The 46,709-nt window shown below is 47.6% G+C and carries 37 protein-coding genes and 1 pseudogene; 14 read left to right on the plus strand and 24 right to left on the minus strand.

Translation table 11 applies throughout. The annotated features are described in order from the left end of the window. The first annotated feature begins 378 nt into the window (after positions 1–378). The 3 genes from H6F93_RS22150 to H6F93_RS22160 all read left to right on the plus strand — a co-directional run bounded on the left by H6F93_RS22150 (position 379) and on the right by H6F93_RS22160 (position 4,526). A complete protein-coding gene (locus tag H6F93_RS22150) occupies positions 379–2,166 on the plus strand; it encodes an ABC transporter ATP-binding protein (RefSeq protein ID WP_190685432.1) in 1,788 nt (595 codons plus the stop codon). 62 nt (positions 2,167–2,228) lie between these two features. After that, complete coding sequence (locus H6F93_RS22155; protein WP_190685436.1) at positions 2,229–4,109, plus strand: ATP-binding cassette domain-containing protein; 1,881 nt, start codon at positions 2,229–2,231, stop codon at positions 4,107–4,109. 126 nt (positions 4,110–4,235) lie between these two features. Further along, entirely contained in the window at positions 4,236–4,526 is a 291-nt protein-coding gene (locus H6F93_RS22160) for a hypothetical protein (protein ID WP_190685440.1), read from the plus strand. A 145-nt stretch (positions 4,527–4,671) separates the two neighbouring features. On the opposite strand, the gene H6F93_RS22165 is transcribed toward H6F93_RS22160, so the two are convergent. After that, entirely contained in the window at positions 4,672–5,355 is a 684-nt protein-coding gene (locus tag H6F93_RS22165; RefSeq protein WP_190685443.1) for a class I SAM-dependent methyltransferase, read from the minus strand. A 15-nt stretch (positions 5,356–5,370) separates the two neighbouring features. Then, the gene (locus H6F93_RS22170; RefSeq protein WP_190685445.1) at positions 5,371–7,005 is read right to left on the minus strand and encodes a 2-isopropylmalate synthase; all 1,635 of its coding nucleotides are present in this window, start codon (positions 7,003–7,005) and stop codon (positions 5,371–5,373) included. A 134-nt stretch (positions 7,006–7,139) separates the two neighbouring features. On the opposite strand from H6F93_RS22170, the gene H6F93_RS22175 reads away from it, so the two are divergent. The 3 genes from H6F93_RS22175 (at position 7,140) to arsJ (ending at position 10,634) form a co-directional block, all read left to right on the plus strand. Further along, complete coding sequence (locus tag H6F93_RS22175; protein WP_190685449.1) at positions 7,140–7,820, plus strand: GntR family transcriptional regulator; 681 nt, start codon at positions 7,140–7,142, stop codon at positions 7,818–7,820. A gap of 333 nt (positions 7,821–8,153) precedes the next feature. After that, positions 8,154–9,347, plus strand: a complete 1,194-nt coding sequence (locus H6F93_RS22180) for an ArsJ-associated glyceraldehyde-3-phosphate dehydrogenase (protein ID WP_242043565.1) — start codon at positions 8,154–8,156, stop codon at positions 9,345–9,347. Positions 9,348–9,371: 24 nt separating this feature from the next. Further along, positions 9,372–10,634, plus strand: a complete 1,263-nt coding sequence (gene arsJ, locus H6F93_RS22185; RefSeq protein WP_190685453.1) for an organoarsenical effux MFS transporter ArsJ — start codon at positions 9,372–9,374, stop codon at positions 10,632–10,634. A 140-nt stretch (positions 10,635–10,774) separates the two neighbouring features. Here arsJ and H6F93_RS22190 read toward each other — a convergent pair whose 3' ends face one another. Then, positions 10,775–13,918 (minus strand): ExeM/NucH family extracellular endonuclease, encoded by a 3,144-nt coding sequence (locus tag H6F93_RS22190; RefSeq protein ID WP_190685457.1) that lies wholly within the window; start codon positions 13,916–13,918, stop codon positions 10,775–10,777. Between the two features lie 524 nt (positions 13,919–14,442). Here H6F93_RS22190 and H6F93_RS22195 point away from each other — a divergent pair. The 4 genes from H6F93_RS22195 (at position 14,443) to H6F93_RS22210 (ending at position 18,910) form a co-directional block, all read left to right on the plus strand. Next, a complete protein-coding gene (locus H6F93_RS22195) occupies positions 14,443–14,682 on the plus strand; it encodes a hypothetical protein (protein WP_199313894.1) in 240 nt (79 codons plus the stop codon). Between the two features lie 92 nt (positions 14,683–14,774). Further along, positions 14,775–16,202: an ATP-binding protein gene (locus tag H6F93_RS22200; RefSeq protein WP_190685461.1), complete on the plus strand. Its 1,428-nt coding sequence runs from the start codon at positions 14,775–14,777 to the stop codon at positions 16,200–16,202. 24 nt (positions 16,203–16,226) lie between these two features. Beyond that, positions 16,227–17,753 carry an ATP-binding protein gene (locus H6F93_RS22205; RefSeq protein WP_199313902.1) on the plus strand — a complete coding sequence of 509 codons (1,527 nt, stop codon included), beginning with the start codon at positions 16,227–16,229 and terminating at the stop codon, positions 17,751–17,753. Further along, on the plus strand, positions 17,747–18,910 hold the full coding sequence (locus tag H6F93_RS22210; protein WP_190685464.1) for an acyltransferase family protein: 1,164 nt from the start codon (positions 17,747–17,749) through the stop codon (positions 18,908–18,910). Before H6F93_RS22205 ends, H6F93_RS22210 begins: the two co-directional genes overlap by 7 nt. 17 nt (positions 18,911–18,927) lie before the next feature. On the opposite strand, the gene H6F93_RS22215 is transcribed toward H6F93_RS22210, so the two are convergent. From H6F93_RS22215 to H6F93_RS22295, 17 genes are all read right to left on the minus strand, one after another. Beyond that, the gene (locus tag H6F93_RS22215) at positions 18,928–19,770 is read right to left on the minus strand and encodes an alpha/beta fold hydrolase (protein WP_190685467.1); all 843 of its coding nucleotides are present in this window, start codon (positions 19,768–19,770) and stop codon (positions 18,928–18,930) included. A gap of 264 nt (positions 19,771–20,034) precedes the next feature. Next, positions 20,035–20,610 (minus strand): PEP-CTERM sorting domain-containing protein, encoded by a 576-nt coding sequence (locus H6F93_RS22220; protein ID WP_190685472.1) that lies wholly within the window; start codon positions 20,608–20,610, stop codon positions 20,035–20,037. An 86-nt stretch (positions 20,611–20,696) separates the two neighbouring features. After that, positions 20,697–22,586 (minus strand): alkaline phosphatase PhoX, encoded by a 1,890-nt coding sequence (locus tag H6F93_RS22225; RefSeq protein WP_190685476.1) that lies wholly within the window; start codon positions 22,584–22,586, stop codon positions 20,697–20,699. A 374-nt stretch (positions 22,587–22,960) separates the two neighbouring features. Continuing rightward, entirely contained in the window at positions 22,961–23,482 is a 522-nt protein-coding gene (locus H6F93_RS22230) for a hypothetical protein (protein ID WP_190685478.1), read from the minus strand. A gap of 628 nt (positions 23,483–24,110) precedes the next feature. Further along, complete coding sequence (locus H6F93_RS22235) at positions 24,111–26,378, minus strand: Tex family protein (RefSeq protein WP_190685481.1); 2,268 nt, start codon at positions 26,376–26,378, stop codon at positions 24,111–24,113. Between the two features lie 123 nt (positions 26,379–26,501). After that, positions 26,502–27,590 (minus strand): choice-of-anchor A family protein, encoded by a 1,089-nt coding sequence (locus H6F93_RS22240; RefSeq protein WP_190685484.1) that lies wholly within the window; start codon positions 27,588–27,590, stop codon positions 26,502–26,504. A 329-nt stretch (positions 27,591–27,919) separates the two neighbouring features. Beyond that, positions 27,920–28,159, minus strand: a complete 240-nt coding sequence (locus tag H6F93_RS22245; protein WP_190642077.1) for a DUF3134 family protein — start codon at positions 28,157–28,159, stop codon at positions 27,920–27,922. Between the two features lie 109 nt (positions 28,160–28,268). Beyond that, positions 28,269–29,366, minus strand: a complete 1,098-nt coding sequence (locus H6F93_RS22250) for a fatty acid desaturase family protein (protein ID WP_190685487.1) — start codon at positions 29,364–29,366, stop codon at positions 28,269–28,271. Positions 29,367–29,515: 149 nt separating this feature from the next. Further along, positions 29,516–29,929 (minus strand): CO2 hydration-associated protein CupS, encoded by a 414-nt coding sequence (gene cupS, locus H6F93_RS22255; RefSeq protein ID WP_524537995.1) that lies wholly within the window; start codon positions 29,927–29,929, stop codon positions 29,516–29,518. 166 nt (positions 29,930–30,095) lie between these two features. Further along, positions 30,096–31,154, minus strand: a complete 1,059-nt coding sequence (locus H6F93_RS22260) for a SpoIID/LytB domain-containing protein (protein WP_190685490.1) — start codon at positions 31,152–31,154, stop codon at positions 30,096–30,098. A 42-nt stretch (positions 31,155–31,196) separates the two neighbouring features. Beyond that, on the minus strand, positions 31,197–31,601 hold the full coding sequence (locus tag H6F93_RS22265) for a hypothetical protein (RefSeq protein WP_190642081.1): 405 nt from the start codon (positions 31,599–31,601) through the stop codon (positions 31,197–31,199). Positions 31,602–31,669: 68 nt separating this feature from the next. Next, positions 31,670–32,770 carry a DUF2382 domain-containing protein gene (locus H6F93_RS22270; RefSeq protein ID WP_190685495.1) on the minus strand — a complete coding sequence of 367 codons (1,101 nt, stop codon included), beginning with the start codon at positions 32,768–32,770 and terminating at the stop codon, positions 31,670–31,672. A gap of 229 nt (positions 32,771–32,999) precedes the next feature. Beyond that, positions 33,000–33,851 carry a helix-turn-helix domain-containing protein gene (locus H6F93_RS22275; RefSeq protein WP_190685498.1) on the minus strand — a complete coding sequence of 284 codons (852 nt, stop codon included), beginning with the start codon at positions 33,849–33,851 and terminating at the stop codon, positions 33,000–33,002. Between the two features lie 140 nt (positions 33,852–33,991). Then, positions 33,992–34,537 (minus strand): G/U mismatch-specific DNA glycosylase, encoded by a 546-nt coding sequence (mug, locus tag H6F93_RS22280; RefSeq protein ID WP_190685501.1) that lies wholly within the window; start codon positions 34,535–34,537, stop codon positions 33,992–33,994. Between the two features lie 12 nt (positions 34,538–34,549). Continuing rightward, positions 34,550–34,804, minus strand: coding sequence for an SWEET family sugar transporter (locus tag H6F93_RS22285; RefSeq protein WP_190642085.1), 255 nt, complete (start codon positions 34,802–34,804; stop codon positions 34,550–34,552). Between the two features lie 240 nt (positions 34,805–35,044). After that, complete coding sequence (locus H6F93_RS22290) at positions 35,045–35,593, minus strand: DUF2867 domain-containing protein (protein ID WP_190685504.1); 549 nt, start codon at positions 35,591–35,593, stop codon at positions 35,045–35,047. Between the two features lie 324 nt (positions 35,594–35,917). After that, positions 35,918–36,595, minus strand: coding sequence for a glutathione S-transferase family protein (locus tag H6F93_RS22295; RefSeq protein ID WP_190685506.1), 678 nt, complete (start codon positions 36,593–36,595; stop codon positions 35,918–35,920). A 377-nt stretch (positions 36,596–36,972) separates the two neighbouring features. On the opposite strand from H6F93_RS22295, the pseudogene H6F93_RS22300 reads away from it, so the two are divergent. Beyond that, positions 36,973–37,332: pseudogene (locus H6F93_RS22300) on the plus strand (transposase); the annotation flags it as partial. Between the two features lie 486 nt (positions 37,333–37,818). Then, positions 37,819–38,016 carry a hypothetical protein gene (locus H6F93_RS22305; RefSeq protein ID WP_190685509.1) on the plus strand — a complete coding sequence of 66 codons (198 nt, stop codon included), beginning with the start codon at positions 37,819–37,821 and terminating at the stop codon, positions 38,014–38,016. Positions 38,017–38,199: 183 nt separating this feature from the next. Here H6F93_RS22305 and H6F93_RS22310 read toward each other — a convergent pair whose 3' ends face one another. From H6F93_RS22310 to H6F93_RS22320, 3 genes are all read right to left on the minus strand, one after another. Further along, on the minus strand, positions 38,200–38,487 hold the full coding sequence (locus tag H6F93_RS22310) for a PIN domain-containing protein (RefSeq protein WP_242043566.1): 288 nt from the start codon (positions 38,485–38,487) through the stop codon (positions 38,200–38,202). A gap of 117 nt (positions 38,488–38,604) precedes the next feature. Further along, positions 38,605–38,847 (minus strand): hypothetical protein, encoded by a 243-nt coding sequence (locus tag H6F93_RS22315; protein WP_190685512.1) that lies wholly within the window; start codon positions 38,845–38,847, stop codon positions 38,605–38,607. A gap of 33 nt (positions 38,848–38,880) precedes the next feature. Next, positions 38,881–42,786, minus strand: coding sequence for an NACHT domain-containing protein (locus tag H6F93_RS22320; protein ID WP_199313906.1), 3,906 nt, complete (start codon positions 42,784–42,786; stop codon positions 38,881–38,883). A 976-nt stretch (positions 42,787–43,762) separates the two neighbouring features. Here H6F93_RS22320 and cynS point away from each other — a divergent pair. Beyond that, entirely contained in the window at positions 43,763–44,212 is a 450-nt protein-coding gene (gene cynS, locus H6F93_RS22325; RefSeq protein WP_190685518.1) for a cyanase, read from the plus strand. Between the two features lie 224 nt (positions 44,213–44,436). Then, positions 44,437–44,910: a TspO/MBR family protein gene (locus tag H6F93_RS22330; protein WP_190642092.1), complete on the plus strand. Its 474-nt coding sequence runs from the start codon at positions 44,437–44,439 to the stop codon at positions 44,908–44,910. A gap of 143 nt (positions 44,911–45,053) precedes the next feature. On the opposite strand, the gene H6F93_RS22335 is transcribed toward H6F93_RS22330, so the two are convergent. Further along, entirely contained in the window at positions 45,054–46,079 is a 1,026-nt protein-coding gene (locus H6F93_RS22335; protein WP_190685521.1) for an Npun_R2821/Npun_R2822 family protein, read from the minus strand. Between the last annotated feature and the right edge of the window lie 630 nt (positions 46,080–46,709).

Here is a 46,709-nt window from a genome sequence, read left to right on the forward strand (position 1 = left end):
ACTGCTGTTTTGATAGCGAGTTTTTAATTCCTCACGACTGAGGTGTTTTGCCAGTGTAATTGTACGTCCCATCCTTCTATCTTATAGTGTTACTCCACAGCCGGATTCCGTATTATAATCTCTGGAATGGCTTAAATGGTCCTATCGGCATGGAACTGATGATTGAACAATTGCGGCAATTTCTGCTGTGATTTTTGACCTTGAAGTAGATTGCGTTGCGTTGCGTAAACTATTCCGTTTAGGCATCAAAATACTCCCGCCAGGAGTCAAACCTGCCTTACTCAGAAACAATCTTTGCGGTAAGCTGCTCAAGCAAGACCTTCTGTTGAAGGGCGATCGCACCTGCTAGTGAGGGTTCCACCTGTGCTCAGCTAAACAATGCAAATTCCTCTCAAGCAATACACTTCTCTCCTAGCACACTACCTCAAGCCACAGCAGGGTCGCGTGGTTGGATTGGCGATCGCCCTCCTCGGTAGCATTGGCTTACAAATTCTCAATCCGCAAATTCTGGGCTACTTCATTGATACTGCCGTATCCGGTGGCTCCCAGCAAAAACTTTTGATAGCTGCCTTTCTCTTCATGGGTTTAGCTTTACTGACACAGATTTTAACAGTCACGGCAACCTACTTAGGCGAAATGGTTGCCTGGACTGCTACCAATGCCTTACGGCTTGATTTAGCCAAACATTGCTTAAACCTGGATCTGTCCTTTCATAAATCCCACACCCCTGGAGAATTACTAGAGCGAGTAGATGGAGATGTGAATCTGTTGTCTCGCTTCTTTTCTCAACTCGTCATTCATGTGTTAGGTAATGGTGTTTTATTGCTGGGAATTCTAATCATTCTGTTTGCTGAAAACCTATTAGCAGGTGTAAGTCTAACTCTATTTTCACTCATCGCATTGTCACTACTGCTAGGGATACAATCCGTTGCCGTTACTCCCTGGGCAGCCTATCGGCAGGTGAGTGCTGATTTTTTTGGCTTCTTAGGTGAACATCTAGTGGGACGAGAAGACATTCGTGCCAATGGAGCGGTTAGCTATGTCATGCGCCGTTTTTATGAACTCCTACAACGATGGTTGCCCATTTATCAAAAAGCCAGATTTGCGAGTACGATTCTTTGGTCTACGAGCGTAGGGTTATTTACCCTGGGCAATGCGATCGCCCTTGCCGTTTCTGCTTACCTGTGGAACCAAAACGCGATCACGATTGGAACTGCCTATCTCATCTTTCACTACACCAATCTGCTCAACCAACCGATCGAACGCATCCGCGAAGAACTGGAAGAATTGCAGCAAGTTGAAGCCAGTATTCACCGGATTCGAGAGTTGTTGAATGTGCGATCGCAGATACAAGATTTGGGTAATGCTCATTTGCCAGCAGGAGCTTTGTCCGTTTCATTTCAACAGGTTTGGTTTAGTTATGAAAGCATTAAACAGGGGAATCGTGAGCAAAAAATTACTCCTTCACCCTCTATCCATACGCTTCAGAACCTCTCCCTGCATCTACCTGCTGGACAGACCCTCGGATTGCTTGGACGCACTGGAAGCGGCAAAAGCACGATCGCCCGTTTGCTCCTGCGGCTCTACGATGTTCAGACCGGGGAGATCCGCTTAGGAAATATTCCGATCGCCCAAACCCCCCTTTCTGAGCTTAGGCAACAAGTGGGGTTAGTAACCCAAGATGTACAGTTATTTCAAGCTAGTGTTCGAGATAATTTGACTTTTTTTGATGCTCGAATTCGGGATACAGAAATTCTGGAAACGTTGAATAACTTGGAGCTAACGGAATGGCTCCAGTCATTACCCAATGGGTTAGATACTCAACTTGGGGCAGACAGTGCCGGACTTTCAGCAGGGCAGGCGCAGCTATTAGCTTTTGCCCGTGTGTTTCTCAAAAACCCAGGACTGGTGATTCTCGATGAAGCCTCGTCTCGGCTTGATCCAATAACAGAGCAATGCATTGAACGGGCGATCGCCCGACTTCTCCACAATCGCACAGGAATCATCATTGCCCATCGGTTAGCCACTATCCAGAGAGTTGATCAAATTCTGATATTAGAGCAGGGGAAAGTGGTGGAATATGGTGATCGCTTTACCCTCCAAAATGATCAGCGATCGCGCTTTTCACAATTACTCAAGGTGAACGCTACGACACTAATGGCATAGTTCAGAATGTCATATTCAGACTTTTGCGTTGTAACTCTATTCAATATTCAATCTAATTAAGAATGACCACTCAAAGAATAGCAATCTGGAAACTTCTCTGGCGAATGATTCGCTACGCCTTTGGGCTGTACTTGCTAGATACCATTTTGTGGCTGTTTATTGCAGGACTACCTGTTGTACCCGGTTTAATCATCCGTGAGTTTTTTAATACCCTAACCAGCACAGAGACAAGTGGCAGCGCTCAATTGATCTCTCTGCAATCCCCGATGGTGTGGGTGGCGTTGATCTTTGCAGTGGGTGCTGCTCGCATTGTCGCTATCTTTGCTGGACGCGTTACCAAAACCCAGCACCGCTTTACGATGAGTTCTTTACTGCGACGCAATTTGTTAGACAAGTTGTTGCAGCGTCCAGGTGCAGAATCTCTCACAGTGGGTCGTAAAACAGTTTCACCCGGTGAGGTCATTAGTTTCTTTCGAGATGATGCGGCTCAGGTAGAAGATACTGTGGTGGGCACCAATGAAATCTTTTCAGCTGGGGTGTTCGCACTCGTTGCTCTCATCATTCTTTTCAACGTCAATGCACGGTTAACCTTACTAGTCTTTTTACCCTTGGTGGCGATCGCCCTCACCCTTCAACACGCTGAGGCTCGCATCAAGCGGTATCGTTCTGCGAGCCGTCAGGCAACCCAGCAGGTGACTGGATTAATTGGAGAACTATTCTCCGCTGTGCAAGCCATTCAGGTCGCAGGAGCCGAAACTCCTGTTCTCAACCATCTGCGCTGGCTCGGTGACCAACGCCAACAACGTGTGGTGCAAGATCAGGTTTTTACAGCAATCATCCAGTCTAGTTTAGAAAATTTGGTCAGCCTGGGTACCGGTCTAATCCTATTAGTGGCAGCCCAATCTGGAGTGGGGGGTGGCGATTTGCTTTCAGAGACACTTCGCGAACGCACGCTCAGTGTGGGTGACTTTGCTTTATTTGTGTATTACCTGGCGTTTGTTACAGATTTTTTGTGGTTTTTCGGCGGCTTCTTAGCTCTAACAAAGCAAACAGAGGTGTCATTAGAGCGGATGGGAACGTTGATTAGCAGTGTGGAAGAGCAGGAGAGTAACAGAGTGGAAGGGCTGGTTGAACCTGCACCGCTGTATTTGCCCGATCTCAAAGGGCGAATGACTGAATTGCCTGCGATCGCCCAACCCAAGAGAGATACTGCGCTTGAAGAGTTAAGAGTAGAAAATCTGACCTACCGATATCCAGGCGGTGACACTGCTTTGCAGCGTTGGTCTGATCGCGGCATTACCAATATCAGCATGACGTTGAAACGAGGTAGCCTGACCGTTATCACAGGTCGAGTCGGATCAGGGAAAACGACGTTACTGCGAGTCTTACTGGGTCTACTCCCCAGACAATCTGGGGAAATTTACTGGAACGGATCACGCATCGAACAGCCTGATCAGTTTTTTGTGCCGCCACGCAGTGCCTATACACCACAGGTACCCCAGTTGTTCAGCAATACACTGCAAGAGAATTTGTTGATGGGATTTCAGACTGATGAGGCAGAATTGAGGAAGGCGATCGCCATTGCTGCGCTGGATCACGATCTCGCTGCAATGCCAGAAGAACTCAATACCCTGATCGGCTCCAAAGGAATGCGTCTTTCCGGTGGGCAACAGCAACGCGCTGCCGCTGCCCGAATGTTGCTCCGGCGACCCGAACTACTCGTCTTTGACGACCTCTCCAGTGCGCTTGACCTTGAAACCGAACAAACCCTCTGGTCACACCTCCTTGCCGCTACACCTCGCTCCCCCATTTCTTACAACCCTACCTACCTCGTCGTTTCTCACCGTCCCTTTGTTCTACGTCAAGCCGATTACATCATTGTTCTTGAAAATGGTGTGGTTGACACAGCAGGGAAACCAGAGGATCTCAATATTGTGATGTAAAGCGAAAAATAAATTAACCGAATTGGGTGTAATACCGTTTCTAATGAAGCTGCATATTTTGAAACGTGCTAAACGACCCAATCTTTGGGTTATTTGTTAGGGTTAGAGAGAGTTCGAGGTCAGGCTATGCAACCTATCATTCGTAATACTTTCATTCGTCTCATCGCCTTTGCTGAGCGAGTCTTGCGCGGACTAATTACAGCATTGCAGAAAACGTTCGTTTTCTTTGGTAAGCTCTTTGGCTTGAGCACACCCAGCTATTACTTTGAGGACAAAGCTCAAGAGGATAAGACTGCTGAGTCTGCCACAACCTCAGTTGCTAGCAATGCAGTTAATCTTCGTCCCAATCGCCGCCGCTCTGAAAGCGAAATGGACTACTTCCGTAATATGGCCCGACAGATTGATAAACCTAATTAACATCAAATTCTCCTAAATAACCGCAGTTCCCGTAGGAATGGATAGGTTTTGCCATTCAGCCTCGGCTCCATCTGAGTTTTGGCTGCTAAATCTACCCATACAATGTTGCAGTTGGTTGAGAGGATTTGAGTAATGCCTGCCAAGTTTATACAGTTTCTCGATATCCGCCGAATACCACAAAGCTAAAGTTTTTGTACCAGCAGTCTACATCTTGAAACCCTGCGGCTTCTAGGCAGCTTAACTGGAGATCAAGAGGGGCAAGGCGATCGAACTCCATTCGCTTTTGGGCAGCGGCAAGTTCATCCGCCGAAACGCCGAGAGTTTGCACTGAGTCGAGCCAGTTTTGCCGATAGAGCTTGTCCAAATAAGCTGTTTTGCCCTGTACCTGATCAGCGTTGATAAATATTCCACCGGGTTTGAGTGCTTGATAGATGCGACGGTAGAGCGTTGCTTTGTTTGTATTAGACAAGTGGTGAATGGATAGAGCAGAAATGATCAGGTCGTAGGAGTTACCAAAGTCCGTTTCTGCATAGTCTCCAATCAAAACTTGAGGAGATTTGCCTAGTCCTGCAAACCGGGCCTGGGCTTTTTCTAACATCTCCAGCGCAAAATCCATCAAGGTAAATTCTGCGTTGGGAAATAGCGCCTGCACCATGCCGGAATACAATCCAGTTCCTGTTCCTAAGTCTAGAGCTTTGAGGGGTTTGGTACGTTCAAATGGAATCACCTGAACGGACGTGCCATAAAAGTCATCAAAACAGGGAATCAGAATGCGCCGCAGCCCATCATACTCGGCAGCAGCCCGATTAAACGCAGTTTGGATATTCATGGATTCTCAAGTTCTCTAAAAATTGGGAATTTCGGCGAACATACTTACTCTCTGATGCGGTTCTGCGGAAGGTTGCTTTTGCCAATAGCTATAGAGCCGATTCAGGGCATTCACATAGGCGTAGGCAGAAGCCACGACGATATCCGTGTCGGATGCTTGCCCGACAAATAGCCGCTCCTGATAGCGCAGATGGATTGTGACCCGTCCCAATGCGTCAATGCCTTCGGTGACGGACTGGACAGAGAATTCAATTAGTTCATTGGGCACCTGCACCAGCCGATTCACCGCTTTATAAACCGCATCAACTGGGCCAGTTCCTACAGCCGCGTCGGTTAGAATTCTGCCATCGGGCATGAGAACCGTCACTGTGGCAGTCGGGCTGGAGCAATCTCCACAGGACACCTGCACCTGTTCAAGCTGAAAGGCATGTTCGACCTGAGCCTGTAGCTCGTCGCGGGCGATCGCCTCCAGATCCCGATCAGAAACCTCTTTCTTCTTATCCGCTACTTCTTTGAAGCGATGGAAAGCTCGGTTCAAATCTTCCTCGTTCAGCTCAAACCCCAACTCCTGCAAACGAGTCCTAAAGGCATTGCGGCCAGAATGCTTGCCCAGCACAATCTGATTGGCAGTCAAGCCAACTGAGGCAGCATCCATAATTTCGTAAGTTTCCCGGTGCTTGAGAATACCGTCCTGGTGGATTCCAGACTCATGGGCAAAGGCATTTGCACCCACGATCGCCTTGTTGGGCTGCACTGACATTCCGGTCGCAGTGGAAACCAATCGGGAGGCTTTGTAGATTTCTTGAGTATTGATCCGGGTTAGCGGCGCTTCCGAATTGGCTGGACGACCTAGAAATACATTGAAGTGTGACTTGCGAACTTGCAGCGCCATCACCACTTCTTCTAATGCGGCGTTACCTGCCCGTTCGCCAATGCCGTTAATCGTGCATTCCACCTGACGCACGCCCTGCTCGATTGCCGTCAATGCGTTTGCGGTTGCCAAGCCCAAATCATTTTGCGTGTGAACCGAGAGAATGACCTGATCGATTCCAGGCACATTTTCTCGAATGCCGCGAATCAACGCTTCCATATCCTTGGGGGTGCAGTAGCCGACGGTATCGGGGATGTTGAGCGTAGTAGCTCCAGCGGCGATCGCCCGTTCCAATACCTGATACAAAAACTCTGGCTCAGAGCGACTGGCATCCATCGGCGAAAATTCTACGTCCGTCACAAAGCTTTTGGCATAGGCAACCATTTCTTCGGCGATCGCCAACACTTCCTGGCGCGACTTCTTCAACTGATATTTCAAGTGAATATCAGAGGTTGAAATAAACGTATGAATCCGAGGATGCGCCGCAGGCTGTAAGGCTTCTGCCGCCGTCTGAATATCTTGCCGAACCGCTCTAGCCAAACTGCAAATAATTGGCCCACCTTCAACACCGACAATCTTTGCAATGTTATTCACTGCCTCAAAATCACCGGGACTGGAAACCGCAAACCCAGCCTCAATCACATCCACACCCAGCCGCGCCAGTTGTTGAGCAATCACCAGCTTCTCTTCCGGGTTTAGCGTTGCACCGGGAGACTGTTCGCCATCCCGCAGGGTCGTATCAAAGATAATGACTCGGTCTGGTTGGGGTTGAATGCTCATGGTTGGCTCCTGATCGAGGGGGTTGAGGATGAGGGACGAGGATGAATACTGTATTCATCTTCATCCCTCATCCTTTACAATGAATATTGTATACAAAAAATCGTATACAAAAATAAAATATCCGTGATCATTTTATGGAATCAGTAGATTTAGGTGACCTAGCAGCGGGTGTGTTGCGCCATCAGCGGAGTACGCCTGACCTGATTGCCGATGCGCTGCGAGAGGCGATCGTGCAGGGCGTATTCCAGGAAGGACAGTCGTTGCGGCAAGATGAAATTGCGGCTCAGTTTGGTGTGAGCCGAATCCCGCTGCGGGAGGCGTTGCGACAGCTTGAGGCAGAGGGACTGGTACTGCTTTCTCCTAATCGTGGGGCAACGGTGGCGATCATGTCTCCGGCAGAGGCGCAGGAAATTGGTGAGATTCGTGTCGCGCTAGAGAGTTTGGCGCTTCAGCTTGCGATTCCAAAGCTGACAGAAGCAGATTTGCAGAAGGCGGCTGATATTTTGGAGAAAACCGATCGCGAAACCGATGTGGGGCGCTGGGCAAAGCTGAACTGGGAATTTCACGCGGTGCTTTATGGGGCTGGCGATCGCCCTCGCCTACTATCCCTAATCAAAACGCTGCATGTGAATATCGATCGCTACATTCGGCTGCAAATGGCGAAGATGAACTATTTAGAGAAATCGCAGCAAGAGCATCAGCAAATCCTGGATGCTTGCCGCAAGGGTGACTCAAAAACAGCAGTGAGGCTGCTCAAGCGTCACATTGAAACCGCAGGAGAGCAACTGGTTACATATTTACGGAACGGACGGTAAGCGGCTAGTAGCAGGGCGTTGCTGAATGCGGGTATGATTCACGGATTTCAATCCCCTCTGTAGGGGCATGGCAATGCCATGCCCTTACGGAATTCATACATTAAATCAGCAACGCCAGTAACAGTGCGATCGCCTAGTGGAATTCAATATCACGAAGCAATCAATGCATTTTTGCGGCTGCGAGTGATCTAGGCGACTTGACAAATCAATTTTATTTGAAATGATTAACATAGTCTGTTAGTTTAATACAAAACGATTAAGCCAAATTGAATTCAATCATGAAAGGGATATCAATGAGTGCCACCCTGTTAGGACATAACAGTCCGAATTGATATGAGCCTCTTTGAGACGGGGGTGACTGTGGAATTTTGTGCAGGCGAAACGGGTATCAACCACGTCTCCTGCTCCATTACGACTGACCAGATCAAGTTTGGCAGGGAGAGAACTGTGTTTGAGGGGCGATCGCCGCAAGATCTCACCCTAGAACCATTGTTGGATAGAGAGGACAGCATTTTAATGAGTGTGAAAGTTGGCATTAACGGATTTGGCAGAATCGGGCGACTTGCATTGCGGGCTGCATGGGATTGTCCAGAACTAAAATTTACTCACATTAATGAAGTAAAGGGCGGACCAGAAACCGCAGCACACCTACTCAAATTTGACTCCGTTCATGGACGCTGGGCACCCGAAGTTGCCGCAAAAGACGAGCGAGTTTGGATTGCAGACCAATTCCTCAGCTTCAGTGAACACAGCACTCCTGATGAAGTGCCCTGGGAAGATCTGGGTGTTGACCTGGTGTTAGAATGCTCCGGCAAATTCAGAACTGTGCAATCCCTTGATCCCTACTTCAAGCGAGGAGTGCGAAAAGTGATCGTGGCGGCACCCGTGAAAGAAGGGGCGCTAAACGTCGTCATAGGGGTGAACGATCATCTGTATAAACCTGACCAACACGATCTGCTCACGGCCGCTTCCTGCACTACAAACTGTCTAGCTCCGGTCGTAAAAGTGATTCACGAAGGGTTGGGCATTTGTCACGGTGTCATCACCACAATTCATGACAACACCAATACCCAAACGATTGTGGATGCGCCTCATAAAGATCTGCGACGGGCGAGAGCAACCAGTTTATCTCTGATTCCTACGACTACCGGGTCGGCAACGGCGATCGGGCTAATTTATCCAGAGTTGAACGGCAAGCTCAACGGTTTAGCCGTGCGAGTTCCTTTGCTCAACGCGTCCCTGACAGATTGCGTCTTTGAAGTGAGTCGTTCAACTACTGTTGCAGAAGTCAACCATTTACTCAAAACTGCCGCCGAGGGACCGCTTCAGGGCATTTTGGGTTACGAAGAGCGTCCTCTCGTCTCGATTGACTACAAAGATGATCCCCGATCTTCGATCATTGATGCCCTCTCAACAATGGTTGTGGATGACACTCAGGTGAAGATTCTTGCCTGGTATGACAACGAATGGGGTTACGCCAATCGCATGGTAGAACTGGCACGAAAAGTTGCGCTCAGTCTTTCTTGAATTACCCCTATCACTTTCACTCAAATGACTGCATCCACTGCCGACCGAGCCAATTTACGAAATTATATTCTGGTAACGATCGCCTACTGGGGGTTCACCATCACCGATGGTGCCCTGCGAATGCTGGTGTTGCTCTATTTCAACCGGATTGGCTATAGTCCGCTAGAAATTGCAATGCTGTTTTTGTTCTATGAAGTTTTTGGCGTTGTCACCAACTTCCTGGGCGGATGGATTGGTTCCCAGATGGGGCTAAAGGTGACGCTCTACACAGGCATCGGGCTACAGGTCTTCTCACTGGTGTTGCTGGCGTTTCTCAATCCAGAGTGGACGCAGTGGGTTGCGGTTGTTTTTGTCATGGTTGCTCAGGCATTCTCTGGCATTGCCAAGGACCTGACCAAAATGAGTTCTAAAAGCGCCATTCGACTGGTGGTGCCTCAGGAAGCGCAGTCCTCATTGTTTAAGTGGGTAGCAGTCCTGACTGGCTCCAAGAATGCGCTCAAAGGAGTAGGTTTCTTTGCGGGTAGCGCTCTGCTTGCTGCATTTGGCTTTAAAGACTCACTATTGATCATGGCGGCAGGGCTGTTTGCCATCATCCTGACGGGTTTCTTCCTACCCAAAGGGATGGGGAGAATCAAGACAAAAGTAGGATTCAAACAACTCTTTTCTAAGAGCCGTGAAATTAATATCCTGTCTGCTGCCCGGTTTTTCCTGTTTGGCTCTAGAGATGTCTGGTTTGTCGTCGGTCTGCCCGTCTTTTTGTATGACGTGTTGGGCTGGACATTCACGCGGGTCGGAGGGTTCATAGCCTGCTGGGTAATCGGCTATGGCACCATTCAGTTTCTTGCGCCAACGTTATTAAACCGCTTTGGCTCCGGTCAACCGCCCAGAGCAGCAACGATTCAGTTCTGGACGTTTACCCTAACCGCGGTGCCAGCGGCGATCGCCCTCGCACTCCTCCTCAATGTTCCCCCTAACATCACAATCATTGCCGGACTCACCATTTTTGGTGTTGTTTTTGCCTTTAATTCAGCCGTTCATTCCTATCTGGTGCTGGCATTCACGGACGATGACAAAGTAGCGCTCAACGTTGGGTTTTACTATATGGCAAATTCTGGTGGACGACTTGCAGGCACAGTTTTATCGGGACTCATCTTCCAGTTTTTTGGGCTAGTTGGTTGCCTCTGGACATCCACGATTTTGGTGTTAGCGGCAGGGATTATTTCTTTGAAATTGCCTGACCCACAACCCCAGAAGGCGATCGCCTGGAAAGCTGGTAGCGGAGACTAAGATTACCAATGACCAATAACTAGTAACTAATGCGGGTAAGTTGACCCAGAATCAACAGTGGGTAATACTTCTCTAAAAGAGGGCTACAGATAGAGGGGTATCCCATCTGTAGCCCTAATTCTTGGAATTAGTGTAACAACCTAAAACACGAAGTTACTCGCTACATTCAGACTCTCTAGTGAGAGATTGTTTGCTTGAACATTGATAAATGGGACGAATGGACGATTTCTAGTTGAACCGTCTTCATCGATCTGAATGGAGAATCTGCCAGAGTTACCCTGCTGAAGGACTTCAACATAGCCATCGGCGATCGCATCCTCACCGTTATATCCACCCGCAATCAGGCTATCTAACAGTTCCGTCAACACCAGTTTGTCTTGACCTACTTCAAAGTCGGTGATGGTATCACCGCGATCGCCAATGTTGGTGTAAACGATGCGATCGCGTCCACCGCCTGTTGTGATCACGTCATTTCCATTAAAACCAGTAATTCGGTCGTTGCGATCGGTTCCAGTGAGATCGTCACGTTGGGAAGTGCCGTTAATCACATTAAACTCTGGCGCGAGATCGAGTCCAATGACGACTGGATCGTGGTCAGAGGTACGGAAAGCATTGGGTTCGTACAGATCATTGCCAGAGGGTTCCGCCTCAAAGCTGGCTTCTCCTGCACCATCATCAATGGTGTCGTTGTAGTCAAATACAGGAATTTCATCCGCGTTGATGTGCCATTCTGCTGTACCAGTAACCTGTGACTCCATCGACTCACTGGCTAAGGCATGATCGAGGTAGCCAAGCTGCCCGTCAAAGACATAGCTGTAGGCATCATCACCGCCAAATTTTTCTACCAGATCGGTGTAGCCTGCATTCTTGATCGTTGTGATTGGCGTTTCCCCTTTGTAGGCATTTAAGTCACCAATAATCAGATAGTCCGTATCACCCTGTCCGGTTGGGTCAGTGGGAAGCCAGGTATTCACCAAATAGTCGGCAGCTTTGGTGCGCGTGTCGTTAAACTGTCCTTGACCATCATTCTGGTCAACATCTGCTCCTGTGGCATCGCCTCCACCCTTGGACTTGAGGTGATTTACAACCACATTAAACACAGAGCCGAAGTCTGCATTATTAGAGTCGATTACCTCAAATGCTTGAGCGATCGCCGGACGATTGCGCTGAATGCCAGCGTTGTTGGGATCGGTGAATTCGGAGTCAAGCAAAATTGCTTCTTCTCCCCTAGGCTGCACTACAGCAGGCTTATAAATGACAGCAACCGTGATTTGATCCGTGCCTACCACACCCATGTCGATGTAGTCGTAGGTTCCTTCACCCACAACGGCATTCAGGCGATTCACCAGTTCTTGGACGGCAGTACTGTTGTTTTCAATTTCAACCAAACCAAATACGTCTGCGTCAATTTCCGCTAGAGCAGCCGTGAGTTTTGCATTTTGACGCTCAAACTCAGCTGCACTATCGGCTCCACGAGGGGAACCATTGCCGCCCGTAGTGTCGATGCTGGTGAAATAGTTTAACACGTTGAAGTTAGCGACTTTAATATTGCCGCCAACGTCGGGTGATGTTTCAGGACGAGGATTATTCACAGTGAACTCGACCGGATCAGCCTCGGTAGGACGAATTCTCCAGGCATCCGTACCAGCCTGCCCAGCAAATGACCAGTGCAATACTCCAGTCAAGTTGTTGATCGTGTCTCCACCCCGGAAGAAGTCAGTGCCTTGAGTCCCGATACTTAATCCATCAGGCTGCGGGTAGTAGATTGCACCGTTTGGCAACGGTGAGTTTTGAATGTTATCGTCGTCATCCAGAATAATCCGGCTGCGCTCTAAGTTATCCAAAAACTCCGTGTATTCTGCTGCAGTTGGGGTGTCATCAATGTGACTGTATTGGAAGGGGCGATCGCCTTCGGTCAAAACGATCTGACCATAGCGGGCTAGCTCAAAGTACTCCGAGACATATAGCGTGTCTGCAAACTCGACGCGCATTCCTTCAGACTGTTCGTAGTAGTCATCAATGTTGCCCGTCGCAGGCAGGTCAAGGCTTGCCGTTGTGACCTGTCCGATGTTGTTATCGCCATCGACCAGTTTGATGCTGTCAGCCGTAGTAGCACTGACCTGAGTCATGCCAAAAAACTCACTGACATTGCCCGTCACCCGGACAACTTGCCCTTCCTGCACGTCTAGAGGCGCATTGTTGCCCGTAAAAACAAAGATGCCTTCAGAGGTGGTTGCATCTCCATCCTGATCAGCCGTTTCCTCTTGAATGAAGAAGCCTCGAAGCTGGTTGGTCAACTGAAAGTCAGCAACAACGACGCCCTCAAGGGTGACGTTTTGCCCCGTAAGCGGACTAACATCGTTGTGAGCACCACCTGCCTGCTGAGTAGATGCGTTGCCCTGAATCTGATGGATTTTGGTGACTGCGATATCATTATCTGTGATATTGACTGTCAAGTTTGGTATGGCAAGCCCGTTATAGTTTGCGTCTGCACTTGCAGTTATGTGAGAAATGGTGCCCGTATGGGGAGAAGTCTCAGCGTCGGTATCATTAATCGCCTTGACTGTAACTGTTTGGGGTGTGGTGTTACCCAGCCTCACCTCCAACGATCGCGTGAAAGTTGTGCCATCCACACTGATCTCAGTTTGAGTATCTGCATTGATTGTGATGATGACTGGGTTGCTGGGCGTAGTTTTAAGAGCGATCGGATAGGTATCAGTCTGACCCGCCTCACTCACGGCAGTGCTGCTATCTGTTCGGGTAATGGTGATTCCTGTATCATCATTGCCCTGAAAGATTTGACTTACATTCACCTCACCAAAGCTGTCATCAGCCGCAGGTGCCCAGGTAAAATCTGTACTGGTGCGACCTGTTCCCTGAAGCTGGAGGGAAGAGCCAACCGGAGTCGAATCTAGTTCCCGTACGCCAATATCGACGCTCTCTAGTCCGACAGCGGGGCCATCAAGGGCTGTAAAAACGCCTTCGTAGCTGAGAAATTGTACGACAGCACCCGTGTCATCGACTAAGGCGATACCATCCGGAGCACCGTTTTGGATACCGTTAGAAGGATAAGTAACGGTGATAGTGCCAAACCCATTTTCCTGATCGGAGATAGTGAGTCCGGCGAGCGATCGCCTACTATACTCTAAGCCATTCGCTCCGTTATAAAGAACAATCTGCCATCCGGTCAAATCAGTTCCGGCTAACCCCGCCAGTTCAATCGCTTCGCCAGTATCAGTTCCAGCGTTGTCGTAGTGAAATTCGTTGATAAATGCGTTCGCCATGATCCGCCTTTGTGAATGTGAAGAATAAGTGTGAAGAACAACCGTGAACCGTCTAGCGCTTTGGCACGCAGCAAAACTTGTAGCCCCTTCTTTAATCAGCAGGGACAATTCACTCAGGGCACCGATGATGGTATGAAGGCTAAACTGTGTTCAAATTTACCAACTTAACAATTCTCACAGTCACTTTAAGGCGGGTTTAACCCTGACTTAAGGCTCAATGCGACTACGGAAACTTCACAATCGCTTCACACTTGTAAAGGAATTTTCAGGGACATCAGCTAAATGCTTAGGCTCGTTGAGCCTAAGCATCAATACCAATTTCAACCGTTCCTATTCCAACCATTGGTGTTTCCAAAACTTTAATGTTCTCAAAACTCATATCCTTATTTATTCGAAGCTAAGCATTTTGAAGCATACGCGGGGCACGCTCCAGGATGCTCAGCCTTAGAAAAAGTTGGTATCAGTTAAACTTAAAGCATTTCGATAGGCATCCAATACCGTTGAATGACTTGGAGGAGAGACAGGTGAATTCTAAAAATACTGAGCCACACCCCCGTACTCTGAAACAGATGACCCTGTTATTCTTAGGCGGCTCGGGTGCGGGTCTTATTCTCTTTGCTCTGTTTGGTGGAGTATGGCACGTATCCCATTTTGGCTGGGTGATGGGAACCACAACGCTATCGTGTGGACTGTTGGCCGTGCTATTCCGCCAAAACTTTGAAAAGATGTTAACTGCGTTAATGGATAATGCCCCTTGGCTTTAGCACTCGCTGAGAATTGAATCTTTAAGTGCAGAGTGCTACAGCATCATTACAATAAAAGATGGCTAAATGGGATCACTGCTGGGGCATGGCTCATGATTGATCTGAAGATGCTGCGTCGGATACCGCTGTTTGCTGACCTGAGCGACGAGCAGCTTGACTTTGCCAAACTGGGATGCGAGCGATCGCTTGAACCGGGAGAAATTTTGGCAGTCGAAGGCGAACCGTCAGGCTCTTTTTGGGTGCTGCTGGATGGCGAAATTCAGTGCACCAAGCAGATGGGCGATCGCCAAATTCCTTGGACTAATTTTGAGCCTTACTCCTACTTTGGTCACGAACTCATCCTGTTAGAACAGCCCTATCTAGCTACAGCACGCGCCTTGCCTAAAAGCAATCTGCTGGAGTTTGACACGGCCGCATTCTGGAAAATGATGGAGTTGTGTCCCCTGATCAACCGTGAGTTGCTGATTTCAACCGCTCAGCGAACACAGGATCTAGGAACCGTCTCCTTACAGGCGGAAAAGCTGGTATCCCTTGGCACACTCACCTCAGGACTGGCTCAGGAGCTACGGCAGGTGTCCGCTACAGGGCGAGAAGCGGTCGAGCGTTTGCAGGAGTTATTTCAATGGCTCCAACCGCTGACCGTCAAGCTCAACGCCCATCAGATGACCTCTGATCAGCAAGAGTTTTTGATTACGCTTCAGCAAACCCTCCTGGAACGGATGACGATCTTTCCGGCAGAGATTAATCCGCAGGGATGGCAAGTGCAGGAGGAAGACATTGTTCAATGGCTGATCAAACGCAGCATTCCACACCCACAACACTTTGCTAAAGTTTTGACTCGTGCGGGTTTGGATGTTACTGTCCTCAATGATATCGAGAGTGTTGTTCCTGATGGAGCCGTGTGTGCGGTTTTAGCCTGGTTAAAAGGCACGCTTAAGAGCTTAGCCTTAGCGAATGATGTCGAGTTTAGTACTCAGCACATCGCCGAACTTGTCCAGGCTGCAAAAGATTACACCTATCTCGACCAGGCTCCTTTGCAGGAAATGGATATCCACGAAGGGTTAGAGAGAACTTTAGCAGTTTTGAATCATCGGCTAGTCACTGGGATTGAAGTGATTCGCGACTTTGATCGCACCTTACCTCCTATCTGTGTGTATGGGGGGGATTTGAACCAGGTCTGGACACATCTGCTCGACAATGCGATCGACGCAATGGCAGGACAGGGAAAACTCACTCTGCGAACGTCTCAAGTTGGCGAAAGCGTGTTAGTAGAAATTGTGGATACTGGCCCTGGCATTCCGGATGAAATTCAGCCTTACGTTTTTGACCAGTTTTTTACAACGAAAGCAACAGATAATGGAACGGGTCTAGGACTTCCGATCGCCCACCGAGTGATTGTAAGTCAGCATCAAGGTCAGATTCAGGTTACTTCAAAACCTGGCTGTACCTGCTTCCAAATATACCTACCCATGGATTTAAAGGAATCTGACAGTTCCGCTGCCCCCTCTCAAGTTGCATAAGTTGCAATCAATCGGTAACTACCTATGCTGAGCCTCAAACCTGCTCCTGTCACCACTGATCTACTTCGCCGAATTCCCGTTTTTGCCCAAATACCGGAGGCAAAGCTGGAATGGATGGTTGCCCAAGGAAAAGCGGTTAGAGTTCCACCGGGCGGGCTGTTGCGGGCTGAGGGAGACCCGGCAAACTGTGTGTTTGTGCTGCTAGAAGGGATTTGCCGCATGACTCAGCGCTCTGGCAATCAGGATATTTTGCTGGTGCAGCACGATCGCCCCACGCTGATTGGTGAAGTGCCACTGCTAATGGGCGTACCCTACTTTTGGGCTAGCGGTAGAGCCGTTACAACCTGTCACATCCTGGAACTGGATGCAGATACTTTCTGGCAGTTTATGGGGCTGTGCCCGACCGTTGCAAAAAGCGTTTTGCAAACCATGATTGTGCGGATGCAGGAGATTCAAGTCCTGGCGCAGCATCGAGAGCGCCTAATTTCACTGGGTACGCTTGCTGCGGGGTTGGCGCATGAGCTAAATAATCCTGCTTCAGCCGCGCAGCGGGCAGCACGGGAGTTGCGACGGGTGTTTCCGCTGATGCAAACCCAGACACTCAAGCTCACTCATAAGTGTTTGACGGACGAACAACGTGAGTTTTTGATCCGTTTGCAGCAGGACGCGATCGTCCAGGCTCAAAACCCACCCACGCTCGACTCAATGACCCAGAGTGATTGCGAAGACCAGCTTACCGATTGGATGGATGACCACAACATACAAAACAGTTGGCAGTTTGCTTCCACGTTTGTCAATGCTGGACTAGATAGTGACTGGCTTGACCAAATTCTCACTTGCTTAAACAACATTTGTCTTCAAGACGTTTTCACCTGGCTGGAAGCTACCCTGACCGTGGTGGGATTATTGAATACTTTAGGACACAGCACTGAACGAATTCATCAACTCGTGGGAGCCGTTCAGGATTACTCTACGCTCGATCCAGACGACCTTCAGCCTGTTGACATTCATAAAGGCTTAGAAAGCACACTCACAATTTTGGGACACAAGCTGAAGCGAGGTGTGACAATAGTTCGAGACTACGCCGAAGATCTGCCCAAGGTGATGTCACACGGGTCAGAGCTAGAGCAGGTGTGGATGAATGTGATTGATAATGCGATCGCTGCAACACTAGAACGGTTTAACCTCAATACAAGCAGCACTCCAATGTCGGTTACGCCAGCACTCCACACGAACCCCGTGATGATTCCAACGGGCTGGCAAAATAGAGCAAGGCACTTCTCAATCACAAGCCAGCCAACGATCTGGATACGCACTCGTTGTGAGGCAGATTGGGTGCTGATTGAGATTGCAGACAATGGCATTGGCATTCCGCCCGAAGTGCAGCCTCACATCTATGAGCCCTTCTTTACTACAAAAGGCGTTGGTAAGGGCACCGGCTTAGGATTAAACACGAGCTACAAAATCGTTAAACGTCATGAGGGGGATATTCGTGTTACCTCTCAACCCGGCGATACCTGTTTTCGGATTCGCTTTCCCAGTCAATGTTGAGTAAGTCTACAAACACTACCCGCCGCTACGACTTCGATTGGCTACGAGTGCTAGCGGTGCTTTTGCTGATCTACTTTCACGCGGCTGCGGTCTTCTACAAAGGTGAACTGGGCGAATTTTACATTCAAAACGATGTTTTGAGTCCGGGAATGAATGCTTTCGTCCTATTTGTTCATCAGTGGCATATGCCGCTGTTTTTCTTGCTTTCGGGCGCTGCTTCCTGGTTTATTCTGCAAACTCAGATGGCAGTTCAGTACGTTTTAGAACGGTTTAAGCGGCTATTCATTCCTTTTCTGTTTGGCACTCTGATCTTAATTCCGCCTCAAGTTTACTATCATCTTTTAAGCACTTCGAGCGATCGCCCTTCATACCTTCAGTTTTATCCCCAGTTCTTTAATGGCGTTCGTCCTGAAGGAAATTTTGAGTGGGGACATCTCTGGTTTTTGATCTATTTGTTTACCTTTTCTCTGCTGGCTTTGCCGCTGTTTCTGTATTTCAAGAACTCCGGTCAATCTTGGATTTCAAAGCTGGCAACACTAGTCGAAAAACCCGGAGCAATCTTCCTGTTAGCCTTACCCTTAGTACTCATTGAAGCAGCTTTGCGCCCTCACTGGATTGGATTTCAGAACCTTTACAACGACTGGGCAAATTTCTGTTTATATCTTGCTTACTTTATTTATGGCTACTTAATTTGTGCAGATCCAAGATTTGAACTGGCAATAGAGCGAAATTGGAAGGCGATCGCACTATTGGCGATCGCCTCTATGTCAGTGCTATTTGGGCTATGGCAAACCAATGTTTTACCAGAGCGAAGCTATTCGTTGGGGTATGTGCTGTACCAGATGTTGCGCGGCTTAAACTCCTGGCTTTGGGTAATGGCACTTTTGGGGTTGGGTCGCAAATACTTAAACTTTAACAATCGAGTATTGCGGTATCTTAGTCCTGCGTCTTATCCCATTTATGTACTGCATCAAACTGTTTTGGTGGCGATCGCCTTCTATGTCGTGCGGTGGCAAACAGGTGTGTTCGCAAAATTCTTTTTGATTAGCACTGCTTCACTCTTTATAACCATCCTGCTCTATGACCTGTTCGTAAAACGCCATAACATTCTGCGATTTCTCTTTGGGCTAAAGCCAATCAATAGACCTTCTGCATAAACGCAGCCAGGTTGCATTCAATCCTGCAAAAAATTCAGAATTGCAGCGTTGAACTCTTGCGATCGCTCAACCTGGGACCAATGTCCACACTCATCAAAAATCTGTAGATCAGCGTTGGGTAACTGTTTTGCTGCAAACTGGGCATGGGCAACTGGCAATATCGGATCTTGTTGTCCCCAAATAATGAGGGTCGGTGTATGAATCGTGGCAAATTGATCAACAATGGGGCGATAAACCTCAGGGCGAACTCCCCAAAAATCAATATTAGCCCTAAGTTGCCTCTGTAATGCCTCTGGCGTACCAGGAAGATTGCCAATCTGATACAGCACTTCAACCCAATCGTCTGTAATCACCGCTGAGTCATACACAATTTGCTTTAATACAGAAGCGGTACTAATCCGACTGGGACGAAACAACTGGCTAGGCCAGGGCAATGAAGCTAACCGGAGGAAAAACGTAATCTCCTTGCCCAACCCTAAACTGTTTGCCAGGACTAATTTTTCTATTTGCTCAGGAAAAAGCAGGGCAAACTGTAGGGCAATTCCGCCTCCTAACGAGTTTCCCACCAGGCTAGCTCGTTCCAAGTTAAGAACATCCATGAAAGCCTGAACAAACTTCGCCAGGTCAACTAAAGAGTAAGAAGTTGGCGGCTTATCGGAGCGACCCGAACCAACCAGATCAATTGCATAAACTCGATGGTGCTGCGCCAAAGTACCAATATTGTATATCCACGTTTCTACACAGCTTCCTAGACCATGAAGCAAGATGACTGTGGTTTCTCCATCCCCCAAAGCCCAGTAGCGAGTATTAATGTCTCCGACTTCAATATATTGGTCTTGTGGAGTTTGGGTAAGGCTCATAATGAAATCAAACTTCTAAACGTTGTACATACTTGATCCAGGATAATAAATCAGCCCAGATTTAGAGAGATTGCCTCGTTTGCCTCGTTTCCAGGTATAGCTTGAGAATACTGCTTCGAGGTGCCTCCTCTAGCTGCAAGAGGCAGAGCCTCTAGAATTACATTCTGGTTAAAAGCCAGAAACGAGAAAAAACGAGAGAAAAGGGAGGCTGGGTTTTACCCAGCCTCCCTTCCTTTGTCCTAATCTTGAGAAATTTGCAGATCCCTAAGCCGCTTGCTTCTGGCGCTTGACGGTGGTGGCAGCCAAACCCACTAGAGCAGCTAAACCTAAAACCGTAGCAGGTTCAGGAACGGGAACGGGATCTGCGACTGCAACCGTTCCAAGCACTGCTTCAGGATTGCCGGGTGAGAGAGATTCAACGCCATCGGTGTAGGAGATTGCGTACAGGAATTCTAAATCTAGAACTGCATCACCAGAACCAGAAGTGAAAGTTCCCTGGTCAAGTCCATCTAGCAGTTCGGGCTGATTCAGTCTGCCATCAACATAAAAGCTAGCGTCAAAGTCTGCCGTTGTACCCGACTCTTTAGAAGAGAAAGAAAACGCAGGTACAACATCATTTCCGCTCCAGTTCCAGAGCCAGGATTTCAACTCATCACCGGAGATGATGCCGTCCTGAGTGTCTTCGTCATCTGCGACGATTGTTCCAAAGATAGAACCGCCGCTACTTTCTTCCCACCAGCCGCTATATTCAACATCCCAAGCAAAGAGTGCAGCATGAGCAGGGGCAGCGATCGCCGTTAAACCTAAACCCAACCCGACAGCAAGCGCAAAACGTTTCATAAAATTACCTAGTGAGTAATTGCGGATAAAACAAACTGCTGGACGTTGGGTTTGCTGCTAGCAGCAAACCCAACGCCACACCGAATCTAGGAACCGATGATGCCACCGTTTTTACGGGTAATTACAATGGTTGCATCACGAGGAATTCTGCCGCTTCCCTGGGGTGCTGGGAAGTTAGTCAGCGCTGGGTCACCATCACCTGGATGCTGAAGGTTGACAAACATGGTTCGGCGATCGGGCGTTACGGTAATACCAGTCACTTCACAAGCCGTTACTCCGGAGAAGATGCGGCGAATCTCTCCTGAACCTGGGTCGGCAACCAACATTTGGTCATTTAGCTTCACACCATTAACTTCAGGCTGATCTCCGTCAGTTTGAATGAATAGCCGTCCATCGGGGTCAGCCCATAGACCATCTGGGCTACCAAAGGCGCTCTTCTCAGTAGAGTGAGTATCTGTCGCAAGAACAAAGATATCCCAGGTAAAGGTGGTACCGACGTGATTGTTGCTATCGCGCCACTTGATGATGTGACCAAAGGGGTTGGGTGCCTGTGGGTTAGGAGGGGTAGCTTCTGTGCGTCGGGTGTTGTTTGTGAGAGTCGCATAGACATCACCGTTGGGTCCAGCAGAAATCCACTCTGGGCGATCCATTGGAGTAGCCCCTACCGCGTCAGCTGCAAGGCGGGTGTAGGTCAACACTTCAGCCTGATCTGCAAATTTAGCTCTGAGAGCAGGGTTGTTGATGGTGAGTTCAATCCAGTTGCCTGTGCCGTCGTCGTTGAACTTAGCAACGTAGAGCTTACCCTGATCCAGGGGGCTGAGTCCCCGTGCAATCATCGATCGCCAGTTGCTATCAGAAACAAACTTGTAGATGTAGTCAAAGCGCTCATCATCGCCCATGTAGACTACGGCACGACCACCTTGCCCAACTACAACCTCTGCATTTTCGTGCTTAACCCGACCGAGTGCAGTACGTTTCACAGGTGTTTGAGAGGCGTTCATTGGATCAATTTCAACCACCCAGCCAAAGCGGTTCTCCTCATTGGCATAGCGGGGGTTTGACAGGTCAAAACGAGGATCAAAGACATGCCAATTGTAGCCAGCACCACCTGCTGAAAAACCATAGCGAGCTTGCGCTTCTGTGGGTGTCCACGCACCCGTTGTACCAAAGTAGCCGTTGAAGTTTTCCTCACAGGTGAGGTAGGTTCCCCAAGGGGTTTTGCCGTTGGCGCAGTTGTTCACGGTTCCTAGAGGCGCATTTCCTGCTGCGGTTCTGAGCAGACGGCTGTTGGCGGCTGGACCGCTAAAGGTAACGGGTGTGTTGACGTGAATGCGGCGAGCATTGGAGCTGCTGACATTCTGCCACCTGCCATTCACCTTTCTAATTTCAACTACTGATGCACCATGAGCGTGCTGGGAGAGACGTACATCTTCAAGGCTTTCTGGCGCTTCTTTACCAAGGATGTGAGTGTTGTCACCAAACTCGTGGTTAATTGCCAGCATTCCGTGATCGTTACCCTCACCAATGGGGAAGAACCACATGCCGTCGTGACCAATTCCCACTTGCTGAGCCTGCTGGGCAGCGGTGGGTCGTCTGTTAGGTTCACCGTTGTAAGCTGGACCACCGGGTTGGATGGGGGTTCCCCAGGGAATTAGCACCTCGTACTGGTAATCAGATGAAATGCTCGGAGTAGCGCCCGCGCCATCCGCAGCTCGAACAAATGAGAAGTTGATGAGGCTGCCGCCTTGACGGGCGATCGCCGTTCCAGTACCTTCAACGGCATCACCAGCAGCCTGGGCTGTAGCAGCAGTGGCTTCCTGAGTAAACAGCTTGTTGCCAGCTAGCGCTGCTAAGAAACCAGTGGCTGACAGTGCAGCACCACGCGCAAGAATGTTACGCCGAGACATTCTAGCCCGCAGAACATCCTCAAAAGAACGGTTGCCCGATCTATTGCTACTTCCGTTATCGTGAATCACCTGTGTTCTCCTCTCAATATTGAACTTGCTAGCCGAATCTATTGGTTAAACTAACTAACTGAACCTGTTAGGGTTAGAAAAATGACTTACAGCAGTTTCCACTTGTGTAGACCACAAATTTCTGCAGGGCAGTTCGCCAACTGCCCCTACCCGTGGCTTATCCACCTGACAATGGCTGTAAGTCCTGGAATTCGATCAACGTGAAACCACTCACTTTTGAGTTAAAACACGGTCAGCACCCTCCCCATTAGAATCCGAAGCTTTTCTCTGACGAGAACTCACACACTTGATTGCGACAGAACTTTGAGTTCTTATCAGGAATTCATCACCAGTCCGTCACATCACTTGGACAGGCTTGCACTCAGCCCTCAAAATCAATCTAGATCGCTCAGATAATCCTGGGCGGCTGCTCCAGTGAGACGACCCGAATCAAAGGCTTCATCAATCCAAAAGCGATCTTGGATATCAGTGTTTCCATCCGCAGCTCCAGCTGGAGCCACTGCCACTGTTTCCGCTGCCTCATGTCGTTGAAGCAAAGCGTAAGAGGCACGGTAATATCGGCTCCAGTCCCTGACCTGGGGATTTGTCTGCCACTGAGCGCGAGAAACAGTCACGGTCAGAACTGGAATCATCTCACCATTGCGATCGCCCACCACATCTACCTGAAGAGTCGAAAGGTCAGGGTTTTGGCTAAACTGACGACTGATCGCCTCGCCCAGCAGCGACTCTGCCTGTGCAATCAACTCACTGTGATCGACCTGCCTATCTACGGGCATATCAATCACAATCCGTTCATCTTCTGCCTGTGCAGGCTGATAATTTCCACTCAAAAAACTAAACATGAATGAGACTGCGATCGCCATCCAAAATCGGTGAGTAAAAGTCTTTTGAGACACGAAATCAAAAACCTATCTAAAGTACTCTGCTTGAGTAAGAAGTCTGAAATATTACAAACCAGTTGGTTTACAACCGTATTGATGTTCCCATTAATTTTTTATGGGAAGGTCAAGCAAGGGTTAAGCCGAGTTGAACTGAACTTTAAAAGAGCGAGAACAAGTATGAAGATATTGTGAGGCATACTCAATCAGGAAGTACGTCTCTGGCTCTCGGCTCTGTCCAAGTTTTGTTTGTTACAGCAGTGGGACTTACAGCAGTCTCCCCTTGTATAGCTACAGCGATAAATTCCTCTACTGACGCATTTAAGCTAATTTACTGCGTTAGTTTCAGGACTCATACGGAATCCATTTCGTAAAGAATCACTATTGGGTGTAAGGGCGAAGCATTCGGTCATGATTCCTGCCACTAAGGCACAATTCTTTTGCCGAATGCTTCGCCCCTCCCGGTACTGCTACTCTACAGACGGATTTAGTATCGGATCTTCCAGCTCAGTTTCTTTAACAGCATGGGTTCTGCTCTGCTTCACCCATCCTACAAAACTCTTGAAGTAGGTTGAGTGGAGCAAAGCGGAACCCAACGTTTTAAGCGTGTTCCGCTACTAAATGGCTGGTCTGAGTCAGCAACACCCTACTTTCGTTTGCCAAACTTCGCTTTCAGATCTTCTAAAGTGGGAGCTGAAGGCTGCGAAGCTGACGGTTGAGATTTTCCTTTTTGGGGACGATTTTGAGCAGGAGCAGGCTTATCGGCAGAACGCATGGACAGACTAATTCGTTTAAGCTGTTCATTCACTTCTAAAACGCGTACCGTCACCACCTGCCCGACTTTGACCACCTGTTTGGGATCGCTAATGAATCGGTCTGCCAACTGCGACACATGCACTAACCCGTCCTGATGGACACCAACGTCAACAAAGGCACCAAAGTTAGCCACGTTGGTGACTACACCTTCTAGCTCCATGCCCTCCTTTAAATCAGAGATTTCCTTTATCCCTTCCTTAAACGTGGCATATTTGAACTCGGCACGGGGATCACGTCCAGGCTTCTCCAATTCCGCTAGAATGTCGCGCAGGGTTGGTTCACCGATCGCCTCTGTCACATATTTCTTCAGGTCAATCTGCTTTAACCGAGCGGCAATTTCAGTGATGTTTTGCAGCGGTTGATTTAAATCAGCCGCAATTTGCTCAACTACGCGATAGCTTTCTGGGTGAACCGCTGTGTTGTCCAACGAATTTTCGCCCTCTCGAATGCGTAAAAAACCAGCCGCCTGTTCAAACGCTTTTGGTCCCAATTTGGGTACTTTCAACAGTTGGCGACGATTACGGAATGCGCCGTTTTGATTACGATAGGTGACGATGTTGTTGGCGACGGCAGCAGAAATACCCGACACAAACGTGAGTAATTCCTTTGAGGCGGTGTTCAGATCTACGCCAACGTAGTTCACACAGCTTTCAACGGTTTCGTCCAGTTTCTTTTTCAACAGTTTCTGGTCAACGTCGTGCTGATATTGCCCCACGCCAATCGATTTAGGGTCAATCTTCACCAGTTCTGCAAGTGGATCTTGGAGACGACGACCAATGCTAACGGAGCCGCGAACGGTGATATCTTGATCAGGAAATTCGGCGATCGCTACCTCACTGGCTGAATACACCGACGCGCCCGCCTCATTCACGATTACCGAAATGGGCTTGCGTTCTAGCGTTTGCAGTACTTCTTTGACAAACTCATCGGTTTCCCGTCCAGCCGTACCATTGCCGATCGCCACCAGTTCAATGTGATAAGTCTGAATCAGGTCTGCGAGCGTTCGGGCTGCCTGTTTGCGCTGCTCAGCCGAATGGTGGGGAAAGATCGTTTGATACTTTAAAAATTGACCCGTTTGATCCAGCGCGACCACTTTGCAGCCCGTGCGAAAACCGGGGTCGATCGCCAAAGTAGGTTTCATTCCGGCAGGAGCAGCTAACAACAGTTCCCGCAGGTTTGCCTCAAAGGTTTTGATTGACTCCACATCAGCGGCTTGCTTCTTGGCAGTGCGAACTTCAGTAATCAATGAGTTTTTCATCAGCCGATCGAAAGCGTCCTGCACCATTGCCCGATAAAAGTCACGCACCAGTTTCACTTTCGTGCGGATTTCCTCAGATTCTAGATAAGACAGCACTGCATCTTGGTCAAACCCCAGCGCTACTTCCAAAATGCCTTCTGCCTCACCCCGATAGAGCGCTAACAGGTTATGGGGTGCAACCGTTTTAACCTTCGTTTGATAGTTGCGATACATCTCAAACTTGGTCGATCCTTCTGCATGGTCTGGCTTGATGCGCGAGGTCAATACGCTGGATTCCATCAGGTATTCACGCAAATAGGCGCGGTGTTTTGCGGTATCTGCTACCTCTTCTGCCAGGATGTCTGACGCACCACTCAGGGCAGCCTCAGCCGTTGCTACTCCCTTCTCGGCAGAAATGTATTTGGCGGCTTCCTCTTCCAGCGATCGCCCTTCTGCCTTGGGATGATTCAGCGATTTAAGCCACGTTGCGAGTGGTTCCAGCCCTTTCTCACGAGCGATCGCTGCTCTGGTGCGACGTTTGGGACGATAGGGCAGATATAAATCTTCTAATTCATTTTTTTGCAGACACGCCTCTATTTTGGTGCGCAGCTCGTCGGTGAGTTTGTCCTGCTGGGCGATCGACTCCAGAATGCTCTGCTTGCGCTCTTCTAACTCTGTCAAGTAGGTGTAGCGATCGAACAGGTTACGCAATTGTGTTTCGTCCATTTCGCCTGTGCGCTCTTTGCGGTAACGGGCAATAAACGGCACCGTTGCGCCTTCGCCAAAAAGCTCTAGGGCATTTTGAATCTGAAGCGGTTTGAGCGAGAGTTCGTTTGCCAGCAGTTGAGGAATGTTCAGCATCGAGTCTATCTAGAGAGCCTGATCTAGGATAGACCCTATGATAGCGGGATTAGGGATTGGGGACTTTAAACCTCGTTTCCAGGTTCTACCTTGTAACGAGGAGCCCCCAAACCCCAACTTCTATCACTCAGCTTTTTTACGACGAGATGCGCCGAAAGCAGCTAGCGACAAGATAATTCCCGCTACCGTTCCGGGTTCTGGAACCGATTCAGTATCAAGACTTTCGGGACGATCACCTTTGAACAGGTGCAGGTTGGACTGACCGTTGCCTGACAGAGAGCCTGCAATCAGGTTGCCGTTGATGTGACCATTGTTGAATTTCACAGCGGCGTTAGGAGCTAAGACGCTGCCCATGATGCTGATGCTGTTTAGGTCAAGCGACTTTGCCTCAGAGAAGTTGAACAAGACGTTTTGGGCTTTGCCTCGACACCCCATGTGAACATTGCTGTTGTTGCAGTCTTCCCCATTAAAGAAGAAGCCAAACCCTGACATAGAAACAACTTCGCCAGTGACGTTGATTAGAACAGTAGAGTCTTCAGGAGCCAGGATGTTGAAGTATTTCGTATTTGCCAACTCATCAGCGGAGATATTGAAAATATTCAGCTTAGAGTCAGAACCTTCCATTGTTGCCAACAGGCTAGTGCCATATTGCTCAAAGAATGTTTTGGTATTGTTTCCAATGATGGTGGTGAAACGGTTGCCCCATTCTTCTCTCACTTCTTTGGTTGTGGGGACAGCCTGTGATTGGGCGTGGAGAGAGGCAGATAGCGTGCGGAGGTGCTGTCCGGCGGCAGCAAAGTCAATGGGTTGCCCTTGGGTGATATTGCCCTGCCGAATTACCTGATTGTTGGTATCTAATATTTCAAAGCCAACGTTAGAGGCGATCGCCTGATTTCCACCAAACGTGGCATCTCCGTAAACTTTACCATTGCTGAGGGTCGTGTCTCCCCTAACAACCATGACCTCTCCATTGCCCTCACCCCTTAGCAGCATTCCGACGGCAAAGCCATCCGTAAAGCTGGCATCACCACCGACAGCTAATTTTCCTTCGGTATCTGTGCCGGTCTGATTATAGTCTCCCAATACAAAAACGTTGTACTCTGCAGCGGGTCCGAGGCTAACCGCGCCTGCCTGCGTTGCATAACCAACGCTAAAAGCAACAATTGGAAGGGTCGCTGCCAATTGCCCAAAGCGAATCAGTGTATGACTCATAGTCGAGAGTTCCAATAAGTGGTGCAACTTCTGTAACTCTCATCGGACAACTGCGGACATTACAGGGCGTTTGTATCAGAGCTTACCGTCTCTTTACCAGAGGTCTTAGCTTTGTTAGCAAGAGAACAAATTTTCTCTAATCAACTGGTGGAGCGGAATTCAGGAGAAAAAAGAAAAATTGCAGCCTCAAAGCAAATCGTTTTGAAGCTGCAATTTTTACTATATTTAGCGATGTAGTGTTTGAGATTATTCCCTTCTCAATTAAAGATCAGGGATGCGCCCCCCCGTCGCGGGAGCACATCCCTGATCTTTTACTGGAAAAGGAGTAATTAGTCCTCTCCACCCCAATCATCATCATCTTCCTTATCTACACCATAGAGAGGGGCATCCATAATCTCCTCCAACTCTTCTACTGGCTTATAGGGGATCTCTTCAGCCGTCTCATAAGGCTTAAATCGCCCAGTGCTTTCTAACCATTCGAACATTGATTCATTCTCTCTAGGAGGAATGACAAGTGGCTTTTGGCTCAAAAGTTCTTGACGGAGAGCAGGATTACGTGGCGTGGACATCTTTGCTCACCTAATTAGCTATTTGTATTAACTACTCTAACACAGAAACAGAGCCTGGTAAAAGTTTATACATCTTGCAGCTTCACAACGCAGTTTTTCATTGAGCTCGCTAATCCTCCATGGGTTGACTAAGAGGACAAGACACAAACTTTTTCCCTGACCAATCTGTAAAAGTGGTGTCGTTTTGATGGTGTCGAGGAGTTTGCATCAGTAAACGCCAAACTTCCCCTGCCTCTAATAAATTCAACCGTTCGGGATAATGGAGCTGCAGTAATTTTTGAACAACAGGATAATAATCACAATTTATCCCTGGAAAGATATGGTGTTCCGTGTGATAAGAGAAATTTAGGTGAAGCACATCCAATAGCTTAGGGACTTTCAGAGAGACACTATTAATTAACGGATCGTTGATGCTTGTCATTTGACACAGCATGTGATTTGTAAAAATGTAGAACATAGCTCCGGCATAGCCAATTCCGATCGGCAGGAAATAGCTCAACACCAGTTTGATTGGCTCAAAGTTTAGATAAGCCATGATACTGAAGTGAAGCATGAAAATTAGCAGAAATTCCTGGGCGATCGCCCAACGCTCCCTAGCGCTAACTGTAAAAGCAGCGGGAACATAGTCAACATCTTTGCGATTAAACAACAGTACAGAAGTGAGATTGCGAAAGCCATGAATTCCCCAAGCTGTAGCCATGCCAATGGCTAAACAAATAGGATTTACCTCGGAAGAGGGGACAAATTGATTCTGAATCCACTTTCCCCAAGTGTTGGACTGCTTGGATAAATAATTGCGATCCGGATCAGCTAAAGAATTCGTCTTACCATGATGTTCTCGATTATGAACTGCTTTCCAGAGTGTGGGAGGCATCCACCACATAGCTAAACCCAACAAACTGATCCAATGAATTAGACGAGAATTTTTAATAACGCTGCCGTGCATCAACGCATGAGAGCTGAACAATAAAACAATGATGCTGTTGCCCATAATGAGCGTCAGGGGTAAATAAAGCCATAAAAGGCTGGTTTGCCACTGATTTAAGTAGGTTGCGATCGCCCAGCCTAATCCTAAAATGATCAGATTAAGCAGAAGGATGACGAGCTTATTTAGATCAGGCTCAAATGCTTCGACCGGAAGCAATGGACGCAACAATTTGATGTAATCGGCTTGAGGAATTAACAGTTGCTCATCAACTGACTTCATAGATTTGCTTAATAATTTTAGAGTTAACAGTTGGGGTGTAATTGAGAGATGTATCGAACAATCTTCAAACGCTATCTCTCAACAGATGCGGGGCAACAGCTATCAATAACTGTTACCCCGCATCTAAAAAGTATTATTCAACCAAGCAATTAAGCAGGCAATAATACGGTGTCAATGATGTGAATCACGCCGTTATCTGCTGCAACATCAGGAGTTGCAACTGTGGCATCATTTACCTTAACACTGCCATTTGTAGCATCGATTTTTACATCTGAACCTTCAACAGTAGTTGCTGATTTTAGCTTAACTACATCAGATGCCATCACTTTGCCTGAAACAACGTGATAAGTCAGAATTTGCTTGAGTTTTGGGATGTCCTTAAGCAGTGCATCTACCGTCCCATCAGGGAGTTTAGCGAACGCTTCATCAGTAGGTGCAAAAACAGTAAAAGGACCAGCGCCTTTCAAAGTATCTACCAGATTGGCAGCTTTAATTGCAGTAACTAGGGTGCTGAAAGAACCAGCATTAGCGGCAGTATCAACAATGTTAGCCAACGAAATCACCTAGTTTTTTTGCTTGTCTGCTGACTAGTGTAGACTACTTTCCAAAAAGAAAGTATCGCTTGTTGCTTTTTCACTTGGTACTTCCTGCATAGAAATAGTAGGTGGGGCGCTCAGTACCTCACCTACCATTCCTAAAAACATTACAATGCTGTACTATCTTTCAGTTTTATTCAAACTCTTGTTTGATTCGACCCACTTCAGTTCCAGGATAGTAATTACTCAAGATTTGCTGGTAGTTATATCCTTGATTTGCTAAATCTAGCGCTCCTAGCTGACTCATTCCGCGTCCTTGAAAAGCTTCCATCACGATCGCATCTGAGGCAGCATACAGCGACTCAACAATGCCGCCTTCGTAGCTAACAAACTCTCCAGCGGTTGCATCGACCGCCTGACGAATTGTATCTGCCTCTCGTTCAATGCCTCGATAGACCTGATAGCGCTCGGTTGAACCTATATCATAGGCAGAATGGACAGGTTTAAAGTGATAGGTCAACCCATAGGAACGAGCGGCGATCGCCTGTGCCTTGAGCGCCTCCACATTCCAACTGGGTGATACTTCACTACCTACAACGCTGTAGAGGTAGCTTCTCATGTCCACAAAGTTGACTGCCCAAAGATTTCCCCCCTCCGCAATCAACAACAATCGCCCACGATAGCCGCGATCGCCCAAATAAAACAATCCTTGAGGCGACGGATCGATCATCACCACAGAGGGCAGTTGGGCGGAGTTTAGCTGAACTGAATTGCCACTGGGCTGAGCCGTGTAGGTTGTCTCAGCAGAGAGCGTTTGCAGTTGCTCCCCATTTTCGTCAAACACAACTGCGTCTGTGGACGTGCGAATGGCAGCAGAAGGAATCCCTGTAGCGATCGCCACCCGCATTTCAATCAGCGAATCGACCGACGGTAAAGAAGACAAAAACTCTTCGGTGTTGCGGCGGTTCAATTCCTCCTGCTCTGGGGTTAGGGTAGGAGCCGCAGCCGATGGCGTTGGCGAGGGTGTAGGGGAAGCCTGGGTTGCAGGTGTGGCATCCGGGGAGGGAATAGATGCAGCAGCCAGCTTTGTCGCGTCCCGTTCTATTGGGTAAGTCAAGTTAGCCCCAGCAGGCACTGCACCAGATAACAGCAGTTGCCTAGCCAAAACCACTCCAACCGCTACCACTCCCAGCAGCGGCAGCATGACCCAGGTATAAGGTTTGAGCCGTTTAATGGTTTGCTGCCAATTCATCTTCAAGCAGTTCAAATGCTCCTCACTAAACTACTCGATGAGCTAAGCAACCAGCAAATTTGCCACTTCTGCGTGCATCAGGGCAATGTTAGGGTCACGCTGAATAGCGTGATAGTAGCGCTTTTTCAATGCATTTTCTGAAGCAGGCTGAATCAGCGATCGCGCCTGCTCCAAAAGCTGGTTTGCCTGCTCTAGGGTGACTGGCTCCTTACCGCTCAGCGTCTCATCCAGGTGAGCAATAAACTGAGAAATAGGGCGCAGCCAGCTAAACCATTCGTGCCCAATTACCAATTGAAAAAACTCGCCATTCGTCTGAATGCGTCCGTGAAACTGCTCATAGACAATCCGTTCAGAATCTAGCAGAGCCTTGTGCAGGCGGATTAATGCAGTCCGTAACTGGCGCAAGCGTTGCAGTAAAGGAGCCAAAGCTGGATCAACTGAAGACATGGGTAGAGATTAAAGCAGCACTTTCTACATCCTTGCATATTTGATCAGGGGTCATGGGTCTTGCCAGGTTACGAATCCTGCGACCGGAATTGCTCAAACCATTCCTGGTAGGTGCGCTGGATCTGGGAGTTTTCGACTAAAAGCTCGACGTTGACCTGATTGCAGCGGTGGGGAAGGGCTTTGGCGATCGCCTCCAACATCTGTCCGGCTAGACGCGGACTGGGAAACTCGTGGTAAGTTTTTTGCACATCCCAGCCGCCCAGCAAGATTTCAATATTGACCTGCTTGCAGCGGTGGTGCAAAGTCTTAGCGATCATATCTAGGACATGGCTGGCAGCCGCAGGAGTGGCAAATTCGCCCTTAACTCTAGGTAGATAGGTTGAATCTGAAGCATCAGCAAACTCAACTCCAATCACTTCCCCTTTGCCCAGGTCAATCGCCGCAAGCTGGCGAGTTTCTGCGCCGACATCTGTCCCAATCTGCTCTATGATTAGCTTCTCGTAGCGCACCGGCACCTCGACCATGCGCGTTTCAACTTCTTTACGCACAATCACCTCACCCGCTTTGCGTTTGCCGCGATTGAGGACTAGCTTCTCTTCGAGGGTTCGCACGACTTCTTCGATCACCTGCGATGGCTCAGTCGTAGACGAAGTGGTGTCCGACAGAGCATCAGTCGCCGGAGGCGTCGTTTCTAAAGCGCCTTGAAGTCCTTCGGGCGGAAAGGGATCAAATTCGCCAGAAGATTCAACCTCTCGCTTGGAACCACCGACCAGACTTAGCTCTTGCGACCTTTCGCCAGAAGTTAGTTCTGCTAGCTCTCGGCTCTCGGAGGTATCAAGCGATTGATGCTCAGGCAAATGCTCAACTTCTGCCTCGCTCAGCTTGGTGAAGAAAGTGCGGTTTGGAATATCAATCTTTCGCAGCAAACCACTATGAATCAACAGCGTGCGATTTCCGGTAGGCGTGGGGTGAATGACCGCCAGGTTAAAATTTCCTTCATCCCCCGAAGGGTCTAGCACTAAATCTTGGACTTCGCCAATCAACCCACCTTGCGCGTCAAGCACCGCAAAGTTATTCACTTTTCCCCTTAACCTGTCAACCAAAGCTTTGGCATGACGAGCGTTTGACACTGTAGATGCAGCTTTTTTGACAGATTTTAGGTCGTTCATCTTGCAATTCCAGTAGGTGTGATGAAATCTATATAACAATCCTAACTGAGTGGACTGGCTGAATGGGTGGTGAGAGGCGCACTCGGCTCGTCTTACAGCTGATTTAGAACTGCTATATAAAATCTATATTGTCAAAAATTCTGGCGTTGTACCAAATCCGTTTTAATTGTCAAAATTTTTTCACCAGAAAATTTTCGCTGAACCGCCCTGGGCAAGGCTGGAGAATGATTTATACCGGACTGATTTGCTTCCAGGTGCGCTCGCTAATTTCATCCGCTGGAAACATACATTCAATCCGCAGTTCTTGAAGCGTGATGTCATAGGGTGTCCCTAAAGTGGCGATCGTTGAGAAAAACTGCAGCTCCAGCGCATCTCGCTTAAGGTGGATAGTCAGAAGTAGCGTATTTTGTGCGGTGTGGTTTGTGGTATGCCAAATTTCAGGGACACCTGGATAACTCATCAGTTCGTGCAGCAGCAGGGTAGACATAGACTGTTCATGTTCAACTTCTGCCATCGCTTCACGGTGCAGCCGTTGCAGCAAATGCTCTGAAAATTCTTCCCAGTTGACAATAAACGGACGTAGCCCTTGGGGATGAAAGACAGCCCGCATCAGATTGATCTTTCCGTCTGTGCAAAAGTGAGCTTGCAGTCGATCTAGCCCAATGAAAGTCGTCAGTAGCCGGGTTGCAGCATCATTGGCTAAAAGCAGATGCCAGTAGCGATCGACTACGAGTGCCGGGTAGGGTTCCTGCTGCCGCAACATAAAATCGATCGCCTTACGCACCGACGCCATCTCAGGAGCCGCCAAATCTGTCTCAGCGTGAATTGGAGTAAATCCTGCTGCCGTCAGCATCAAGTTTTGCTGCCTGAGCGGAATCTCTAGAACAGTTGCCAGTTGCAGCACCATTTCTCGGCTGGGTTTAGCCCGTCCCGACTCAAGGAAACTAATGTGGCGTTGAGAAACTTGACTGGTCACTGCCAAATCAAGCTGACTGAAACCCCGCTGGTTGCGCCACTGTTTCAGCAGTATGCCGAATGAGTGCTTTTGATCAGGATTGGCAGCGGTCAAATGTTGAACCATAGAATTCCTAATGGAATGACGGGACGACCTACATCGATCTGCTGCGTGGGTCTTCTGCGTGAATCGTAGCGCAATGGAACCGTTCTACCATTCATGCTTCAAAAAATGATTCATGCAATGCTGTCTTCAAATTGTGTCCTTCAAATTGTGTCCTTCAATTCTTGGTACACCTGCTTCAGATCATTAAGCTGATAGTGAGCATTCAACCCACTGGGGTTTGGCAAAACCCAAATCAAAGTGTCGTGGAGTATCTCAGGCTGTCGTCCTAGAGTAGCTTTGGGCCGTTTGAACGCAGTGCGATAGGCGCTAATTCCCAGAATGGCAAGACATTTGGGGCGATCGCGCATCACTTTGGTGGCTAACTGTTGATGTCCTATCACCAGTTCTTCAGCGTCAAGTTCGTCTGCTCTAGCGGTTGCTCGATCGACAATATTAGTGAGTCCGTAGCCAAAAGTGAGAAGCTGTTGATCTTCGGATGGGTGGAGCAGGCGATCGGTAAATCCTGCGGCGTACAGCGTTTTCCAAAATCGGTTGCCCGGACGCGCAAAATGATGTTGAACCACTGCGCTGTAGAGACTGGGATTAATACCGCAAAACAACACTCGCAGCTCAGGTGCGATGATATCTGGAACCGTTTTGCCAACCGCTGCCTGAATTTCAGCTTTCGTCGGTTTGTAAGAAGTCATGCGAATGTAAGTTTACCGATACTTAAATTTCATCGCCAAGATGGTTAATGCCAGCATCAACGTGACTGCATTTGCGATGATTACAGGGAAGTCACGGGTAAGAATGCCGTAGATCAGCCACAGGGTTACACCACTGCAAAACACAACAAACATACCTGTGGATAAATCATTAGCTGACTTAGTACGCCAGGTTCTTAGCACCTGCGGGACGAAGGCTGTAGTGGTTAGCAAACCTGCCAACAATCCCAAAAGAAAAGTAAAGTCCATAAGCCAGCCAGCGGTAGCGCAACAGCTTTAGGGTACATGGAAAACCGTTCTTTGTCGCTGGCGATCGCCCTTAAATTCCTTCGTCCGAAAAATCCTCATACTTGACGTGCAACAATTTTAGTATCGTCCGTAGTGGCGTAAAATGGAGAGATTTTGAGGGGCGATCGCCCCGTCTATTTTCAATGTAATCACCTCAAATACTTGCCGATAACTTTTCAACGGCTGGGTGCAGGCGGGTTGTTATGCTGTTTCGCCTGATGCATCACTTATTGAACGCTCCAATCCATATCTCATCATGGCTGGAACAATGATCTTATGCACTGGTCTAACCGGAAGAAAATAAGCTCGACCCAACCAGTTATTGAACTTGACTACAGTTGAAACAACAACCCAGCATTTTTTCTCCTCACGCTTTAATTGGATCGAAACTCGGTAATCTAGATGCTTATCATCTTCACCGAGCATAATCTCTTCGTTCTGCCTACGATCAAGTATCTCAAATGCGCCAACGGCTGTTCCTGGTTGAAGTTCGTCTTGACTACTGGATGGAACTGCATCAATCGATGTCTTTAAACCAAACGGGCGAACAATGACATTGCGGAGTTCCAATAACTGCGCGACCCACTGCGGCATTGTCAAGAAGATTGCTCGTGTCACTGAATCTATGTTTTGAGACTGATCTTCTAGAAGCTGACATTTAAACGCATCAGCAAAATCGAGGCGTGGCAACGATCGCATTGCTAGACTGGTACTCGGAACATCGATTTTTTGGACAACGATTTTTTCCATTTGTTCGCCTCTTCAACCTGGAAGATTGCTTCAACGATACTCCTCAGATTACCACCCCAACCATGAATTCAAAGCAAGTTAACTTTGAACATCAACAGATAGCGTCTCAACTACGGTGTTGCTGATTCCTGGGATGAACCGATTTCCGAAAGCCTAGCGTTACTAAGGTTCCATAAATCCGTTCATCTCTCATTTCAGCAACGCCTCAGCTACGTGCCCACCCAAGACTTGCGGCATAACGTTCCCGTTCACCCGCCGCAGATAACCTTTCGGACTTAATGCAGAAGCTCTATACGGTCGGTGGCAACGGGAGTGTTAGGCTGCTCATTCCAACTGGCTGGCCGACTTGCCAGTGAAAACCGCCAACTGAGCGTCGAAAGCACGTTTAAAGGCCGGCCGCGCTTCGCCACGGGCGACATAGGCTATAAGGTTCGGATAGTCGTCCAGAATACCCGATCTGCTTAGCCTGCGCAGCACCTGCACCATCAGCAGATCGCCAGCACTAAACGCCCTATCGAGCCATTCGCCATTGCCGAGCCGAGCGGAGAGGTCGTCCAGTCGGCTGCGGATGCGATCCTCGACGATCAGCAGGCGCTCCTCGTGCCAGGACTTGTCATGCTCCAAATACATAGAGATTGTGCGTTGAACGATAACAGGCTCGACCGTGGAGAGCGCGGCAAACATCCATGTGATCGCGCGTGCCCGGGCGTTCGCATCGTTCGGCAGCAGTCCCGCATGGTGCTCCGCGATATGAAACACGATCGCCCCCGACTTGAACAAGGCGAGATCGCCTTCTTCATAGGTCGGTATTTGCCCGAAAGGATGAAGCGCACGATGTGTAGCTTCCTTCATCGCACTAGATGCAACAAGACGAACGTCATAAGGCTGACCCACTTCCTCGAGCGCCCAGCGCACAGGCATGTCACGCGCCAGTCCCTGTCCGCGATCGGGCGACTGTTCAAAGGCGGTGATGGTCGGGATGGTCGGGATGGTCGGGACCATCCGAGAACTCCAATTGCGCATTTTGCTGCTCCTTCATGGATTATGTGATTGCTCCCGTTAGTCGAATGGCACAACACAAAATCGACAACCCACAGAATTTTTCACCGATAGCCAACTGTGAGCCTAACGGTTTGCTTGAGCGGCCGTCGATAACCTTTGCAATGTGCCAAGATCTTTTGGCAGTCCGCTCCAAGCAAATTGTTATACGGGGCTGTCCGCCACTACCTCAGCCGCCAATTGCTGTGTAATACCCCCATATCAGCTTTTTAGAGGTTCCGCAGATCAACCCTGGGTTCAGCGAGGGGTGAGAAAAACGATGAAACCAGGAAGATGAACGGCGGTACTGGACATTGGGTGAATGGTTATAGATGGCAAGCGTCAGTTGGATTGCTGGATTGAAGGAGGGACGTTTGTTTGCCCCAATGACGTTTGCAGATTCTTGTAACCGAGACTTGTTTGAGCTGTGGCTAGAGCAATGCCTAGTGCCGCAATTGCAGCCAGGAGATGTGATTGTGATTGACAATGCCAGTTTTCATCATGGTCAAGCCATTGAGGAGATCGTAGCTCAAGCTGGCTGTGAGATTTGGTATCTACCGCCCTATTCTCCAGACTTAAATGAGATTGAGCATTGGTGGTTTGCACTGAAGAATTGGACGCGACAGCGATGGGATGAGTTTGATAACTTTCGGGATTGTGTTGATGCTGCTTTCAAAAACTGCCCTAACGTGATTCCGTAACGCTATAACGATATTATTAGATAGATTTTTTCCAACCCAATAGCCTCCTAGAGAAAATAGCGTGAAGAAATCACACCATTTGGAAGATCGGGAAATTAGATAGATTTTTTCAGCCTAATACCCCTGTAGAAACTATATTGAATCGGGGTGGACGTGGGGCGCGAAGTCCACTGGATGGGTAAAGCGTTTTGCTTCTCACGCTCCCATTCTCATCGATCGCCCACAATTCTCTTCATACGCTTGTGTCCGATCGCTCTTTCCTTTATCCTATGAAACACTGGTTTTCCAGTGGACAAAGCTTAAGGTGAGGATAACGCTGATTAGGAGTGGTGGCACACTCGCTAACCAGCTAACCTAACTCCTGGATGTAGCAGGAGGCTAAGCTGTGTTGATTTTAAGATCAATTGCCTTGCTGAAGCAAAACGAGTGGTTGGGAAACCACGCCTTAAGCTGTTCTTCTCTACACACAACAGTGAGGCAAATAGTATGACTACAGAGTTCAACGAACTGCTGCCCGTTCCGCCTGCCGAAAAAGTGCAGATTTGGATCATTGGTACACGAGAGCAGGTAACGCATACGATCAACGAGTTTTACGTCAAGCAAATTGTCAGCGATCGCATTCACTTTACGCCAATTGTGCCAGCCCCGTTTGCGCGAGGTAAGTTTATGACGGTGTTAGAGTGATAGGTTTGGGGGTGCATCCAGCGGTTAGGAGAGCCAAATAGGTTGTGAGAAACGCGCTCTTTTGCAGTGCGCTGCTCACAACCTGTTCAAGACTGCTACATAACGTACTCTCTACCAGTGGCGATCGCACTGACCCATTCGGCATAGACGGTAATTAGTCTGTGATTAGTATCAACCACTCATTTAGGATTGTCGCCAATTTTCGATCTGTAAACTGGGAATCCGCTCAAACTCCCGTTGGTTTGCTGTAACCATAGTCAAGTTATGTTGAAGCGCGGTAGCTGCAATCAAGACATCGTAAGCACCAATTGGTTGTCCTTGAGCTTTGAGAGCAGCACGAATTTGAGCAGTTTGTTCAGCTTCTACAGTGCCGAACGGCAGAATGGTTACAGAAGATAGGATGCTGGCGATCGCAGGGTGAACCTTCTGAGCGCGTTGCGGATTTAGTGCCAATCCATAGCGTAGTTCCATGACTGTGACAGCTGAAATGGCAATGCCAGCAGGTGGAGTTTGTTTGAGTCTGGCTGTAGTTCCAGCTTCAGCTTTGATGGAAGTCGCTGATGACGCAAGTATCGAGCAGATAACGCATCAAAATAACTCCGCTTCACGGGGCGGAAGAAGTTCATCCCGGTAGGACTCAAATGCAGGAAAGTCAGGGCTTCCTTTGTAGGACAGAATAACCTCCAACCACTGGGACGTAGAATCAGATTTTGAGTGAATTAACTGGCGTAGAGCTTGCAAAATCAAGGTTTGAAGTGGAACGTTAGATTGGGCTGCTTGACGGATCAAGTCTTGCTCAAGATCTGGCGGTAAGTCGATCATGATTTGCATTAGATTTCTCCATTGATTACCAGATATAATGACTCACTCACCCTTAATCCCAGCTTCGATCGCTTTCACAAATGGGCTAACCCACCACTGGTCTGAAGCCTGTTGCAGTGCTTCAAAGAGAAATGCTTGTCCGCCAACTTTCACACGCTTCATCAAAGTTGGGTTTTGTTTTACCTCCTTTACTGCTTTTGCCACAACAATTTGCTGCTCGGATGCAGTTGAAGTTGGATAAGCCTGAGTAAGACGATTGAAAATCTGCTGAATCTCATCAAAAGCTTCTACCAAATTTTGGTCTGAGGCGTAGTTGTGTTGCGTGCCAATTTGATCCCCATGAACAGTACTATTAACATTAACTGCGCCTACAGAACCACCAAAGTTGAGATTCGGATTATTTGATCCCTGCATAATTAGAACTCCTGTCTCAATGTGTGTATTTTGATTGTTTCTACGACCACTTATAGGTTGAGGAATCTGAATTGGTTTAGGTGATTGCCATGTTTCACGCCGCATATTGGCTTTAGTATCAATTAAAGTCTTTCTAAGCCAAGTAATATCTGGCAGTTCTTGAATGAGACGTTTAATTTCAACACACGCTTGTAGAGTCCCTCGTTCTTTCAATTGTGATAAAACACTATCTCTTAGCCTTGCGATACCGTCTCTAGCTGTTACAGAGTAAGCCATCACCTCATTGCTATGGTCAGGATCTTCATCGTAAGGATATTCATGCACTAGCCAAATATATAAGTCAGCCAATTGTGCTTCAGCCAAATTTAGCTGAATTCCGTGCGAGTAACGATAGGCAACTAATTCAAGAACTTCACGTCCAAACAATAAATCTTGCTGGATGAGTGCCCAGATAAATGACCAACTCGATGATTCTGAATTTTCAATCAGTACTCTAGCAGCAATTAGAGCTTTTTCGCGCTTATTCTCATCTAATGGTAGTGGCAAGGTAATCAAAGATCTGGCAAAATTTCCAGCTTCAGCTAATCCTTGTTTTAGGAGTTCTTCCAGCAGTTGCCCAGTGCATTTGGGTTTAAGTGATGGATCTTTAGCCTTTTCCAACAAAGTCAACTTCAACTGCTCATTCCAACACTTATCAAGGCGATCAATTACGAATAGATAGTCATGTTCCTGGTTCTCTTTATTAATCAGTGCTATTAGCGTCTTGATAAATTCTTCAGGAGCATTTAGGTAAGCGTACTTAACTAGTTCCAAATAAGAATCTTCATGTTGATTACTACTGGGAGCAGCAACAATGACAGGTGCCCATCTTTGCCATATTTCAGGTGGAAGATTTTCTAAAAAATCTGTGCTTTCTGTCAGAATTAGCTGTAAAGCTCTACAGCCTGCTAGAGCAGGTCGATTGAAAGTGTTCGTCCCTATCCAGCCATAATCTACATCATCTTGTTTCTGAACATACTTCTTCGCACCTTCAATAATTCTTCTTTGAGTAGCTTCGTCTGCCTCTTGCCATCCAGAAAGTTGAGTGAGATCTAATTCAAACTCATTGTCATAGTACTGGCTCTCAGGTTCGAGAGCCATTTCCATATTAAGCTGCCACCAAGCAGACAAATCTCCAGCTTCTAACTTCTCTAAAAGCTGGAGAACTATTTCTTTTGGTAGGGGATCTAACAAAGGAATATTTTGCCTTCGGTCTTGCATTTCTTGCCTTTTGAGGTGATTAGCTCTTTGTTCTTCTGCTTGAGCCGAATCCAGTTCAATAGGTGCAAAGTTTGGGGCAAGGATTTCTTGCAAAACGCCATTAGTTTGAGTGGCTACAAGAACTGCATCTATCTGCTTTACATCCTGTTGGTTGAAACTCCATTGAATTAGTTGAGCCCAATTTTTCTGAACCTTTTCACAATTAGAGTTTTGCAGTCTTTCAAGCATCCAAAAAACATCTTCTGAACCTAAAATACTTTCCGTTAGGGAGCTTAATAGAAAGAATGGATCTTCCCCTGTTCCTGTGATAGTCAAAACAGCTTTCTCGACTAGGATATATCGTTTCTCGTTATCGTGCAAAAGCGATGAAGCAAATTGCTTTTGCAGCTTACTATCACGAGTAATAGTTCTCTGATGCTCTCTCCATTGAATTAGAGCTACTTGAGTGAAACTTTCTGCTACTCCAGGTAAATCAAAGTTTTCCCATGCTTTGAGGAGAATAGCATCCCCAAGCTTTTCAAATGGGTTTCCAAAGCATCTAATACCTTGCAAAGCAAGCCAACTGAGGGCAACTACCAAATCAACTGATCGAAGTTTTGATATCAACTCAAAATCGATAAATACTCGGTATGAGCCAAAAAAATTCCTTTTTTTAGGTCGCGTAAGAGCGTTGAATAACTCTTCTGCTGTTAAATGATCCGACCAAAGTGCTTTCAAAGCATATCCTTTCAGTCGGTCGTCTTCATCCTCTGGCAATTGTTTAATCGCAAGAGATTTTAGCTTCAATCTTGTAGTTGCATCACCAACTAAACAAATTGCTTTGGCAGCGCTCACTCTCAAGTAGATTGACTGTGTTGAATCAAGAGCAAGTTTCGCTAACTCATCCTGAAGCTCAGAGACTTCACAAACTTCAGCAATATCGATTGCCAGATCTCGTGCATCAATCTGCTTGCTAGAATCACAGATATAAGGGCGTAATTGCTCAACTAACCCAGGATACTTGAGCTTTGCGTAATGACGATAGTTATTTCTACCTCTATCAAATAGTTTCCCTTCCTCGTACTGTGTCAATAAGTTATCTATAATTGATGCTCTAATCTCTGCATCGGTCGGCACATCAGTTTGTAAAAGAACATCTGGATCGGTTTTGATGATCTCCTGAAGAACATCTGCTCTCATACTGGCTAGCCATGCAGCGGCTTCATGAAGTTGAGGGATTAGCTTGTGATCTGGATCGTCAGATGAAAAGATTAATTTCGTTATCTGCTCTAAAGATATTTCGTGCTGTGTTAAGTACCAGGCAGCTAGAAATTCAGCATGGGTTTGATGTGTCCATCCCATTCGATGTAATCCACGGGATGAGAACAGACCAGTATCTAAAACTTCTTTAATTGATTCCCTTGTAACCTCAAATTCCCTTTCATTTGCTTTCTCGTAGCCAAAACAAAGTGTTTGGAGAAGAACATCCTCATCTGGTACATCTCCATGATCAACATCAGTCCATATAGATAAACGATTGACAAGAACTGTGTTGGCAGCAATTCGAGCTGCCACGATCAAACGTTGCTCACTATCGAGATTACCTAATTGACCTGAAGCCTGACGGCTTTTATTTGCTTCCTCACAGAGAAGCTTGCATCCCTTAAGAAAGAGTTCACAACGCTTTTCATTGGTAGGGAACTGACTGTTATGTTGACGGTATGTATTTAGCAGAAACTTTAGAGTGATTGGTTTAATCGCCAACGGTACAACATCCTTCTGGTCAATTTCCTTTAGGAAATCATCAGAAGAAAAACCTTCAGCTTTCGCGGCTTCAATAACGTCTATACGGCGAAGCGGGGCTAGTTCATAAATTGCAAAGTTAGCTTCTTTCCAAAGATCCTTGAGCCCCTCCTCTAAAATTGCTGGGAATACAAACGTTCGACATGATAAACGGAGATGAAGACGACTGATATGATTCTGATACTTTGGTTTCTTAAGCTCATCAACTAAGCCTGCTGCGAGAGTCGGGATGCTCAAAAGCCCTTCATCAAGGCTATCCAGGAACAAATAGAGACGATAACTATCCCCTAACCAATCAGTAAAGGTTTCATCTTTAAACAGATCCTCCTTTAAATTGGCACAGGAGCGTAGATTCAAATCTAAGATTTGACTGGAATCGCAAATCTTCTCCTCTGTAAGGGCTTTGAGGTTCTCTAGTTCCTGAGACTTACCGATACCTGGTTCCCCTAATAAAACCAAGCATGGGATTTCAGCGATCGCCTCTAAACTCACCAAATCTGAGTTATGTGCCCTACCCCATTCTGTGTCCGGATCACACACATAACCGCTATCAACCAGATTGATACTACCTGACCGAGGGCACCAAAACCGTTTCCAGCTATAGTCCTTTCTCGACATGTTAAACAGCGATGAGGCTTAAACTCCTTCTCAAGGATAACCTCGTCTAAAAGATTTAATTTCCTTACCTGCTGACTCAATAGGTAGGTTAGCTAAGTCTCCTCTAAGGAGTGCATCCCAACAGATACTTCTAACATTGGAGGAGTTGAAAAATTCTGTAATCGCACTTGCAAATGGAAAGTTTAATCTGATGAATGCAAGTCCGGACTCCATGAATGCTTGTACTGACTTGATGAACGCTTGAATAGAGTTCATGAATAAAAGGCCGGATTTGATAAACGCAAGTCTAGACTCCATAAATGCTTATGTTGACTTGATGTCCACTTAAGTGGAGTTTATGAATGGAAGTTCTGACTTGATAAACGCAAGTTTTGACTCCATGACTGCTTATGCTGACTTAAAGTCCACTTAAGTGGAGCTTATGAATGCAGTCCTTGGCTCGATAAATCCTCCTCCGTTTGATTCTGCGTTTCAAACTTCTTCAACGTTCACCAAGTTCCAAATCTAAAGAAAGTCCTATTTTCTCGAAAAAAACTCTGATGTCAGGTCAAACCGAGCTTGATAACCTACTTGCAAGGTTTTTCAGAGTCTTATCCCATGGCAGTTTCGACAAAAGCTTGATCTGGTACTGCCTTGTGTCTCTGTGGCGGCGAGCGCTTTCCCCAGGATCACTGACAGTTTTTGAGAGTCTGCTTCAGAAGCCAATGGATTTGATTGATGACCTGATCAAGATGGGGACTTATAAGCCTCAAGCGCCAAATCTAGCAAATACCTTGACTCAGGTTGAGACGAAAGAAGCGTTGAATCTCGCATTCGCAAACCCGTCGTATCGAAATAAAGGAGTTTTCCCATGCCAGTAACAGAAACCTTAGAAATCACCAAAAAGCTGTTGGCTGCAAAAGAAGCAACGGGAGTCACATTTGCTGAGCTAGAAAAGCTCGTTGGACGGGATGAAGTCTGGATCGCCTCTGTGTTTTATCGTCAGGCTAGCGCTTCTGAAGAGGAAGCCAGCAAAATTGTCAGTGCGTTGGGACTTGGTCCAGATGATGCCGCAGAACTGTCCTCTTATCCGGTGAAAGGATTGGGTCCAATCGTCCCTACCGATCCGCTGATTTATCGGTTTTACGAAATCATGCAGGTGTATGGAATGCCAATGAAAGAGGTGATTCACGAGAAGTTTGGAGACGGTATCATGAGTGCGATCGACTTCACCCTAGATATTGAGAAAGAAGAAGATCCCAAGGGCGATCGCGTCAAAGTGATCATGAATGGTAAGTTCCTCCCCTATAAAAAGTGGTAAACAGCCAAAAGATAGTAAACACAAGCAGTTAGTTGCAGTGTAGGGCAGTACTCAGGTTGCGAGGTCGCTCTACACCTCTTTGAAAGCCATAATCAGGTAAGGGTAGTAGGGAATGCCTACTGCCTTTTTTGTTCTTTTTTTAGAATGCTGCTGATGGAAGAGGCGATCGCCTTCACTGGTTACTACGCTTAACACAATCAGTAAACGAGTTTTTCCTTAAAGTTATGTTGAAACCCTGGATGGTGATTGGCGGAGTCACCCTAATCGTTGCTCTATTTGCAGCATTTATCAAACCGCGTGATATTCCTTGGGCGGCTCGTCTAGAGCGACCCAAATGGCTGTTTTTTGAACCTGCCATTCCATTAATATGGATGGTGATTTTTGCCTGTGGTGCAGGGTCAGCGATTTTAGTTTGGCAGCAAGAACCAGGCAGCTTCAAAACCTGGCTGCTAATGGGGATCTACCTTCTAGTTGAAATCGTTACCGTTGCCTATATTCCTGCTACTCTCCAGTTCCGCAGCTTGAGCATCGGTACGGTTCTGGGTGGTACTGGCTTTATTCTAGGAAGCGGATTAGCGCTGTTTGTCTGGTCTATTACTCCCAATGCAGCCTTACTCTTACTTCCCTATGTGATCTGGAGTCCCGTTGGCACCTATGCTACGCGCAGAATGATTGATTTGAACCCCAACGCCGCTTGAGTTGCCCCGAAATTTGTTTGAATCGGTATCAGGAATCGGTATTAGAACAAGAAAGGGCGTTTCGTGAAACGTCCTTTCTTGTTCATTAGGTTCATTAGATAGATCAGTAGCGCTAATACAGGTAACCTCGTATAGACACAGTATCAATTAGCTACGAGGCTTTTTTTAACTTTGTGGACAACTCGTTGAGTCATCCGCTGAGTTTTAGTAATCAGATTAGCAGGTAGGAGGTGCTCTGGTTTATTTTGCGGCTCTCTAAGAAAGCGGTAGTGCAAAAACACATCCCGATGGGGAATCTCAACATCTTCGCCCTGGCTCAACCGAGTGAAATCTTTAGACGAATAGCTCATATAATGAATCCGCAAAATCGGCTTCATTCCCTGCTGGTTATACAGCACATTATCAACGTTGACGAATGGATCAGCATTGGCGCAGTTGCCAGTGCGTTCCTGACCGTTGGGGCTGAGGGTGAAATTGAATAGGGGGCGATCGCTGCGTAGACTGAGATAGCTAAACAAAAATGCGTCGTCCCACCAGCCCTTGCCGTTAATCCATTCAACTTCGCGATCGTCAATCAACCGCTTCTTTAAGGCCATCAGTTCCTCAGGGTTAAAAATGCCGCGCTTGGAGCCAAAGAAACTACCACAGTGTAGTTTAGAGCGCACGTCATTGCGTGAATACAGCCCCGTCTTCTCAATTGTGGAGAGATTTAATGCGGCAATGGCTTCAGGCTTCAAATGCTCCCAGTCATTGAACACAAAATCGTAGAAATTGAGCTTCTCGATGATATCGTCAAGCGGCTTCATGACCAACGTATCTGCATCAAAGAAAACAAATTTCTCAAACGGACCATCAAATGCTGCAAAGCGTCTCTGAACATGGCTTCGGTACCATCCTGGTAGCGGCAAGTGAGTCTGTTTAGCCCTAGGATGAGCAGCCCAAACTTCTTCAGCAAAGTCTTCCCATCGACGGATTGCATCCCAATCGTCAAAGAAAGTAACGTTACGTCTAGAGCTGACCTCTAATCCCACTCGTTTCGGCATCTCATTGTAAGGGATGATACAGACGGGAATGTCAGCACCAGCATTCACCTTAATGCTGTTTAGTAAAGCTACAACCTGGTCGTAAACGACATCGCTCGATAAGGTATAGATACCGAAGGGTTCCATAGTGGTAGACTCCTGAGTGGGCTTTGATTAGGGGGCAAAGGAGGGAGTAGTCTCGACATGAGGCTGAGAGAGGCTTTACCGAGAACAGCACTTCTCCTCAGCAAAAGGACTTAAGAGGGGTTTACTGCTATCTTTGGCATCGCATGACTTAAAGCATCGGAACTCAAAAGACTGGTTCCGTGCATTTTGCACCCACTTACGTGGGAAAGCGCGCCATTTTGTACCTCCATCCAGCGGAAGGATATCAAAACTTCCACCGCAACACGTTCAGCCAGGTGAAATGTTACACGGAGGGCTTAGCAAAGAACTGAACAGCAACACTAATTTTTAATGGATATACAGTAGCAGTACGTAGAGGAAGGAAGAAGATAAGAGACATGAATTCATGTAATCTTTAACACTTAGCGTCCGTACTGACAGAAGTTTTATAGGTAAACAGTCCAAAAGCTTGAATTTAAGCCACCCGCGTTTTGATTTTTTAAAGGAAACTTCATCCGAACCCTGCAACGACTGATACGGAATCCGGATGGTAGAGTGACACTAATTTATTCCTCCTTCCACCAATGAAAAAGTGTGTGTCCACGAATGGTGTCTGGCATGGCTGAAAGAGTAAGACAACGAGAAGCTAAC

The organism is Leptolyngbya sp. FACHB-671 (assembly GCF_014695745.1).
Classification (GTDB): Bacteria; Cyanobacteriota; Cyanobacteriia; order Elainellales; family Elainellaceae; genus JAAUTN01.

Coding starts and splice junctions, on each gene's coding strand:
- H6F93_RS22150 (WP_190685432.1), top strand. CDS start 379: ATGCAAATTCCTCTCAAGCAATACACTTCTCTCCTAGCACACTACCTC.
- H6F93_RS22155 (WP_190685436.1), top strand. CDS start 2,229: ATGACCACTCAAAGAATAGCAATCTGGAAACTTCTCTGGCGAATGATT.
- H6F93_RS22160 (WP_190685440.1), top strand. CDS start 4,236: ATGCAACCTATCATTCGTAATACTTTCATTCGTCTCATCGCCTTTGCT.
- H6F93_RS22165 (WP_190685443.1), bottom strand. CDS start 5,355: ATGAATATCCAAACTGCGTTTAATCGGGCTGCTGCCGAGTATGATGGG.
- H6F93_RS22170 (WP_190685445.1), bottom strand. CDS start 7,005: ATGAGCATTCAACCCCAACCAGACCGAGTCATTATCTTTGATACGACC.
- H6F93_RS22175 (WP_190685449.1), top strand. CDS start 7,140: ATGGAATCAGTAGATTTAGGTGACCTAGCAGCGGGTGTGTTGCGCCAT.
- H6F93_RS22180 (WP_242043565.1), top strand. CDS start 8,154: ATGAGCCTCTTTGAGACGGGGGTGACTGTGGAATTTTGTGCAGGCGAA.
- arsJ (WP_190685453.1), top strand. CDS start 9,372: ATGACTGCATCCACTGCCGACCGAGCCAATTTACGAAATTATATTCTG.
- H6F93_RS22190 (WP_190685457.1), bottom strand. CDS start 13,918: ATGGCGAACGCATTTATCAACGAATTTCACTACGACAACGCTGGAACT.
- H6F93_RS22200 (WP_190685461.1), top strand. CDS start 14,775: ATGATTGATCTGAAGATGCTGCGTCGGATACCGCTGTTTGCTGACCTG.
- H6F93_RS22205 (WP_199313902.1), top strand. CDS start 16,227: ATGCTGAGCCTCAAACCTGCTCCTGTCACCACTGATCTACTTCGCCGA.
- H6F93_RS22210 (WP_190685464.1), top strand. CDS start 17,747: ATGTTGAGTAAGTCTACAAACACTACCCGCCGCTACGACTTCGATTGG.
- H6F93_RS22215 (WP_190685467.1), bottom strand. CDS start 19,770: ATGAGCCTTACCCAAACTCCACAAGACCAATATATTGAAGTCGGAGAC.
- H6F93_RS22220 (WP_190685472.1), bottom strand. CDS start 20,610: ATGAAACGTTTTGCGCTTGCTGTCGGGTTGGGTTTAGGTTTAACGGCG.
- H6F93_RS22235 (WP_190685481.1), bottom strand. CDS start 26,378: ATGCTGAACATTCCTCAACTGCTGGCAAACGAACTCTCGCTCAAACCG.
- H6F93_RS22240 (WP_190685484.1), bottom strand. CDS start 27,590: ATGAGTCATACACTGATTCGCTTTGGGCAATTGGCAGCGACCCTTCCA.
- H6F93_RS22245 (WP_190642077.1), bottom strand. CDS start 28,159: ATGTCCACGCCACGTAATCCTGCTCTCCGTCAAGAACTTTTGAGCCAA.
- H6F93_RS22250 (WP_190685487.1), bottom strand. CDS start 29,366: ATGAAGTCAGTTGATGAGCAACTGTTAATTCCTCAAGCCGATTACATC.
- H6F93_RS22260 (WP_190685490.1), bottom strand. CDS start 31,154: ATGAATTGGCAGCAAACCATTAAACGGCTCAAACCTTATACCTGGGTC.
- H6F93_RS22265 (WP_190642081.1), bottom strand. CDS start 31,601: ATGTCTTCAGTTGATCCAGCTTTGGCTCCTTTACTGCAACGCTTGCGC.
- H6F93_RS22270 (WP_190685495.1), bottom strand. CDS start 32,770: ATGAACGACCTAAAATCTGTCAAAAAAGCTGCATCTACAGTGTCAAAC.
- H6F93_RS22275 (WP_190685498.1), bottom strand. CDS start 33,851: ATGGTTCAACATTTGACCGCTGCCAATCCTGATCAAAAGCACTCATTC.
- mug (WP_190685501.1), bottom strand. CDS start 34,537: ATGACTTCTTACAAACCGACGAAAGCTGAAATTCAGGCAGCGGTTGGC.
- H6F93_RS22285 (WP_190642085.1), bottom strand. CDS start 34,804: ATGGACTTTACTTTTCTTTTGGGATTGTTGGCAGGTTTGCTAACCACT.
- H6F93_RS22290 (WP_190685504.1), bottom strand. CDS start 35,593: ATGGAAAAAATCGTTGTCCAAAAAATCGATGTTCCGAGTACCAGTCTA.
- H6F93_RS22295 (WP_190685506.1), bottom strand. CDS start 36,595: ATGGTCCCGACCATCCCGACCATCCCGACCATCACCGCCTTTGAACAG.
- H6F93_RS22305 (WP_190685509.1), top strand. CDS start 37,819: ATGACTACAGAGTTCAACGAACTGCTGCCCGTTCCGCCTGCCGAAAAA.
- H6F93_RS22310 (WP_242043566.1), bottom strand. CDS start 38,487: ATGGAACTACGCTATGGATTGGCACTAAATCCGCAACGCGCTCAGAAG.
- H6F93_RS22315 (WP_190685512.1), bottom strand. CDS start 38,847: ATGCAAATCATGATCGACTTACCGCCAGATCTTGAGCAAGACTTGATC.
- cynS (WP_190685518.1), top strand. CDS start 43,763: ATGCCAGTAACAGAAACCTTAGAAATCACCAAAAAGCTGTTGGCTGCA.
- H6F93_RS22330 (WP_190642092.1), top strand. CDS start 44,437: ATGTTGAAACCCTGGATGGTGATTGGCGGAGTCACCCTAATCGTTGCT.
- H6F93_RS22335 (WP_190685521.1), bottom strand. CDS start 46,079: ATGGAACCCTTCGGTATCTATACCTTATCGAGCGATGTCGTTTACGAC.